The sequence below is a fragment of the Shewanella sp. DW31 genome (genome assembly GCF_015767295.1).
Classification (GTDB): Bacteria; Pseudomonadota; Gammaproteobacteria; order Enterobacterales; family Shewanellaceae; genus Shewanella; species Shewanella oncorhynchi.
In genome coordinates this window covers 57,672-115,342 of record NZ_JADWMP020000001.1, presented here as the reverse complement: position 1 = coordinate 115,342, position 57,671 = coordinate 57,672, and the positions used below count along the sequence as shown (strand labels likewise).

Below are 57,671 nucleotides of genomic sequence, written 5' to 3'. Positions count from 1 at the left end.
GGCCGTTACTGTAATATTCTTTCGTTTGGCCATGGCTTTGACCGTCTAAAAACTCAGTGCTAGCAGCTTGCATCCCGTCCTCAAACCAGCTTTCCCACAATCCAGTTTGATTACCTTTATCCATAGCCCCGCTGAGTTTTAGCTGGCCATTGTTGGGATAGTACTCGGCATATGGGCCTGTTTTATCATTTTTATCATAGGTTTCTGAGCGGTAAACCACTTGCTTAAAGCTGTAAAACTCTCGAATTCCATGGCGCTTGTTTTCCTGCCAATGGCTTTTTTGCTGGATATTCCCCTCGGGGATTGTGCCATAGGTAGGGTCTTTTTCTTCGTAGCGATAATCCGTCCACAGACCGGTTTTTTGGTCGTCCAGATACTCCCCTGTCACACGGCGGCGTCCGTGGTAATACTCTGCATAGTTACCATTAAGTTTGCCATTGGCGAAGGTTTGCTCCCGTTGTTTCAGGCCTTCGCTGTACTGTATCCATAGGCCTTCTTTATTGCCGTTTTGATATGTGCCTTCTTCATTGGGATCACCATTGGCATACCAGCGGGCGAAATGGCCATCAAGAGGGTAATGACTGGCATTGTCTTTTTTATCCCGTGCGTAGTGAGATACTTCCCGAGGTTTACCGTTATCGTAAAATGACTCATATTTTCCGACCCATTGGCCATCGATACGTTCGCCGCGCTCACTCACTGTGCCGTCGTCAAAATAGGTTTCTGATTTCCCTGTTGGTTTACCTTCAACGTATTGATCTAGCGTCCGCAGCTTGCCATTGTTGTGGTAACGGCGTGATTCACCGTGACGTTGCCCTTGTCGCCATTGCTCGGAGGATTGCAGCTTGCCAGCGTGATAGCGCTCAAATAGACCATCCTTAATTCCCATGTCGTAGTGGCTTTTTTCGAGCAAATTGCCTTCGGTATCATAACGCTCCGATGGTCCATGAAGCGGATATTGGCCATTGTCAGCCTGCTTTGAGTCTTGGTAGTTACGTAATTCTTTAAGTTGGCCGTTGTTGTGGAAATACTTTTGCGTACCAGCGAGTAGATCCTGTTTATAGTTGAGAGCGCTGGTGAGAATGCCCTCGGCATTAAAATATTGCTGTGGCCCGTCTAATGCACCATTAACATACTGTTCTTCAACTTGTAATTTACCTGCATCATTATATTGCTGGCATTTCCCTTGGCGTTGCCCAGCGCTATATTGACAGCGGCTGGCGAGTTCACCATTGGGGTAAAATGTCCGTTCTTCACCCTCGAGCAGATTGAGATTAAACTGGCTGCTGCTCGATTTAGTCCCGTCATCGAAAAAGGTTTCCCATGCTCCTTGGCGACGGCCTTCTGCATCGAAGCGGCCCGTCACAGTGGCTTGTCCATTGGGATTTTGTTCTAAATAAGAACCTGAGAGTTGGTTGTTCGCATAGCTCTGGCTTTGGGACAAGGTGCCGTTTTCATAGAAACTTTCCCATTTCCCGTGGCGCAGGTTATCGAGGTAGCTTTCTTGGGCTTGCAGTTTGCCACTGGCATAGAAACGTTTTACTTGCTCCTTTTTACCGTCTTGATAGCGCGTCGTTTGTCTGAGATGGCCGCTGCTGTTGTATTCCTTCCATTCGCCCGTGGGCACGCCTTTGGCAAATTGCTGTTCCTCAGTAACTGCGCCGCTCAAATCGAACATATGCCAAGTGCCATCTTGATAACCCTGCTGATAGTTTCCTTCGACTAGCTTGCTGTTATTGGTATGAAATACTTGCCATTTACCATTAGGGATCCCCTCGGAAAACTGCCCTAAGGTATAGCCTTGGTTGTCGCGCACTATGGCGATATCGCCATTTAAGGGCATGCCAGTGGCGAGATTGTAATAGCTGGGAATTCCGTCCTGTTGGCGGATTTCGACCATCATGGAGGAGAGATTTTGCGCTGCTTGTACATGGACACTGGTTAAGCTGGCTCCCGCAATCGCGAGGCTGATAAAGCGAAATGACGTATTGAACATGCTGATTCCTTGCTCTGTTCTGTTCTGGGTCTTAAGGCCGCGCGGTTTGCAGCCTATACAAGAATCCTAATTTTTTGCTGTTGAGTTTATTTATCGGGCTGTGCACTTATATACAGTGCACAGCGCCAAGGGTTAAGTTAATCGATTAAGCGAATATGCTTAGGCTAAAAAATAGGGAAAACATGGTCCGAGGTAATCACCGGCGGCGGTATTTCCCGATTTAAAAACTCGCCATGATGGAAGCTATTGATCACTTCTATCCAGCCATTATCCCTAAATTCGTATTGTTTACCATGAAGCCTGCCCTGCTCGTCATAATTAGCTATTTCAAGCACATAGTCTTCGGTATTACGCAGTTCCCAGTGGCCGACTTGTTTACCTTGGTCGAAGCGGCCGTACCAATAGTGTCTCTCAGGATTTGGCCTTGGGTTAAAACCGAACTCACCATGGGTGTACACCCAGTCGCCATCCTGCTGCCCATTGCGGTATTCGCCCTTTTCATACAATTGGCCGTTAGTGGCGTAGCGTTGTACTAATCCTTCGGGTTTGCCATGGTTAAAGTTTATTAATTCAAGTAATTGCCCTGAACTTGTCTCATTACGGAATTCACCATCGAGCTCGCCTTGGGCATCATAGCTAAAGGTGAGGCTGGTATCCTCTTGCTGCTTCTTCCATTTGCCTGAGGGCTTGTCATTGGAATATTGACCTTGCTCGGCCACCCAACGCTTACCGGTTTTATGGTCGATTTTCACCATTTCATAGGGGCCTTCACGCTTGCCCTCGTTAAAATACTCGCGGGAAACGGTGTTTACATCAGTTTGGTCGAAGGATTTAATATGTAAGCCAGTCAATTTTTTATCGAGTTCCTCGCTGCGACTCACTAACTCGCCTTGCTGGTAGTCTTCGCTGAGTGACCAGTTTTTGAGTATGTCGTTTTCTGTGCTCTCAATCAGTTGGCCCTTGCTAAAGCGCTGCTGCTTACGATAAACCCAGCGATTACCTTGGTATTTGCTGTCGGTGGTTTTTTTTATTTGCCCTTGCTCATCGTATTCGATGGATTGGAGGGCATCCCCTTTATCGTTGGTCACTTCCTTTAATTTGATCTGACCATTTTCATAATAAGTCAGTTGCTCACCGACCTGATAGTCAGCTTGATATTGGTAGTGACGCTCGACTTTGCCATTGTCAAAATATTCAAAATAGTCACCTTGCCTTTTGTCTTTAACGAACTCTTGGGTCGAGATGACTTGCCCATTCAGGCCCCAAGTTGTCTCAGTGCCATGCAATAGGCCATCAACGCGATGTGTTTCGCGGTTGAGTTTGCCAAGATTAAAATATTGGCTCACACAGGTCGGGTCATTGCAGATTTTTGCGGTAACTTCGCCCTCAGGACTAAAATGTTCGCTGATGCCGACTTCTTTGCCTTTTTGAAAGTTCACTTTGTAACGGATATTGCCGCCATTCCAATAAGCAGTTTCTAGGCCTTGCTTCACACCATTTTCATAGTGCGATTCAACATACAATTGGCCGGTGGCAATGTATTTTTTTAGCAAGCCATGAAGTTGACCTTGCCCATTGCGAAAGCCTTGCTCGTACGGCTTGCCATCCTCAAAGTAACATTGATAAGCACCGCGGAATTGTTCGCTGGTGAGTGTTTTACCGATTTTGTTATCGGCGAGGGCACTGGCGCAGAAAAGCATATCGTTATTTTTGTAATAAACTTCAGCCTTATAATTTCCGTCGATAACTTCGGTCGATTTTTTTAGATAGTATTGAGCCTGTTTTTCATCTTTGACAACCTTCCAATGGGCATCGAGTAACACACTGTCTGCACTGGCATTAGCACTGATAAGTACGAATGCTCCAAGGAGCAGTTTTAATATAAATAGACGCATAACTGCTCCTTATGGCAAAGGCTTAAAGGCGAATTCATAGGGGATGTCGACGGGGTTTTGAGAGAGAGTCATATAACTCACCTTAGCGGCAGGGCCCGCAACACTCAAATAGCGGCCATCGACCAGCGCCTCTTTAATCCGCAGTTCGGTGGTTTCGGGCAGTCGAATCGTTAGGGATTTGCCTTGGGCATCCTGGACTTTAAAGTAGTTCTTAAGATCTTTACTCGGCTCGTCACCATAACCGGTTTTTGTTAGCCAAGCTTGTAAATCGATTAACCAAGGACGTGGATTCGCGGCCTGCTCTAAGGGTTGCCAACTGATATCACCTTGGCAATGGATTTTTCCTTGGATGTGTTTATCGTAGAAAAACTGCCGCTCGCGGTCGGGCGTCATCAGGGTATAGGCTGGTCCGTTTGGGGCATTATGCTCAAACAGCCAAGTGACTTCGTGTTTCCCCTCTTTAAAACCTTGTTCTATTTCAGGTTTACAGGCACTCGCTAATGCGGCTGACATAGGAATATACAGATTATGGCCATTTTCAGTCTCAGGTTTTATCCCTTGGATCGCACTGATTTCGGCGTTTGATGGCTCAAGATCTTGATAGAGGAAGTTATTGAGGCTCGAATCGCCAAACTCGCTTAAGGGATTGGCCAGATTTTGGTTGTAGTCGGTAAAGGTCACAAAGCGGATGTTCTTGGTTTGGCTTAACTCCGGCTGTGGCTGGTTCTCTACGATTACAACGGTTTTAGGGATCTCATCTAGCTTAAGTAACAGGGCGCGGGTGCTAAGGTGATGAGGATCATCGACACCGATTAATTCCCCCAGCAGTTCCTTATCCGTCACTGTTAACCATTGGGGATAATCACCATCGCGACGGGCTTCGGCCATCTTTCCTTTAAATTGCTGAAAAGGAAGGTTAATGTTTTGAGTGTTACTCTGCTTTGTTACGACTTTAAATAGCTTTGCCTCGGCGTCGAGCACCTGAATGGTGAGGCTCGCATCGCCGAAGGCGTAAGGATTCGCGACCAGTTCATCCCACGACTTTTCGACTATCTTATTGCTTTCGGGGATAAGGGTTAGCTTGGCGGTGATATGATCTATCTGTTTGAGTTTATTGGCGGTGTTGTCCCAGCCTGTGGCGATAAGATCCACCGAAGACTCAATCGAGCGGTTGAAATTCATCGCCACACCTCTGCTGTGCTGCCAGAAGTGAATGTCTATCGGATTTCCACTGGCATCAAAGGCGGCTAAGTCTTCATAATGCACATTAGCAACCACATATCGCGGGCTTATATTATGCACAAAGCGCAATTGCAGCACTTCTGGAGTGTCAGCGCCCCATGGGCCAATATTATCAAGAATACCTTGTTGATCAGGTAATAAGGATTTTATAAAGTCCTTATCATGGGCTTTATATTCCCGAGGAACATCGCTGATGGAGTACAGCTCTTTTTGCAGATCATCTATATCACGCTCGGCATCGTAGTTAGCGTCGGCATGCCAAAGCATGTTCATGATATAAGGGCTATCCTTGGGCGCCATGGCGATGCGGCGGGTAAGGGTACTGCCTTTGCTCTCTTCCTGTTGAAAAAACGCCATGCTCTCTAACCAGCCGGTTTTGCGGTTAAGCTCGAACTTGCCATAGGCCTTAAAGTTGTCTTTCTCACCTTGTACTACTGCAAATAACTTATCTTCGGTCACTTGCTCAACTGTCCAAGTTAGGCGTGCATCCATGGGGGCGCTGATGCTATAACCGACCCTAGGCTCAAGCGCTACAGGCAAGGATGGAGCTTGTTTAAACAAGTTATTAAGATTCACCCAGTGGTCAAATAATTCCTTGATATCTTTTTGATCCATCTTGGCAATGGGAGTCAGTTGGTGGACTTCACCATTGTTAAATTCCACATTAAAGCCATCTTTAACCAACTGAAATATTTCATTGGAATTACCTTTAGGGTCGATATTACTCACCGGAATCGGCATACCATAATCGCTAATTTGCACCATATTAGGTTGGATAAAAAAACGGGCGTTATGGGTTAACGGCGTTGTTAAGCTGGTCGCCTTACCCTCTGCATTCTGTAATTGGTAATCCAGCAGCAGTCGTGCCTGCAGCACTTTGCGGGTTTCAAAGCCATCATTGAGGTTTATGGTGGAGATAATCTGATATTCACGCTCTGTGGGTATGTTGGTATTAACTGAATTGGAGGGGGACGTTGAGTTATCGCAGCCGGCGAGCACTAAGGCTATGCCTAGTGCTGTTATACCGATTGCGGCGTTAACTGCCTTGTATTTCACTATGGCCATTCGTACTCCTTTGGCTACGCATGTTATTGAAATGTAAACTCATTAATCTTTTTCTGGCGACATTATACACAAAAAATATCTGAGGCATAAAAGAAAACCCAAACCAAGCTTGCTTGATTTGGGTTTGTGTTGATCGCGGTTTTGCTGCGCGAGAGTGGCTAACTTAGTGGTTAACTCAATGGTGAGATGAGTGCTTAAAAAAGCCCAAGCTGATGGATTACAGCGAGAGGATCACGCTGGCAATTGCCGCACTCATGAGGTTAGCGAATACGCCAGCGGCAATGGCGCGAAAACCATTACGGGCGATAAATTCGCGGCGCTCTGGCACCATGCTACCCAGCCCACCGATCAAAATCGCCATGGTTGAAATGTTCGCAAAACCACACAGGGCAAAAGTCACAACGGCCTGAGAATGGGCGCTCAGTTGGTCTTCGACTTTCATTAACTGGATGAAGGCTACAAATTCATTCACTACGATTTTTTGGCCAATAAGTGAGCCTGCAGTAATGGCCTCATGCCAAGGAATACCCAGCAGCCACGCCATAGGGGCGAACAGATAACCGAGTAAAAATTCGAAGCTTAACTGGTAACCGAACCATTCGCCCACAGCGCCTAACATGCCATTCAGTAGGGCGATAACGCTGACAAAAGCTAGCAGAGTGGCACCAATCCCCACAGAAATCCGCATGCCAGACATAGCGCCATCGGCTAAGGCTTCAACCACATTGGTGGCGCGTGGCAATTCGACAGAGGTGATTTCATCGGCACTATTTTTGTCATTGTCGCTAGGCGGCATGAGGATTTTAGCCATCAACAGACCCGCGGGTGCCGACATAAAGGCGGCGGCGATCAAATAGTTAAGATCGACACCTAAAGCGGCATATCCGACTAAAGTACCACCCGCGACTGAGGCTAAACCACAGCTCATGACCGCGAAGAATTGCGAATCGCTCATGTGCTTTAAGTAGGGTTTAATTACCAGCGGCGCTTCAATCATGCCGACGAAGATGTTCGCCGTGGCAGATAAAGACTCGGCGCGGCCCGTGCCCAGTAAACGCTGCAGACCACCACCAATAATGTTGATCACCTTAGGCATTAACCCAATATGGTATAAGGCTGAAATCAGTGCCGAGAAAAAGATGATGATACCTAACACATTGATCGCAAATACGAAGCCGACTTTACCCGTGGCGAGATCGCCAAACAGGAAGCCAATCCCTTCGTTGCCATAGGCTATCACGCTCGAAACACCCGCCGTAACAGACTGCAATACGGCCTTACCGGCGGGGACGTAGAGCACTAACAGGGCAAATATAATTTGTAAGCCTAGGGCTAAAATCACAGTGCGGTAGGGAATGTTCTTGCGGTTCACTGACAGTAACCAAGCAAAAAACAAGATGCTAATCATGCCTAATATCGCGGTCATAAGGGGTTATTCTTTTGAGTTAAGGAAGAAGCCGCGCATTGTAGGCCGAGTCGCAGTAAGGGCAAGTCGAGGGCGTTACTGGGCTGTTACGATAAAATAGTCGAAAATAGCAACAGTTTAAGTTGCTGTTTATGCAGGAGAATAAAAGCTATTTTAGCTACTGTTGCCCAGAGGAAATAATATTTGTGCCTGTGGCAATAATCGAAATCACGCCACAGACGACTTTAGGCTGGTGTCGTAGTCAGTGCTGGTTTGAAATGCAGCTTAAGTGACTGCAGTTTAAATGACTGTCTTACCTAACCAAGGTTTGAGCTTTTTATCCCAGTAGGGCGGGTGGCCGATATGGGACTTTAAACATTCGATAATCACCTTGTACTTAGTCGGTAAATGGCGCCGCCTTGGGTAAACCACATAAACGGGCATCTGTTGCAGTGGTTTCCAATCGGGTAAGAGTTGGATCAGTTTTCCGCTTTGAAACTCATCACTGAGTAAATACGTGGCCACATAGCCTATGCCGCGCCCTGCAATCACGGCATTGCGCACGGCTTCGGCTAAATCGACACGGTAATTTCCCGCCACATGCACGGTTTGTTCTAGGTCATCCTTAGCAAAACTCCAGCGATCATAATTACGGCTCTTGCTTTGATAGATAACGCAATTATGTTGCGCTAACGCCTGTGGATGGTGAGGCACGCCATGCTTGAGTAAATAATCGGGGGAGGCGACCACCACAAAGTTAGTCTCGGCAAGGTGCTGGGCGATATAACCTTCGTTCAACTGTTCATGGTTAGTGATCCACAGATCGAGGCCTTCTTCTAGCATGTCGGCTTTATGGTCGAACAGGCTTAGCTCAAATCGCAATTCGGGGTACTTTTGCTGCAACACTTCCAGCGCGGGGATAATGTGTAAGGTGCCAAAGGATTGGGAGGAACCGAGGCGAATCGTACCGCTAATGTCATCGCGGGCATCCAGCATAATCGCATCGGCATTTTGCGTCGCTTCAAACACTTGCTCACAGTAATGGGCAAACTGTTGGCCCGCGTCGGTTAGCACTAAGGTGCGAGTGGTCCGCTGGACTAACAGCAAGTTCAGCTCGGCTTCCAGTGCGCCAAGCTGTTTGCTGACATAGGAAGTCGAGGTTTTTAACTTGGCCGCCGCTTGGGTAAAACTACCACTGGTCACCAGAGTGTGAAATATCACCATCTGGCTAGCTCTATGTTGTATCACGCTAGGCCCTCTAGAATCTAAATCGCTATTTTAAGCTAGCCTTGCCCTAACCGACAGCCGTTTGTGCAGATCGTGTGCTATTTCAAAACAAACTTACCAAACGGCAAACGTTAAAGTCAGTTGCCCTAAGTGCGATTCTTACTTTACTCTTGAGTTAAATCTTAACACCCACAAGCTAGGGAAGACGTGTTACCTGTGGTTAGCTTGTTCAATGGAGGAATAACGATGACACAACAAGACAAGCAAGCCTTAGCCGAAATAAGCCAGATACATGCCCAGAAAGTACAACCGATACCGCAGGAAGCCTTTGACTGGTATGACGAATATGCCCATGGCATTATCGATCGCCGTGAGTTTATGGGGCGGCTTGCAGGGCTGGTGGCGCTAGGTTTCACCATGACGATGCTCACGAGCGCACTCTTGCCGAACTATGCCCTCGCCGAGCAAGTCTCCTTTAACGATCCCAGTATTCAAGCCAGCTATGTTAAGTTTCCCTCGCCAAATGGTTACGGTGAAGGGCGCGGCTACTTAGTCATGCCCGATGAGTTATTGCTCGCGGGCAGTGCCGCAGGTGAGCCGAAAACCTTAGATCTCAGTAAAAAAGCCGCAGTGGTATTAGTGGTGCACGAGAATCGTGGCCTTAATCCCTATATCGAAGATGTGGCTCGCCGATTAGCGGCGCAGGGTTATATCGCCTTCGCCCCCGATGCACTTTATTCCCTTGGTGGTTATCCGGGCAATGATGATGCGGGCCGCGCCATGCAAAGCAGTTTAGACAGAGCCAAAATCGAGCAAGACTTTATTGCCGCCGCGCAGTTTTTAAAATCCCATCCTCAGAGCAATGGCAAACTCGGTGCCGTAGGTTTTTGCTTTGGCGGCTATATCGTCAATATGCTGGCCGCGACGATTCCTGATGAGCTTAATGCAGGCGTACCTTTCTATGGCACGCCAGCCGCTGCGGAACTGCGTAGCCGAGTAAAGGGGCCACTTATGTTGCAATTTGCTGGGGTCGATCAGCGGATAAACGACACTTGGGCCGAGTACGAAACCCAGCTAAAAGCCAACAAAGCCGATTATGTTGCTTATCTTTACCCTAATGTGAATCACGGTTTTCATAACGACTCTACAGGACGATACGATAAAGCCACCGCCGAACTCGCTTGGGCGCGCAGCTTAGCCTTCTTTGATACTCGACTACGTGGCTAAGTGGGAGTGAAGCTCCGCTTACTCTAATTCCGCTTACTTTGATTAAGTCGATGAGTGACTGATTCTCGCGCTCTAAATCATTCAAGCAAAAGCCGACTCTAGAGTCGGCTTTTATTTTAAATCTCCCACATACCTATGTGGGTTAGTCGTGCTCGAGGATCACTTCTTTTAAGCTTTGGATGGTTTTTACATCGAGATTACCAGCTTGTGTGCTCCAGGTGAGTCTTAGGTAATTGGCTAAGTCTTTAATCTGCTCGTCGTTTAACTCATCAGTATATCCCGGCATGGCATAAAAGCTGGTGGTGAGGTTGTAATGCTGGCTCTTAATGCCTTTTAGCATCACGGCGACGATATTGTGTGGACTGGCCTTATCTAAGGTGGCGTTACCAGCCATCGCGGGGGCGACGTTGGGGCGACCTTCACCATTTTGACCATGGCAACCGGCGCAGTAACCTTTGTAGAGCGTATAGCCTGGCAGTTCAGGTTTATGGCCGTTAAAGGTAAGCGCTTGTGGTTTAATATCTTCGTCGTTATCGAGCAGATAACTGCTTACCGCGCGCATATCATCATCGGTTAAGTGGCTAAAGCTGTGATACACCACGGGATACATGCCGCCAAAGACGGTGCCTTTGCGGGAATAGCCTTCGGTAAACAGCGACTTAAGATCCTCATGGGTCCAGTTTTGCCTGTTAAGCTCGGCGGGTCTAATGTCCGATGCTTCTAAGCCTTCGATAATCGCGCCCTCAAAGTGCTTGTCCTGCTCCATGGCAAACAGCGTGTCTCTTGGGGTGTGGCATTCACCGCAGTGCCCAAGGGCATTGACTAAGTAATTGCCGCGGTTCCAATGTTCGCTTTTTTCCTTGCTCGGGGTAAATTCCTTAGCATCGTGTGCGACTAAGTTCCAAGCTTTTAGGCCAAAACGCAGGTTAAACGGAAAGTAAACATCATTGTCGCGATTAGCTTGCTTGATAGGTTTAGTACTCATCAGATAGGCATAAATCGCCTGAGTGTCTGCGTCCGTGAGCAAACTGTAGGAAGTGTAAGGCATAGCAGGATAGAGGTTGCCGTTGACGCCAACACCGTGGTGCATGGCATCAAAAAACTCCTCGTAACTGTATTTGCCAATACCGGTTTCTTTGTCTGAGGTGATATTGGTCGAGTACACAGCGCCAAAGGGGGTTTCGAACGGCAAACCGCCCGCGAGTTCGCGCCCGCCGACCGCAGTATGGCAGGCCACACAGTCGCCTATCTTCATCAGATACGCGCCGCGTGCGATGTCGTTATTCGTATTGCCGCCTTCATCGGCAACACTGCTGGAACAGGCGAGCAAACCTAGCCCTAAACTCAGGAGTAGATTGTGGCTCAACAGATTTTTTATCCTACTAATGTACGAGAAATTGCGCTGGAAATAGCGCAGATTGGCTGATGTCATCACAGGGTTAGCCCCTTAGTTTTGAGGATCAGATCTTTGACCGCCGCATAGTATTTTACGTAGCCAGTACAGCGGCATACGTGTTCACTCAAGGCATCTTCAACGACTTTTTCAACTTGATCTTTAGCGATAGGTTGTCGCTCTAATCGCTCAAGCAGTGCAGTCGATTCGTTGACAAAGCCCGAGGTACACCAACCACATTGAAACGAGAAGTGCTCTAAAAAAGCTTCTTGCACTGGGCTCAGGGCGGTGATTTCGCCAAGGGAGTTTTGTCTAGCATGACCTTCGACAGTGCGGACGCGTTTACCATTAAAACGCTCTACACCATTGATGCAGGTACGCACCACTTCGCTCATGCCTTGCTCGTCGTCGACGATCACTGTACAGGCGTGGCATACGCCCGCGCCGCAACCAAACTTAGTGCCAGTGAGGTTTAAGTATTCGTGTAGAAACTCAATCATCATCACACCATCGGCGACTTCAATCGGGCCTACGGCTTGGTTATTAATGGTCAGTTTAATAGACTGGCTCATGCCATGGCCTCCTTAATTTTTTTCGCTGTCATAGGTAAATCGTAAAAGCGGACATGGGTTGCTTGATACACGGCTTCAATCAGCGCCGCGACCACAGGGATCATCACCACTTCGGCGATACCACGGCTGGGATCGTTATCAGATAACTGCGGCAATATGGTATGACGTTGATCCCACACGCCCACATGCCGCGCTAACGGCACCTGATAGCGATTGAGGTTCCAGGTACCATTGCCAGCGCCGGCTTCAAATTGCGGTAAGCCTTCATGCAGTGCATGGCCAATCCCCATCGCAAGACCACCTTGAATTTGCCCTTCGACTAATTCTTTAACAATCACTTTGCCCGCTTCTAACCAAGTATGAGAACTCAGTAGCGTGACTTCGCCATTGCCTTCGTTAACGGCCACTTCAACCAAAGTGGCGCAGGGGGCGTAGTAAGTCACCATGGCATTGTTCAGTTCGGCCTTGGGATAACTCATGGCTTGACGATCGATCAAGTGATAGCCATTAGACTTCATGCTGGCTTGGCGCGCTTTGATACTCATAGTCGTGTCGGAAGTGGTCGCAAACGTTGCGTTCCCTTCGCCGTATTGCAGCGCCAGCGCATCGAGTGCTAAACGCTCTTTAGTGCCAAGAATGTCGAAATCGGCTTCGGCCCAAGCCCAGCGATTAAAGGCATGGCCCATCACGCCGACGACTAAACCCATATCGTGGGCGCGTTTAGCGAGAATATCCAGCGACAATGGCGGAAAACCCAAGGCGGTTAGCTTGCCATCGACCCAGCGGCCATCGCGGGCGTTATGCAAATTAGTCGAACCCATTGGCGTGTTAAAATACAACTCGTTCCAAATCGATACCGCTGCAGGCCACAGGCCGTGACGGTAGATAATATCGGCGGCGATGCGGGTGACATGGCTTTGATAATAGGCCGACATAGACGCCGACGAGGCCATGGCTTTAACCGGTGTCCAGCGTGGATTGGCCGCCATTTCATCTTGGCGTTGCTGCGAAATAATATAAGGATTATCGGTTTGCACTAATTGCATCGCATCCCAAATATCCACTTCGGCGAGTTTTACCTCATCGGCAAAGTTGCCGAGGGCATCGCTGACCACCACAGCTTGGGAGGTTTGCGTGCCTGTGCCCATTTCGATAAAGCCGATTTCTAGGGTGATTTTTCCGTCTTTAGCTAGGCGAACCGCCGCACTTGGCGCCGCGGCGCCCGTACCATAATCTTTGGTGGCGATACCAAAACCGACGCCGTAACGCATCCCCGGATGTTTGGCCTCATAGTCCTTTTTATTCACCGCGCGGTTTTGCCACACGGGAGCTTGCTCTGCCATGTCGAGCATTTCGCGGTAACGTAAAGTGCCGTTAGGAATCGCACCTTGAGTATTGCGCTGGCCAGACTCCATCACGTTGGCGGCGCGCAGTTTAAAGGGATCAACCTTTAACTCGTCGGCGATCTCGTGGATCATGCATTCCATCGCCGTCATCGATTGCAGCGTGCCATAACCGCGCATCGAGCCCGCATCTGGGTTACGCGACGCATAGGCGGTGGCGATAATATCGTTGCGCGGTGTGTAATAAATGCTTTGCATCGCTGTTGCGCCAACCGAAGTGACAGACGGGGTAAAGTTGACTCGTCCGCCGCCATCGACTGTCATCTGCGAAGTTAAGGCTTGGATTTTTAAGGTCGATTTATCCACCGCTAAGCGGCTTTTCATGATGAACGGATGACGCTTAAGGCCAGACTGGAATTGCTCGAATCTGTCATTGGCGAGTCGGATTGGCCCTTTGGCATAAACGGCCGCGATCACGCCGTAATAGGGAAATATCGAATGGTCTTTCGCGCCAAATCCACCGCCGATATAAGGCGAGTGCACCACAAGATGTTTTACCTTGCCTGCCAGTGGGCTAGATAACAGCATGTGCACTGCCATCTCTTGAAAGTCCTGCGGCGACTGCGAGGTAATCACAGTATGAAAGGTTTGGCTAGCCGCGTCATACCAGCCGTTAAAGGCTTCGGGTTCCATCATCATAGGATCGATGATCTGGGTGCGATATTCCCGCTCTAACACTTGCCATTGTTGATTGGCTTGGGCACTAGCAATCTGCTTATCTATCTCGCCCGCATAATAAAGCCCGCGCTCAGACACAGTCCCTTTGGCATTCGGATTGCCTAACCATTCAGGCTTGCGATCTTTTACGCTAGGGAAAAACAGCCCATCGTGGAGCGGGCTATATAAATCTTCCCGTGCGCCATTTTCACCTTCCACTCGAATAAGGCGCCAGCTGGCGTACGGGTCTTTCGAGTCCGACACAAACGGCGTTTGCTTACCAAAGCGCAGTAAGGTTTGGTCAAATTGCAGCAAGGACTTAGCTTGCTTAAAGGCGGGGAAACTGTCGAACAACAATATCGCCACCGCATGACCTAAGTAGTCAGCGGTTTGCCCTTCGGCCAGTAACATGTTGTCACCGTAAAAATCGGGCAGCTTGATTTTATCACGGGCCAGATCGGCGGCGGTGATCACTTTATAGGGCTTAGCCGACGCGGGCAGGTGGTCGAGGGAAAAGCCTTGATAAACATGGGAGGCATCGGCAGCGCGAAGTATAAAAGCGTAACCTTGCTGCTTGGGCCAGCCCTCCATGTCCATAGCACGGTAATCACGGCCATAGACCTTTTGGCCTGTGACCTTAGCTATGCCGTCATTACGAAACTTAGGTTTGGATTGACCATTAACCTGAGTTTGCCATTGGGCTGCCAGTTCAGGTGAGACAATCGCCGCATTAGCGCGACTCATTTCCCACAACAAAGGGGCCGAATATACGGCAACCCCGCCAATCACACATTGCTTAATAAAGGTCCGGCGTGACGTATTAGATGGTTCCATATCTCAACCTCAGTTGTGCTTCCGTGTAATATCAGCCGCGCTGCATGGTATCGCCCGATATAAGCTTGTTGTCGATCGACTTTTTATTGATTGTTGCGACATAGCTTTGATAAACACTGAATGTAAATTTACATTAGCCACGTTAGCATGTAGGGCCGAAAATGCAAATTTAGGCGGTTAATCGTTGCAGTTTTGACCAAGCTAAATCAGAGTGTAAAACCCGTGTTATCAGGCTTCTGCAGTGATGTTCGCACTGTGATTCAACTCAGTTACGTTATGCCTGAATTTTGCTCAGTGCTCTTTGCGCTGAGCCCTTGAGCAATGAGCTCAATTGGGGCTTATTTGCGCGCCTAAATTAGGTCGCATGTAATAGTGAGTTAATACGGCCTAGCGGCCGAGGTGAATCAAAGTCGTGGGGCTTCACCCCACACCCGACCAAAAGGGAAAAAACGCCTATTCCCCTTTTGGAAATCCCTTGCCGAACAACGTCCATGTCTAACTGCCAGTTCGCCATCCCTGGCTCTCGTTCGAAGCGCTGCTACGCAGCACTCACCCTAGCGAAGTTACATGCATTGATTAGTGGCTTCGTGCTTATTCGAAAATAGCTAACGCTTCCGATGGGGCGTCCCTTCCCCCCGAAAGCTACACAGACGTCCTGTCTGCGTCACGCTATTTTCTTCAACGCCCTTCAGCAACTTCGCAGGGGAAGGTGTGTTCCTTCGACTAAGGAGTTGTTGGCCAGTACCAACAAGGCTGATATACAAATTAGTCATCACTTAACTATCTAATTTGTAATGCTAAAGTTATAGACAAGTGTACGCTATGTCGCTATCTTAGGTTTTTAACAAGGATGAGCTTTAATCGCGTACCCGCGATTCGAGTCACTTGCATCAGGACGATGTGTCTTTTCTCTTTCTTAGATACCCAAATCCTCCTGCAAATTGGTGAATATGCTTTGGCACTTATTTTCTTGTGGCTCTGTGTTTGTAGCACTGTACTGAGTGTTATGGGTTAATCGTTTCGCGTTGAGATCGTTAAGTTAATGCGGCCTAGCGGCCGAGGTGAATCAAGGTCGTGGGTCTTCAACCCACACCCGACCAAGAGGGGATCAACAGCAATTCCCTCTTGGATCTCCCTTGCCGCCCCCCAACGGAGTTGAAAGCCCCTTGTGCTCATTGGCAAATTTGCTATCGCTTCCGAAGGATGCGTCCCTGCACCTGCGAAAGCTAGCTCGCCATCCATGGCGAGACTCACGCAATTTGCCTATTCGCCCTGCGGCAACTCCGAGGGGATGGTGTATTCCTTCGACTCGGGAGTTATTGGTCGATTGTTAAGGCATGAAATTGTGCCTATCTGATCTTTTGTTACGCAAAGTCCTGCATTCCGAAGGAGTACTGGACTCTGTGACATCGTTTTTTGAAGAAAGTATGCCGCCCTAGAAAGTTTTTATATTCAGAATCATATGGTTATGTTTTCGAGATATATGTCCCTCCTTTTTTAAGGTTTTATTAAATGAAAATAACTTCTTTCGCTTTGAAAAATTATCGGCGGCTAGCCAACGTGACGTTGGTCCTTGATGATAAAACAACAGTTCTTGTTGGTGCTAATAATAGTGGGAAAACGTCCTGTATTGGAGCGCTGCACACATTCCTAAAAAGTCCTGACAATCTAAAAGTACGAGATATATCAAAGCTGAATTGGAAGGTCATCAATAAGCTAGGTGAAAAGGTCGAGCAGAAATTTCCTTCTATCGAGGAAATGGAGGTGTTATCTGTCGATTTAGCTAGTTTACTGCCGAGTTTAGACATTGAGATTAATGCGATGGCTAATGAGGCTTATAAGGTTCGCGACATTTTGCCTGATCTGGAATGGCGTGGAGGAGCTATATGCGTACGAATAGCTTATGAAGCAATCGATATTTCCAAACTTGTTCGAGAGTTTGTTGATACACGGAATGTAGTACTCAAGCACAAAGGCGTAAGTCTTTGGCCTAAAGATTTATGTGATTTTTTGGAGAAAGGTCGAAACCTCAGTAAGTTTATTAAACCAAAGCACTATATATTGAGTAAAAGAGCGGGGCCTTCAGTTGTCGAAGTTTTACAGCCTGTTAAATCTGATGCTCTAAAAAAGTTAATTCGAGTTGATGTGATATCTGAGCAACGTGGTTTAGGGGCTGAAGATAATACTGAGCAAAAAGGCCCCTATTCAGAGAAGCAGCGGCTTAATAAATTACTCCGTGAATATTACGACCGTATTTTAAATCCAGAAGATTTTCCTGAGGAGCAAGATCTCGAAGTATTAGGGCAACAGCAAGCGCTAGAGAAAGGTTTTACTGACAGATTGAATAAACAGTTTAATAGCCCTTTCAATGAGTTAAAGGCTATGGGGTATCCAGGTATTGGTGGTAATCCAACAGTTGAGATCGCTGCAAAAATGAGTGGTATGGATGCTTTGCAAAAATCATCATCAGTTCGCTATCGATTTGATAAAGAAGATGAAGAATTTCTGCCCGAAAGTTACTTAGGGCTTGGGTACCAAAATCTTATATATTTAACCTTCAGACTTCTAGAGTTTCGCGACAAATGGATGCGCGTCGGCAAATCGGCCTCTTCAGGTGACAACGTCGAAGAACAGATTGAACCGATTCACTTAGTTTTACTCGAAGAGCCAGAAGTCAATTTACACGCGCAAGTCCAACGAGTATTCGTATCGAAAGCTTACGATACTTTGCGAAACCATATCGATTTACGAGATAAGGAAACTAAGAAAGATAAGTCTGAATACCAATCACAGCTCGTTATTAGCACGCACTCCAGTCATATTATTGATGATATTGACTTCAAAGATTTACGTTATTTCCGGCGAAATAATGCAAATACATCCATCGCAATGGACCATACTTCAATTGCAAATATGTCAGAGCTTTTTACGGCGGCGAAAGATGAACTTTTGTTTGTAAAGAAACATTTGAAGCTTACTCATTGTGATATTTTCTTTGCTGACGGCGTTATATTTGTTGAAGGGCAAGCCGAGCGTCTTTTGGTACCAGAGTTCATTTCTAATCGTTTTCCGGGATTGTCAAATAGATATATTTCAATGCTTGAAGTGAACGGAGCGCACACGCATAAATACAGAGATTTAGTTGAGAAACTTGGTGTTGCAACACTAGTGCTGACAGATCTTGATTCTGTTAATAGCGAAGGGAAGTCATGTTTTCCTCAAAAGGATTCAGAACAAAAAACCAACAATGACACCTTGAAAAAATGGCATCCAAAGAAAGAAGAGTTAGATGATTTGGTAGCCTTACCCCAAGCGGAGCATGCTATAAAAAGCGGAAGTGCACCGCTTTATGTTGCCTATCAAAAGCCTACCCTGATTTCTGGGCAAGAGATTTTATCTCGAACTTTTGAAGATTCCTTGATTTTGGCAAATTTTGAGAATGACTACTTCCTGGAAATAAAAAAACTCAAAGATGCAAAAACTAATTTTGAAAGCGGCACTGAATCGTTGTCGAAATCACTTTATGACTATGTGCAAGATTTAAAGAAGGGAGACTTTGCTTTCAATTGCCTCTTCCATCTCGCAGAAAATGAGGCAAACAGTTTCAATCCCCCCGAATACATGAGTGATGGCCTTAAGTGGCTGGAAACTCAACTTTCGCCCAAAGGTTAGGGGGAATTATGTCAGAGAAATTTTACTTGGCGGACACAAAACCTATTGATCATGACGATACAGTTGATAAAGGTATCGAAGAATGTCTTCGTATAGGTTCCGGTAAAAGCTTTATCACATTTGCGGGGGCAGGATCAGGCAAAACCTATTCTTTAAAAAAGGCTCTCGAATTTTTGAAATCTCAATATTCGGATGACTTTTCTCGTCAGGGAAGGCAAATTGCGGTAGTGACCTTTACGAACAACGCAGCCGAAGAAATAGTGGATCGGATTGAACAAAATCCAATTTTTTCAGTTTCGACGATTCATAGTTTTTGTTGGTCTGCTATTGCAGGCTTTAATGAGGATATCCGGAAGTGGTTTTTGGAAAAGATCCCTTACGATTTAAAAGATCTTGAGGAGAAGCAGCAGAAAGGCCGCGCAGGAAAGGCTGCTGATGCGCGAAAAAGGGCTATTATCCGGCTTAAAGAAAAAATTGAATGGTTAGCGGAACCACGCTCGTTCATTTATGATCCAAACGGTGTCAACTCCTCCCCAAATGCGCTGTCGCATGCAGATGTCTTGAAAATTTTCTCCAACTTTTTGACCATCAAGCCTATGATGGCTGAAGTTATCATAAACAAGTTCCCATTCATATTTATCGACGAAAGTCAGGATACTAACAAAGATGTAGTCAGTTCTTTCTTTGAGCTACAAGCTACAAAATCGGATAAAGTTGTCATCGGTTTGTTTGGAGATACGATGCAACGCATCTTTGGGGGAGGGGATCCTGAGTTGGGCAAGACTAAGCCAAACGGTTGGACTACTTTCAATAAAGAAATGAATCATCGCTCAGCGCGACGCATCGTCGGTTTGGGTAATCAAGTTCGTAGTGAAGATGATAAGCGTCAACAGTATGCCCGAGATGGCGCTGATGAAGGTTTCGTTCGATTTTTCCTACTGCCGCATAGTTTATCAGGTAAAGACGATGTCGAATTGAACATTCGGGCGATTATGGCGGAAGTTACGGGTGATACTGACTGGACAGATACTCAATCCAAAGAAACCGCTATCTTACTTTTGGAACATAAGATGGCTGGACGTCGGCTTGGCTTTGATGCTCTTTGGGACAAACTTTCAACATCAGACAAAATTAAAGATCGGATTTCTGAAGGTGAAAATACAGAGCTGAATTTTTTCTCTCACATCATTTTTCCTATGGTGGAGGCGAGCTTAAAGGAAAACCGAGCCGAGTTGATGTCTATCTTGCGAGAGAGTAAGTCTCCGCTTTTGGGGGCTGATGTGCTTGACGCTAACAAGGACGATCCGCTCGGGCTTGCCCGAGCCGCAGAACATGCGTTTAGAAATGTGGTTTCAAATGAAAAGGTCAGTTTTCGCCTAGTTCTTGAAGTGCTCGCAGAGCATAATTTGCTGAGAATTCCAGCAAAATTACAGTCGTTTGTAGCGGCTACCGAAGAAAATGAGGCTGAATTAGAGCCTGATCAAATTGGAACTCTAGTGGAGGTCGAAGTAGAACCTGAAGATCGGGATGACAGCGAGATTGCTGCTTGGGCTGAAGCATTGGAAACTGATTTCTTTCAAATTCGGAATTACAAGGATTACATCGATGGGAACTCAATATTTCGAACCCATCAAGGTGTAAAAGGAAACGAATTCGAGCGTGTTATGGTTGTCATGGATGATGATGAAGCTGGCGGGTTCTTATTTTCTTACGAGCAGTATTTTGGCGTGAAGAAGCTTTCTCCAGACAGTCAAAAAAAACGGGATGCGGGCGAAGAAACGGGTTTAGACCGTACTCGGCGATTGTTCTATGTCACTTCCACACGGGCGAAGAATAGTCTCGCTCATGTGATTTATACATCCGATGTGGCTAAGATAAAGGGAAGTCTTATTGATAAAAAATTTGCTCGAGAAGAAGAAATTATTGAGTTTTAAAAGATAGTGAATCAGAGAGTGAATTGTCATTACTCTTTCAATGCGAAAAGTTAACTCTAAATGCCACAGAAGTTCACCGATCCCCTGCGAAGTTGCTGAAGGGCGTTGAAGAAAATCGCGTGACGCAGACAGGACGTCTGCGTAGCTTTCGGGGGGAAGGGACGCCCCATCGGAAGCGTTAGCGATTTTCGAATAAGCACGAAGCCACTAATCAATGCATGTAACTTCGCTAGGGTCGTCTTGGAGCATCCAAGGAGGATAGGACGAGCAGTCCTCCTTGGTCGGGTGTGGGGTGAAGCCCCACGACTTTGATTTTAATTTTCTAAAGTAAAAAATTAGGGGCGATAACTCGCCCCTTAACTTTGCCCATTTATAAAGTTGCCTAAATTCAGTTTGGGCAAATTACTGAGTAAACATGATTACTCGGGATCATAGTCAAGTACTGGCGCCAGCCACTTCTCCGTTTCGGCAATGCTCATCCCTTTACGCTTCGCATAATCTTCCACTTGATCGCGGCCGATGTTACTCACGCCAAAGTAGCGGGATTTCGGGTGGGCGAAATACCAGCCCGATACTGCCGCTGTGGGGAACATGGCGTAGCTTTCGGTGATGTTCAAGTCGATAGTCTCATCGGGCTTGAGCAAGTCCCATAACAAGCCTTTTTCTGTGTGGTCTGGGCAAGCTGGGTAGCCCGGTGCGGGGCGTATGCCTTTGTATTTCTCGCGGATTAAGGCTTCGTTGCTTAACTGCTCATCGGCGGCATAACCCCAAAACTCTTTACGTACCCGTTCGTGCATCCGCTCAGCAAAGGCTTCGGCTAAACGGTCGGCTAAGCATTTGAGCATGATGGCGTTGTAGTCGTCGTGGTTGGCTTCAAAACGTGCCACATGTTCGTCTATGCCATGGCCTGTGGTCACCGCAAAGCCGCCCATGTAATCGGCGACGCCTGAGTCTTTTGGCGCGACAAAATCGGATAGGCAGAAGTTGTCATTACCGACACGCTCAAGCTGCATCCGCAGGTGATGTGTGGTCATTTCGACTGTGGTGCGCGATTCATCTGTGTAGAGCTCAATGTCGTCGTAATTGACGGTATTGGCTGGGAATAAGCCGATAACCGCTTTCGCCGTGAGCCACTTTTCTTCGATGATTTGTTTGAGCATGGCCTGACCATCGGCGAACAGCTTTTGCGCCTCGACGCCGACGACTTTATCGCTAAGGATTTCAGGGTAATGGCCGTGCAATTCCCACGAGCGGAAAAACGGTGTCCAGTCGATACGTTCGACTAAATCTTCTAACGGATAATTATCAAATACTTGGCGACCGAGCACGTTTGGCGTGAACGGGGTGTAGTTGGCCCAATCGTGTTGGCAGCGGTTTTCACGGGCCGCTTCGAGTGACACTATCTCTTTGCGCTTGGCTTGGGATAAACGCTTAGTGCGCATGTCGTCGTATTCGGCATAGGTTTCGTCTATGGTCGCTTGGCGGGTCTCGTTGTTGATGAGCTTACTCACCATAGGCACGGCGCGGGACGCATCGGCGATATAAATGGTGCCATGGGGATAATGGGGGGCAATCTTCACCGCTGTGTGGATTTTAGAGCAAGTGGCGCCGCCGATAATCGCCGGAATGGTTAAGCCTTCGCGGTGGAAGGTTTTCACGTTATGCACCATCTCGTCCAGACTCGGAGTGATGAGGCCCGACATGCCGATGATATCGATATTGTGTTCTTTCACGGCGTCGAGAATTCGCTCCACCGACACCATCACGCCTAAATCGAATACCTCAAAACCGTTACAGGCGAGCACCACGCCGACGATATTTTTACCTATATCGTGCACGTCACCTTTTACCGTCACCATCAAAATCTTGCCGTTCGATTGGCCTTCGACCTTTTCCAGCTCGATATAGGGGTTTAAGTAAGCCACGGCTTTTTTCATCACCCGCGCCGATTTCACCACCTGCGGCAGGAACATTTTGCCCGAGCCGAACAAGTCGCCGACCACGTTCATGCCGTCCATCAAGGCGCCTTCAATCACATCCAGCGGACGTTTCGCTTCTTGGCGAGCGGCTTCGGTATCTTCATCAATAAATTCGGTAATGCCTTTGACGAGCGCATGGGATAAGCGTTGGCTCACCGGCCAGCTGCGCCATTCTAAATCTTCTTTTTTACCCACCTGCGCGCCATCACCGCGGAATTTCTCTGCAATTTCAAGTAACTGCTCGGTATTGCTTGAGCCTTCAACTGGGCAGGGCAAGTTAAGCACTACGTTTTCGACGCGCACTTTAAGCTCAGGATCGATATCGTCGTAAATGGCTAACTGGCCCGCGTTGACAATGCCCATATCCATGCCGACTTTGATGGCGTGGTACAGGAAAACGGCGTGGATCGCCTCGCGCACTGGGTTGTTACCGCGGAACGAGAACGACACGTTCGACACGCCGCCCGAAATCATTGCATAGGGCAGGGTCGCTTTAATCGCTTTTATGGCATCAATAAAATCGACGGCATAGTTGTCGTGTTCATCGATACCCGTGGCGATGGCGAAAATGTTCGGGTCGAAGATGATGTCTTCGGGCGGAAAACCGACCTTGTCGACCAGCACGCGGTAGGCGCGGGTACAAATTTCGATTTTACGCGCCTTAGTATCGGCCTGACCTTGCTCATCGAACGCCATAATAATGGCCGCCGCGCCGTAGCGTTTCACCAGTGTTGCTTGCTCGATAAACTTGGCTTCGCCTTCTTTAAGGGAAATCGAGTTAACTATGCCCTTGCCTTGAATACATTTGAGGCCAGCTTCGATCACTTCCCACTTAGAGGAGTCGATCATAATAGGTACGCGGCTGATGTCGGGCTCAGAGGCTATCAAGTTTAAAAACTTGTGCATGATCTCTGCGCCATCGAGCATGCCTTCGTCCATGTTGATGTCGATGATTTGCGCGCCGCTTTCGACCTGCTCGCGGGCCACATCGAGCGCTTGCTCAAACTTGCCTTCTTTGATTAATTTTAAAAACTTGGCCGAACCTGTAACGTTGGTGCGCTCACCCACGTTAACGAACAGGGATTGGGCGTCGATAGTCAGTGGTTCCAAACCGGCTAAGCGGCAAGCGACGGGAATATCTGGCAAAATACGCGGGTCATGGCGGCTCACCGCTTCGCGGATCACGCGGATATGTTCAGGCGTACTACCACAACAACCACCGATAATATTGAGCATGCCTTCGCGCGCCCAATCTTCGATCACATTCGCCATGTCTTCTGGGGTTTCATCGTAACCGCCAAACTCGTTCGGCAGGCCTGCATTCGGATGCGCCGACACATAACATTCGGCTATACGGGATAATTCTTCGACGTACGGGCGCAATTCTTTTGGCCCAAGTGCACAGTTAAGACCGATAGATAAGGGCTTGATATGGCGAAGGGAATTGTAAAAGGCTTCGGTCGTTTGGCCTGTCAGTGTGCGGCCAGAGGCATCGGTAATGGTGCCCGAAATCATGATCGGCAATCTGTCTTTAGAATGCTGACCAAATAAGTCATCGAATACGGATTCAATCGCAAACAGCGCGGCTTTGGCGTTTAAGGTATCGAATATGGTCTCGACCATAATGATATCCGCGCCGCCTTCAATCAGCGCCTTAGTGGATTCTTTGTAAGCAGTCACTAACTCATCGAAGCTGACGTTGCGATAGCCTGGGTCGTTCACATCAGGGCTAATCGAACACGTACGGTTAGTGGGGCCTAACACACCGGCGACATAGCGTGGAATGCCTGTGGCAGCAAAGGCTTCATCACAGGCTTCACGGGCGAGTCGCGCGCCGGCTAAGTTAATTTCGGCGGACAGCGACTGCATGTCGTAGTCGGCCATGGCGATGGTGGTGGCGTTAAAGGTGTTGGTTTCAATGATGTCGGCACCGGCGTTTAAGTAGTCGGTGTGAATTTGTTTGATGATGTGGGGTTGCGATAAGACCAAGAGGTCGTTGTTACCTTTGACATCCGTATGCCAATCTTTAAAGCGTTCGCCGCGATAGTCCTCTTCTTCCAGCTTGTAGCCTTGGATCATAGTGCCCATGGCACCGTCTAAGATCAGAATGCGCTCTGCAAGCTGTTTGCGAATGTCTGCTAATATTTGGCTGGCTTTGGTTGAGGGTATCGTCATAAATAATTACCTTAAATACAGCTAAGTTAAGTCCAAAAATCGGCCATTGTTATGCTAAGTGCATTTTATTGTCGTCAGCCGACATTTTTTTGAATACTTGCTCTTAAAAATTTGTTTTGGACATTTAAACGTATAGACGTCCATAATACGCGACTTATGATTGTCAGGGCAAGATGAAAGTCAAAGGCATTAGGAGCGAGAATCGAGAATCTAGAATTTAGGCCCTCGGCTTGAGTTTCTAGCATCTAGTCCCTAACTAAAAAGGCATATATGAAACAAGTTCGATTGTTATTGTTACGCCACGGTGAGTGTGAAGGCGGCGCGATCTTGCGGGGTCGTGTGGATGTGCCTTTAAGCAAAAAGGGTTGGCAACAAATGTCGGCAGCAGTTGAGTCACAGGCCAGCGTGTGTAGCGCGATTTATAGCTCGACTTCACGCCGCTGCGCCGATTTTGCCCACGCTTTTGCCGCCGAGCTGCATTCGACGGCGGCACTGATATCTGAGTCAAGGCCATTGCAGGCGCAGTGTTTGTCGGGTTTACAGGAAATTGATTTTGGTGATTGGGACGGTTGTCGGCTCGATGAACTGTATCAACAAGAGGGCGAACACTTAGCGGCGTATTGGCAAAACCCTTGGCAAACTCCGCCGCCTAATGGTGAAACTATGGCAAGTTTTGAGTCGCGGGTGAATGGGACGATTGACCAGATACTCGCCGCCGAGTTTGAACGATTGACCCTTGACTCACATAAAATGGGTAATGAAAACAGTGCCATTAATGAAACCACTGACAATATGCCAGCCACTCAAGTGTGGGTCGTGACCCACGGCGGGGTGATCCGTCACTTAATGGCGCGTGCCTTAGGGGTTGAACGGGCGGTGGGGTTTTATAGTCAACTCGATTTAACCGTGGCGGCCGTGGTGAGCATTAATGTGCTGCAAGATGAACAGGGTGCCTGCTATTGGCGTTTAGATTGGCCGAGTGGGCGCAGGTGTTGAGGCCTTATTTCACGACCTAGGAGTTATGATGTAGGCGTGATCGTTTGGCGAGAATAAGCTGACATGAAAATATTCTGATTTAAACAGCATTGCCTAATGGGATAGATGTAGGATAATGCTTTTCCCTGACGTTTGAACGAGATAGCGTATTACATGCGCAATGAGTGATAACGTCGCAGAAATAGGTGTTGGGAATAGACTCTCTTTGTTCGAATCGCTCCGTTGTTTTAATTCAAGTGGCGTTGTTAACAAAGAGCATATCAACCCAAACATAATAGGGAATCGGGGAGCTGCTCGTCAGTCAGCCCGAACTGTGCCCGCAACTGTGAGTAGTGAAAAAGATCTCGAATCTTCTTCCCTACGAGTCAGGAGACCTGCCTATTTCTGTTATCGCTGCGTGCAGCCTTAGTTCTCGAGCGGGTGACTCGAGGGAGCAGATGACAATATGCACAACCTTTTTTTATACAGGTTTGGACTCGATAGGAGCGCCGCTTAGGTGAAACTTTCCGCAATCCAAACTAACAGCCCCGTGAATGACAGTGACACTAACCCGTCATTGAGCCCGTCAGTCGCGCTCAATGTGAGCCAGTTGAGCTGGTGTATCGATGGCAAAACCATTCTTTCCAATATTAACTTCACGCTGCCAACGGGGCAGATGCTGGGGCTGATTGGCCCTAACGGTGCGGGCAAGTCCAGTTTACTGCGCTGTTTGTATCGGTTTGTTCGCCCAACTCAGGGCAACATTACTCTTTTTGATCAAGATATTGAGCGCTTGTCGCCCAAGGCGTTTGCCTGTCGCGTTGCCGTAGTGCAGCAGGATACACCGCACTATTTTGACCTCACCACAGAGCAATTGGTCAGCATGGGCTTAACGCCCCACAAGGGCATGTTCGATACCAATTCGAGCTGTGATACTGAGCGTATTGCTAAGGCTTTAGAGAAAGTTGGCTTGAGCCATAAGATGCACCAACAATATGAGCACTTATCCGGCGGTGAAAAGCAACGCGCCTTGATTGCCCGCGCCATAGTGCAGCAGCCACAGCTTTTAATCCTTGATGAGCCAACGAATCACCTCGATGTGCGCTATCAAATTCAAATCCTCGAATTGGTGCGTAGTCTTGGGATTAGCGTGATTGCCTCTATTCATGATCTTAATTTAGCCAGTGCCCTGTGCGACAGTTTGTTGTTGATCCATAACGGGGAAATCAGCGCTATGGGGACGCCAACCGAAGTATTAACCGAGGCGCGAATTGGCGATGTGTTTGGCGTGTGTGCTCAGGTATCGCCCCATCCACAACATAAAAAGCCCTTAATCAGCTATTTTTATGGTTACCACCATGTAGATCATGGCCTGAACGAGCGAGGCGAGGGTGGATGACTCAGGGGAGTAAACAATATTTCATCTCATATTTGGGGCGTATCGTGACACCGTTGACGAGACAACAACTGATGCTGCTCGTATTAGGTATCATCACTTTGATAACGCCTATTGCCGCGACGAGTTTTGGTGCGGCGAACATCAGTTTTACGGATGTTATTCAAGTATTTATCAATAAGGAGACGAACCTCACTCAAGCCAATGGCATGACTGAGCGCATTGTGATGGAGCTCAGGCTACCGCGCATTTTACTGGCTTTTGTGGCGGGTGCGGGTTTGTCTCTGGCGGGCAGTGTGTTGCAAACCGTGACTCGCAATCCGCTCGCCGATCCCTATTTGTTTGGTATTAGCTCTGGCGCGTCCTTTGGCGCTGTGGTGATGTTGACCTTATTCACTGGCTCTGGATTTTTTGATAATGCAGGCATGGCGGCACATTCTGGGCTTTTTAGCGGTTCGGGCGCCTTGTCTGGTTTGCTTTGGTTTAGCTTGCCCTTGGGCGCTTTTATTGGCGCCAGTTTGTCGGTGCTAATAGTGCTGGCTTTGTCTGGGCTTGGGCTCAATAGCCAAGTGGAGCGCATGCTGCTCTCTGGTGTGGCGACCTCCTTTATGTTCGGCGCATTAACGAGTCTGCTGCTGTATTTCGCCAGTCCGCAGGCGACAGCCTCTGTGCTGTTTTGGAGTTTAGGCAGTTTTGCAAAGGCCAGTTGGTCCTTGTTAGTACTGCCGACACTAGTGATTGGTGCGAGTTTATTCATTATTTTAGGCATGAAACGGCAGATCATGGCGTTGCAGGCGGGGGATGAAACGGCGCATACCTTAGGGGTGAATGTGCCTAAGCTGCGGCTCAATATGTTGCTGCTCTGCTCCTTGATTACCGCTATTTTGGTGGCTACCTGCGGCGGTATCGGTTTTGTCGGGTTAATGATCCCCCACACAGTACGCATGCTGTTCCCCGGTCGTCAGCCGATTTTATTAACGGCGTTGGTGGGCGGATTATTTATGGTGTGGATTGATGTATTAGCGCGCTGTTTATTGGGTAATCAAGAGTTGCCTGTGGGCATTATCACGGCCGCCATAGGTAGCATGTTCTTTTTGCTGATTTTGCGTAAGCGTAGAGTCATGCCGTAAATACAAGGTCATGCCGTAGGCACCTATTCAGGACGTAAACCCAGAGTTAAGTCGTCATCCTAGAGTCATGTCGTAAGTGCAGACTGACGGGATAATCAGTATTTCTGTTGATATCCCACCCGCGATTGGAAATGCACAATTGGACATGTTCGTCATAAACGCGGGATGCGTTGTGGTTATTTAATGTAGATTACAAAGTGGAGTGTGGATGTCTCAGTCAGCCGTGTCTTTTCAAATATGCCCTGTGAGTAAAGCGCAGGATCTGTTGATTCTGCAGAAAATTGATCTTAAGACTAAGCCGCCCGGTGCCTTAGGTCAGCTCGAATCCTTAGCCTTGCAGATTGCCCGCGTGCAAGCGACTGATTTGCAACAAACGGAGCAGCCACAAACGGATGTCCTCAAAATAGTCCATCCAACCATGTTAGTGTTTGCGGGGGATCATGGCATTGCCGCAGAAGGTGTGTCGATTGCCCCTAGCGAAGTGACTCACCAAATGGTGCAAAACTTTGCCCATGGCGGCGCGGCGATTAACGTTTTTTGTCGGCAGGTGGGCTTTAAGCTCGAAGTGGTCGATTGTGGTATTTTAACGCCAGTTGAAGGGGTTGAAGGTATTATCGATCAACGTCTTGGCGCTGGAACGGGTGCAATCCATTTAGAGCCCGCGATGACGTTGGAAACCGTCGATAAAGGCTTTGCTATGGCGCGCGATTTGATTGAACGTCACCATCAAGCGGGTTGTAACTTAGTCGCCTTTGGCGAAATGGGCATAGGCAATACCTCCTCTGCTGCGGCCATTATGGCGGCGATCATGCAGCTGGATGTGATTGATTGTGTCGGCCGTGGTACGGGCATTAATAGCGAAACCTTAGAACGTAAATTGATGCTGATTGAGCTCGCGTTATTGCTGCATCAAAGCGCCTTAACTGGGCCTAAGTCAGTGTTAGCTTGCCTAGGAGGCTTTGAAATTGTGCAGATGACGGGGGCTATGTTAGCTGCCGCTGAACGTAAAATGCTGGTGGTCGTGGACGGTTTTATCGCGACAGCGGCGGCATTAGTCGCGGTGCAAATCGCCCCCAATGTGCGTGATTATTTGATTTTTGCCCATCAATCCGATGAGCAAGGTCATCTGCGAATGTTAGAATTTTTGCAGGCTAAACCTTTATTATCCCTAGGGCTGAGATTAGGCGAAGGTACGGGGGCGGCCTTGGCATTGCCGCTTATTCAAGCCTCAGTAAATTTTTACAATCAAATGGCGAGTTTTAGTGATGCGGGGATTGAGGCTGTTGTATGATGTGCTCTGCTAAGTCGCTTATTTTACTTATTTAAAATAATAGCCTTTAGCCAACCGTTTTAATTTTAAACCTTGCAGCAAGTGTGAATTCACTAAGGATGCTTTATGTCAGAACGCGAAAGCTGGCACAAAGAGATAGATTTATTTTTAGTTGCCATGGGCTATTTTACCCGCATTCCTATGCCTAAGTGGGTCGAAGTCGATAGCGATAAGTTGAATAAGGCCAGCCGTTATTTCGGTCTCGTCGGTCTTCTGGTCGGCTTGTTAAGCGCCATAGTGTTTTGGCTGACGCAGAACTGGCTCCCCGCCGGCGTTTCTGTTCTTTTAGCTATGTTGGTTGGCGTCTTGCTCACGGGCGGATTCCATGAGGATGGCCTCGCCGATACCTTCGACGGTTTTGGCGGGGGTTGGACGGCTGAAGACAAGCTGCGGATCATGAAAGACTCGCGCCTTGGCAGTTATGGCGCACTGGCGCTGATGTTGGCCCTGCTGCTGAAATGGCAGTTGCTAGTCGAGTTGGCCCTGTACGATCCTGTCGTTGCGGGTTCAGCACTTATCGTCGCGCACACAGTGAGCCGTGTGGTATCAGCCAGTATCATTTTTAGCGAAAAGTATGTCCGCGATGACGAGACCAGTAAGTCTAAGCCGCTATCGCAACATCAAGGCATTAATGAGCTGCTTATCCTGATCGCCAGCGGCGTATTAGTGCTGTTATTCCTCAAGGGGTTAGCGGCATTGTCATTGCTATTGGTGATGATAGGACTGCGCCGTTTGATCATAGTGATCTTTAGACGCCAGATTGGCGGTTACACGGGTGATACCTTAGGCGCGGCGCAGCAAATATCTGAAATCGTGTGTTATTTTGTATTGCTCGTTGTGGGTAACATACTGTGATCCACCTCGTCCTAGGCGGCGCCCGTAGCGGTAAGAGTCGCTACGGCGAAGCCTTAGTGCGTCAGTACACTGCGCTCGGCTTTGATGCCTGCTATGTGGCGACGGCGCAGGCGCTAGATGATGAAATGGCGACACGTATCGCCAAGCATCAAGCGGGACGATCGGACGATGGTATCGAATGGCAATTGTTTGAAGAGTCGCTCGCCCTCACTGCACTGTTAAAACAGTTAGCAAAACCTGGGCGAGTGATTTTAGTAGACTGTTTAACTCTTTGGTTAACTAATCAATTACTTGCATCGAACGTTAACATCGATGATGAACCCGCGCCGACTGAGTGGAATGCGACTGACTTTGCCACTTCCACCTTTGCCGTTTCAACCTCTGCCACTTCAACCTCTGACGATAAAGCTCATGCGAGTTGGCAGGCCGAGAAAACCGCTTTTGTGGATTCCCTCGTCGAGCTTGAGGGAGTGGTGATTTTGATCAGTAACGAAGTCGGTTCTGGCATAGTGCCCTTAGGTGAGTTGAGCCGGCAATTTGTCGATGAAGCGGGCTGGCTAAACCAAGCCGTAGCCGCATTGGCTGACAATGTCACCTTAGTGGTCGCTGGTTTACCCTTAGCATTGAAACCACTTTAGACTTTGGGCTCAGTCCACGTTTTAAGCTTAAGTTGCATACTTAAGTGATTTTTAGACTGAGCTGTTATGTTAATGACTGCAAACTAGAATAAGCCTTTTAAACCTATGTCCTCTCCAAACACAGACAACACAGCCTGTGCTAATGCACTCGATACCGCTGACACACCTGTAGTTAATACGCCCGCAATTAATACGCCAGCAATTAATACGCTTGCGGTTAATTCACCTCGGCGCGCGGCAGTCTTGATGGTGCAGGGCACAACATCGGATGCGGGCAAGAGCACATTAGTCGCAGGCATTTGTCGTTTGCTCGCTCGTCAGGGGATTAAGGTTGCGCCTTTTAAACCGCAAAATATGGCGCTCAATAGCGCTGTCACTATTGATGGCGGCGAGATTGGCCGCGCACAGGCCTTACAAGCCGTGGCCTGTTATCTTGAACCCCATACCGATTTTAATCCCATACTGCTTAAACCAAGCTCGGACACGGGCGCGCAAATTATCGTTCATGGCAAAGCCCTGACAACACTCGAAGCCTCGGCCTTTTTTGGGCCTAAATCTAAGGATTACAAGGCAATGGCGCTTGGCGCTGTGCTGGAGTCCTTCGAACGATTGACGGCCCAGTATCAAACCATAGTGGTTGAAGGCGCGGGCAGTCCGGCGGAGATCAATCTGCGCGAGGGCGATATTGCCAACATGGGATTTGCCGAAGCCGTTGATTGCCCTGTGATTATCATTGCCGATATCGACAAGGGCGGCGTATTTGCACATTTGGTCGGGACCTTGGCCTTGTTATCAGAATCCGAACAAGCGCGGGTAAAGGGCTTTGTGATCAACCGTTTTCGCGGTGATATTAGCCTGTTGCAATCAGGGCTCGATTGGCTTGAAACTTATACTCAAAAGCCTGTTTTAGGTGTGTTGCCTTATCTGCATGATTTACATCTTGATGCTGAAGATGCGCTGGTTGATTCGCCCACTAAGCAGGCGAAGAGTCGTTTTAAGGTGCGGGTACTCGTATATCCGCGAACCAGTAATCATACGGATTTTGATCCGCTGCGGCTGCATCCCGATATCGATTTTGACTATGTGTCATTGCAAACCCAAGCTGCGAGTCACGCCACTCATTTGCCCGCCGCCGATGTATTGATCTTGCCCGGCAGTAAGAATGTGCGCGCCGATTTGGCCTTTTTACGCCAGCAAGGCTGGGATAAAGATATTGCCACTCACTTGCGTTACGGAGGCAAAGTGCTTGGTATTTGCGGCGGTTACCAAATGTTAGGTCAAAGCATTGCCGATCCCTTAGGTATTGAAGACAGTGCGGGTGATACCGCAGGACTTGGCTACCTGCCGCTGAGCACAGAACTCAAAGCCGAAAAACAGTTACGGCGAGTGAGCGGTGAGCTAACGTTACTTGGGCAAAAGGTTGCAGTGAAGGGCTATGAAATCCACTGCGGTGAATCAAGCTATCTTATCCCTAGGCTTGAACAAACGAATGCGCCCTTGCAGTTAATCCCTGAATCCACATCTGTGAGCTTTGCCGATGGCCTGCAAAGCGATGACGGGCAAATCTTAGGTACTTATTTACATGGGCTGTTTGATAGCCCAGATGCGTGTCAGTTGATTTTGCGCTGGGCAGGATTAAACGATGCTAAGGCGATAGATATCAATCAAATACGTGAGCAGCAACTCGATCGTTTAGCCGATGTGTTAGCCGAGCATTTAGACATGCAAAAATTACAGCCAATTTTAGAAGCATAAGTTTTAGAAGCAGACATTTTTAGCAGCAGAGTGAAGAGAAGACCATGACAGCACAGAACGACAACGAACAAGCGCAAATCAAGGCCGAACGCCACAAGGCTCGCCAACAGAAAGTGAAAGCCGGTGTGGATGCTAAAATTGCCGCCGCCCAAGAGGAGAAGGGGATTCTGCTGGTGTTAACCGGTAACGGTAAAGGCAAATCGACCTCTGGTTTTGGCACAGTGGCCCGCGCCGTCGGTCACGGTAAAAAAGCCGCGGTAGTGCAATTTATCAAAGGCACTTGGGAGTGCGGTGAGCGTAACTTACTTGAAGGTGCAGGGGTTGAGTTTCATGTAATGGGCACAGGTTTTACCTGGGAAACCCAAGATAAAGAAAAAGATACCGCCGCCGCTGTACTCGCTTGGGAAGCCGCCGAAAAGCTGCTGCAAGATGAGAGCATAGATTGCGTGATGCTCGATGAACTCACCTACATGGTGAGCTATCACTATTTAGATGTGGAACGTGTGCTTAGCGCACTTAAAAATCGTCCACCCATGCAGCATGTGATCATCACGGGTCGGGCCTGTCATCGCGCCATTATTGAACTTGCCGATACTGTCAGCGAAGTGCAGCCGTTGAAACACGCCTTCGAAGCGGGTATCAAGGCACAGCAAGGTTTTGATTACTAATCGAACCTTAAATGTCGGCGTATAAGTGACGCAGCATTGTTGGTTGCAATGTTAAGTAAGACGCGCGAATGGCTTTAGCACAGGCATAAAATGCGCTAAGTTTGAGGATTAGTAACTGCCTATTAGTGACTAGCAACTAGCGACAATTTGCTGTTAGCGACTATGGGTTAGCCTCTAGCCGTTCAGTGTTCAAAGCGTTCTCAAGGATGATCCTATGAATAAGCGTATCGTGATTTGTGCCGATGGGACTTGGAATCGACCCGAGAAAGATCTTAAGGTCGATTTCCCCACCAATGTGCTGCGCCTCGCGCGGGCGATCAGCCCATTGGCCAGTGACGGCAAACCCCAGCAAGTGTTTTACGATTGGGGTGTGGGTTCCTATTACGATGAAGCCATGGGCGGCGCAACAGGGCGCGGTTTACATAAAAACATCATGGATGGGTATCGCTATATAGTGCAAAACTATTCCCCCGGCGATGAGATTTATCTCTTTGGTTTTAGCCGTGGTGCTTACACTGTGCGTTGCTTGTGTGGTTTGATTAATAACTGCGGCATACTTAAACGCCCCGATGCGGCGTTGATTCAACAAGCTTTCGACCACTATAAAAAAAGCAGTGCGCCCTTTGCGCCTGATGGTGAAAAATCCCTCGAATTTAGAGCGAGATACAGTCATGAATCTCGGGAAATCAAGTTTGTTGGTGTGTGGGATACCGTGGGTGCTATGGGGATCCCTATTTCATTTTTAGGCTTGTTCGAAGATAAAGACGAGTTTTACGACACTAAAATTGGCCGCAATGTGCGCGTTGCCCGCCATGCCTTAGCCATAGATGAACATCGCAGTGATTTTGAGCCGACTATTTGGCAACTGCGTGACAATATGGACATGCAGCAAGTGTGGTTTGTGGGCGCCCATAGCAATATTGGCGGCAGTTATAAACCCGATAAAGACGGTTCATTGTTGTCGGATATTGCACTGTTGTGGATGATATCCGAGGCGCAGAAATTTAATTTAAGCTTAGAGCCACACTTAGCCGCGAGTGTGCATCCAAATCCGCTCGCGACCTTACATGACTCGAGACGCAGTTTTTATCGGATAAAACAGGAATATTTGCGACCACTCGACCCTGAGCAAGTCCCAGTACTTTTGCATCATTCGGTGAAGGCCCGCTGGGATCAAGATCCTCAGTATCGCCCCAAGAATCTACAAACTTATATCGAACACTATGGCTGGCCAGAGCAGCTAGTTTAACTCTATAACCCCAAGTGACCTGAAGCTACTACGCCTGCATCTTCAGGCGGTTTGGGGATAAATACTAAGGCATATCATGATTAAGCGACACTTAGCTGGACTCGTTTTTGGGCTCAGTCTGTTTCTTCCCCATAGCGTATTGGCGCAGCCCGCTAAACGCATTATTGCGCTCTCGCCCCATGCTGTGGAAATGCTTTACGCCATAGGTGCGGGCGATACGATTGTGGCCGCAACCGATTATGCGGATTATCCCGAGGCGGCAAAAAATATCCCGCGTATTGGGGGTTACTATGGCATTCAAATGGAGCGGGTGATGGAGCTTAATCCCGATCTGATTGTGGTGTGGGATTCGGGTAATAAAGCCGAAGATATCAACCAGCTTAGGACGTTAGGATTTAACCTTTATGGTAGCGATCCTAAAACCTTAGAAGGCGTCGCCAAGGAGCTTGAAGAGTTAGGCCAACTTACGGGGCATGTTGAAGAAGCAAGCAAGGCTGCGGCCGCTTATCGCGCAGAGCTTATCCGATTGCGGGTTGAAAATGCTAAAAAATCAGAACCTAAGGTATTTTATCAACTCTGGTCTACCCCCTTGATGACAGTCTCTAAAAACAGTTGGATCCAACAGATCATCAGTGTGTGCCATGGACAAAATGTGTTTTACGATGCCGCCAGTGATTATCCGCAAGTCAGTTTAGAAAACGTCTTGCTGACCTTGCCCGAGGTGATTTTGCAGAGTGAAGAAGAAGGTAATGTGAAAGGGGTTGATTGGCGCCAATGGCCAGAAATTCCTGCCGTGAAGAAACAGCATATTTATCAACTCAATGCCGATTTATTACACCGCGCGACGCCCAGAGCTTTGCTTGGCGTTCAAGCCTTATGTGATGCCTTGGATAAAGCACGTTAAATAAAACGCCTGACAGATTATTCCGTCAGGCGTTTAGTCAGATGTTGCTATTTTCTAAGCGTTTAGAAAGGCGCGTTGATGTCGACCACATTAATCAGCTTGTGGTTTACAAACTCTTTCAATCCTAAATCAATCAACTCGCGGCCATAACCTGAGCGACGCACGCCACCAAAGGGTAAGTCGGCCTTGACCATAGTTGGATGATTAACAAACATCATGCCTGTGGAAACCTGCTTAGCGACCGCCAGCCCGCGTTGGGTGTCGGCGGTAAACACTGAGCCACCCAGTCCAAAGGGCGAGTCATTGGCGATGGCAATCGCCGCTTGCTCATCTTTCACCCTGTGGATACTGGACACAGGGCCGAAGAATTCCCAATAGTAGGCTGGGTTATCTGGCGTCAGGTTTGTCAGTATTGTTGGCTGCACAAAGGCGCCTTGCTGCGGCACTTTAGGACCCACTTCGGTCGCGGTTGCGCCGTGTTTTACGGCATCACGGATCTTCTGCTTCAACTCATCGGCCGCGCCTTGGGAAGACAGCGGTGCCAGCGTAGTCGTCGAGTCCATAGGATCGCCGGCTTTTAGCGCTTCGATCCCCTTGATATAGCCTTTCATAAATTCATCGTAAATGGCTTCAACTAAGATCATCCGCTTAGATGATGTACAGACCTGTCCCGCGTTCCAGTGACGGCCAAACACAGCCCAGTCGATAGTTTTAGGCAGATCGGCATCTTCAAGTACGATAAAGGCATCTGCGCCACCCAGTTCTAGCGTGGACTTTTTCAGTGCCTTACCCGCCAGAGCGGCAATGATCGATCCCGCATCTTCTGATCCCGTGAGCGCAACACCATGCACTTTGGGCGAATTGATGATCTGTTCTATCTGCTCTCGGGTGGCATACAGATTTTGGAATGCACCTGAGGGCAGTCCGGCATCGCGCATTAAGCCTTCAAAGGCCGCTGCGCACTGGGGCACGTTGGATGCATGTTTGAGTAGTAAGGTATTTCCGGCTGCAAGCTGCGGCGCTAAGATGCGCGCAATTTGGTAGTAGGGAAAGTTCCAAGGTTCGATAGCCAATAATACGCCCAGCGGTTCGTTAACCAGTATTGCTTCACCTTCGGCGGGATCGGCAACCGGCAGTTTTTGCGGTGCCAGCAGTCGCTCGGCATGTTCGGCGTAGTATTCGAAAATTTGCGCCGACAGTTCGACTTCAGCTTCGGCTTCTGCTGTGACTTTGCCCATTTCTAAGGTCAGTAGATTGGCGTATTTGGACTTGTTGTCTCTGAGGATCTTCGCCGCCTTAGACAGTATTGCGGCCTTGTCGGCAAAGGGAGTGGTTCGCCAGCTTAAAAATGCCTGATGGGCGGATTCTATCGCTTGTGTGACTTCGGTATCTGTTGCATTTGGAAATTCTTTAATGAGCTTTCCCGTAAAGGGATTGGTTGTTGCATAAGCCATATGTGCCTCCAAGCGTTTAACAAATAGAGCGTAAATGCCAGCTTTGGCATCGAGGGTGGAAATGTCTTGTTTGTTGTGGACTTCCTTGCCATTGATTATGTGGCAAGGAACCCTAGGATGAACGGTAAACTCGCGTGGCAGTAGGAACTATCTAGGAGTAATTAATCAATTAAATCAAATTTATAGTTGATCCATGCCTACGGTATACACGTCATGTTGTTACGGTTAACAAGCTTCAGCTGTTTTATAGCGTTCAGCCATGGCATTGGCGGCTATCATGGCTTGATAGACATCATCTGCGGTTAATTTCATCGGCATATTGCCCATAGTATCGTCCTCAGCACAGGCTATCTCAGCCACTTTGCGCCATTCGGTCTCGATAAAGGTTTTCAGCCCTAAATCTGCGAGTGTGAGCGGCAGTCCCGCGGTTTTGATAATGCGGATAACGTTATCGATTTCGGCTTTTGGGGCATTTTCGAGCACGAGCTGAGTTAGCAGCCCAAAGACGACTTTCTCGCCGTGCTGAGCTTTATGTAAGTCTGCCACCGCTGACATACCATTGTTTACGGCATGGGCGGCGGCTAACCCGCCTGCTTCTGCACCAACACCACTGAGATAGATGGTGGCTTCAATGGTTTGCTCTAGCGCAGGTGTGACTATTTTGTTTTTAACGGCGTCCATAGCAGCTTCAACATTTTCAGTCAGTAACTGATAACAAAGTTGGGCCAATCCCAGCCCTGTGCGGGAAGGCTTTTTCAGGACTAGGTTGACGCCATCTGATTGATAGCAGGCACGAGCTTCAAAATAGGTTGCCAGTGCATCGCCTATGCCTGCCGCAAAAAATCGGGCCGGAGCCGCGGCGATAATGGCAGTGTCGGCAACGACAGCATCTGGGTTCTGTGGCAGAAACAGATAGCGTTCAAACTCACCTGTTTCGGAGTAGATCACTGCAAGTGCAGTACAAGGCGCATCGGTTGAAGCAATTGTGGGGTACAAGATGACAGGCCGTTTTTGATAGAAAGCGACGGCTTTGGCGGCATCTAAGGTTTTTCCACCGCCAACTCCAACAATAACGTTGGTATGATGCTGTTCTGCCAGCACGCCTAAGCGCTTTATCTCGGCTTCGCTGCACTCATAGTTGAATTTTTCGAGGTGGCTGCTGATCCCATTTTGATCTAGCCCAGCGACCGCTTCATTCTTCACGCGGCTGAGGATAAATTCATCGCAGATTATAAAAGCATTGTCACCAAAGTCCTTAACATAATCATGCATTTGAGCTAATAGGCCCTTGCCGATAATGAATTTTTTAGGGGAAGTGACGGTACGTGGAACGACAGTGCTCATAGAGCCTCCTTTGCACTTATGACGGTTATCCTTTCATTCTTACCCTAGCATACGCCTAAATTAATGTCATAGCATGAATGGTGGTAATGTTTTTATTGCTAAGCGTAAATTACTGCTTTAGTGCTTAATTGTTAGATTAATAATGTGGTTTATTGTTTTATTATTCGAGTTAAATGCTTTGGTTTGTCCCTGGTTTAAGGAAAGGATAGGGCTCAGAGAGCGAGGCGATCTAAGCGGGCGAAGAGATGTCAGATCTCAAAAAAGCTAACGGTGGATTGTGCGAATAACGGTAAACGTCTGCTGTCTAAACACTGCATAGTCATTAATCTAATGGGATTTTATTACCTTAAACTCGTCCCAAGTCTTGCTCGGTGTTCATGCTTTATGTGATGCTCTGTACAGTCGTTCATTGGTGTCATAGCGAGTGAAATCGTCGGCTGAGATAAAAGACCAGTAATCAAGGAGTGAAGATGACACAGCAGAATGCGTTAGGACAATTGGTCAGTAAAGGTACGTTAATATTCTTTTGTGGCAAAATGGGCTCAGGTAAATCAACCTTATCGCGACAACTTTCTGAGGCCGAAAACTGTATTTTAATCTCGGAAGACGCATGGCTGGCGGCGCTATACCCCGATGAAATTAAAGATTTTGATACTTACTTGAGCTATTCCGCTCGCCTTAAGCCTTTGCTTAAAAAGCATGTGCAGGAACTGCTCTGTTCGGGTGTTTCTGTGGTCATGGATTTTCCCGCGAATACTATCAATCAGCGCCTGTGGTTTCGAAGCATTTTTACTGATTGCGCCGCCCATAAACTTATTTATCTTAATCACAGCGATGCGCTTTGTTTGAGTCAACTCGATAAACGCAGACAAAGCCACCCTGAGCGCGCCATGTTCGATACTGAGGCGATGTTCTGGCATGTGAGCGGTTATTTTCAGCCGCCGACTCTGGATGAAGGCTTTGAGCTTGAGGTGATAGAAAGCTAAATAGTTGAAAGCCAAGTGACTGAAAGCAAGTGACTGAATAAAAACAATAGGGAATATCATGTACCAAGTGCTTGAAGGCGTTGTTTCTGCCAATGATTTTGTTCGCCTACGACAGATTTCTGGCTTAAGCCCTAGACCATTGGAGGGTGCCATCAAGGCCTTGCCAAGGAGTTTATATGGCGTGCAAATCAAGCTCGCCGAGCAGACTGTGGGTATGGGGCGTGTGGTTGGTGACGGCGCGCTCAACTTCGAAATTGTCGATATTGCAGTGGATCCTGAGCATCAAGGTAAGGGATTAGGGCGGCTTATTATGCAGCACATCATGGCTTATTTAGATCGTCAGGCTTTTGAGGGCGCGTATATTACCCTGATGGCGGATGTGCCTGAACTCTATGAAAAGTTTGGCTTTAAATTTAGTCGTCCCGCAAGTGAAGGCATGTATATGGTGAAATAACGCCGCTAACCAATACACTTGTAACTTAGGCACTTGTAGCTGTAGAACTCAAACAGTAGAACTTAAAACAACAATCAAAGGAAGATTACCCCATGAATACCTTACTTATTTGCTTATTTGTCGCCATGTTATTGCCATATCTTGCGAAAGGTCCAGTGGCTTGGGCTATGGCAAAGGCGGGTGGATACGATAATAATCATCCCCGTGCTCAGCAAGCACAGCTAACCGGTTTTGGCGCTCGCGCTTTAGCGGGACATCAAAATGCCTTTGAATCATTGCTGGTGTTTGGCCTAGCCGTATTAGTGGTGATTGCTACCGGCAAAGTGAATCCCACCACTGAGTGGCTCGCCATCGTCCATGTAGGCGCCCGCTTTGTGTATCACATCCTCTATCTTGCCAACAAAGGCACCTTAAGATCCCTCACATGGTTTGTTGCCATCTTCAGTGCTTTCGGGATTTTATTTCAGGCTTTTTAAGCTTGGATATTAAAGGACCTGCGCCAGTTTTTTGATACTTTCCCGCAGATCATCAGGCGTATGAGCGGCATAGCCCAGTAAGATAGCTTGCCTTGGATAGGGCGCTTGGCAATATCGAGACAAAGGCTGTGCCCCCAAACGTATTTGGCGGCATTTGTTGATCACTTCCTCTTCGGTCAAGTCGCCCTTCAGCCAACACACGAGGTGAATACCTGAGTCTGAGGTTTGAACGGACAATTTTTCGGGCAGATACTGCTCAATTGCCGCAATTAACGCCGCTTGGCGCGCTAAGCAGGCTTTTCGCACTCGGCGAACATGCCGCGCGTAATGTCCTTCGGCGATAAACAACGCTAATGTTGCTTGCTCTAGGTGAGCCGTGTGCGTATCGGCATAATATTTTGCCAACTGGAAAGCCTGTACCAGTTTAGGGGGGACCACTAAAAAGCCGAGTCGCAATTCGGGCAGCAGCATCTTGGAAAAGGTGCCAGCGTAGATCACCCTTTGATGTTTATCGAGCCCCTGTAATGCCTGTATCGGACGGGCGCTATAACGAAACTCACTGTTATAGTCATCTTCTAAAATCCACTTATTCTGCTCAGCGGCCCAATCGAGTAAGGCCAATCGTCGTGGCAGACTTAGCATACCGCCGAGGGGAAATTGGTGTGAGGGCGCGGTAAAAGCCAGTTTCACTGAGGGCCACCGCTGGATCGCATCGGCAATATTTGTGCCCTCATCATCAACACTCACAGGACGAACCCGCATATTTTGCGAGAGAAAAGCGCCTAAAGCCCCGTCATACCCAGGTTCATCAAGCCAGACTTCATCTCCCTGTTGGAGTAGTACCTGCGCTGTGAGGTTAATGGCCTGCTGAGTTCCATTGATTATGATGATCTGCTCAGGTGTGCAATTGAGGCCGCGGGTCGAACGCGCATAGTCACTTATCGCCTCACGCAGCGGAAAATACCCCGCGCTATGGTTTGATTTACCTAAGGTTTTACGCGATTTCCGCCAAACTCGGCCTAACAGCCGCCCCCAAAGTTGGTGCGGGAAAAGATCGACACATCCGACGCCAATATTAAACATGCTATGGCTGTGGTCCGTATTTCCCTTCGCTTTCAGTCGCGCCATTTCTATTAACTGTGGATTAATTTCTAATTCGGAATCAAAGGCTTGAGCGCTTTCTCTGGCACGGTTTGGAATATCGATCAATTCATCGGGAATGGTATCTGACACATAAGTGCCCGATCCCGGTTTAGTCAGCAGATAGCCTTCATCAATCAGGCGCTCAAACCCTTGCAGTACTGAGTTACGTGAAATCTGCATGGTTTCCGACAAGGCTCTGCTGGATGGGAGCTTCATTCGCGGGTGTAAACGTCCATCAAGAATGGCCTCTCTAAACGCATGATAAAGCTGATCTTTGAGGATGCCATCTTTGAGTTGCAAGTGAGGGAAATTGGATTGAGGTTTTTTCATTTGCTAACTGGTACTGTGAAAAATACAAAAAGTGTACCTTATGCGGTACCACAATTGAATCTAGAATCTTGCTTCAGTAAAACTGAGACCATTTACTTAATTTCAAGGAGTGCGCTAATGTCCAGCCAATCACTAACAGTGACCATTGATATGGTTAAAGAAACGGACTATTTACTCTGGTTACCACACTGGCGTGATTACCAGACTTTTTACAAAGTGGCGTTATCAGAAGCGACCACCCAAGCCACGTGGCGCCGATTCTTCGATGACCAAGAACCCATTTATTGCGCCGTTGCAAGAGAGGGCCAAAACTTACTCGGTTTTGTGCACTATGTTTTCCATTGTTCTACTTGGGCCGAAACGGATTATTGTTATCTTGAAGACTTGTTTGTTGCCCCAACGGCAAGGGGTCAACATGTTGGAAAACAATTGATTGAGTATGTAAAGCAAGCGGCCATTGAACACAACTGCGCGCGCCTGTACTGGCATACACAGGAAACAAATTTAACCGCGCAAAAACTCTATAACTGGATTGGTGAAAAACCGGGAGTCATTGAGTACAGAATGCCGCTGTAAGGAGGGGACTTTAATAAATACATTAACTGCTCAGCTTTTTAATACTTTATTATCAGTGGCTTGATAGTCTAACGCCCTTTCAATCCTAATGCTAAAGGGCTTTTAGCATTAGGTTTTAATGCACGTTTTAATTGCGACTAATCGCAGCGATCACTGTATCGGTCAGTTCCCGAGTATTCGCCGTTCCGCCCATATCGCGAGTTAAAGACTGCTTATCTTTCAATACGTTTTCTATCGCGCTGAGTATCAGGTCGTGCATTGCGCTATAACCTAAATGTTGCATCATCATAGCGCCAGCCCAAATTGTGCCTAAAGGATTGGCAATACCTTGGCCTGCAATATCCGGCGCCGAACCATGTACCGGCTCAAACATCGACGGAAATTCCTTGCTTGGATTGATGTTCGCCGAAGGGGCAATGGCGATAGTGCCAGTGCACGCAGGGCCAAGATCAGACAGGATATCGCCAAACAAATTTGAGCCAACAACCACGTCAAAATGCTCAGGTTTCAGTACGAAATTTGCCGTCAGAATATCGATATGATATTGGTCGACCTTAACATTGGGATACTGTTTTGCCATTTCCACGACGCGACTATCCCAATAGGGCATAGAGTGAAATATGCCATTGGATTTAGTCGCCGAGGTTAAGTGCTTTGCTTTGCGGCTTTGGGCTAAATCGAAGGCATATTTTAAGATGCGGTCTGTTCCACGACGGGTAAAAATGCTTTGCTGGGAGACTATTTCATGTTCAGTGCCTTCATATTGAATGCCGCCGACGGCGGAATATTCGCCTTCCACGTTTTCACGTACTACATAAAAATCGATATCGCCGGGCTTTTTACCCGCGAGTGGGCAGGGCACGCCTTCGAATAGTCTAATAGGCCTAAGGTTCACGTATTGCTCAAAGGCTCTGCGGATCGGCAGTAGTAATCCCCAGAGTGAAATATGGTCGGGAACTCCTGGAAATCCAACAGCGCCTAAGTAGATGGCATCAAAGGATTTTAGTTGCTTAAGTCCATCCTCTGGCATCATGCGACCGGTTTTATGGTAGGTTTCACAGGACCAGTCGAAGTAGGTCCACTCAAACGCCACACCTAAGATTTTTCCTGCGGCTTCGAGTGTGCGTATCCCTTCGGGGATCACTTCAGTACCTATGCCATCTCCGGCAATTACGGCGATTTTTACCTTAGACATCTTCGACTCCAATAGGGGATTCTGCGTTTTTTGTATGTTATTCCATATTCGTATCGTGTATGAATAGGCTAAATGTTTTGTTAAGGATTACGAATCGTGAGCCAACTGCCGCCACTTGAAGATTTACGAGTCTTTGTTATCGCCGCTACAAGCGGGGGATTTACAGCCGCTGCGGAGCAATTATCTTTTTCTCCAGCGTATGTGAGTAAACGCATTGGCCTATTAGAAAAAGCGCTCGGAGTGCGCTTGTTTCTGCGTTCTGCCAGAAGTGTCAGTCTCACCTTAGAGGGCAAGATTGCCTTGGAATGGTCCGAACGTTTGCTCGATACCATGGAGCAAATGAGCCTTGAAATTAGCTTAGAGCAGCAAGTGCCACGGGGGCGATTACGTATCGCAACTAGCACAGGATTTGGCAGCCACTGTATTGCGCCGATTATTTCAGACCTCGTGTTCCACTATCCCGAATTAGAAGTTGATTTAGAGTTGCTCGACCGCCCGGTCGATCTGGTCTCTGAAGGTTTTGATCTGGAGATCCGTGTCGGTGGCGAATTGCCACCGCAAATGATAGCTAAGTGTCTTGCGAGTAATTATCGGGTATTGGCGGCATCGCCGACCTATATCGACACGCATGGCATGCCAAAAAATCTCGCGGCATTAGCCGAGCATAAGTGCATAGGGATCCGCGAGCGCGATCAAAACCATAGAGTGTGGCGATTGGAAAGTGCGGCTGGCATAGCCTCGGTTGATTTAGCGGCTTCCTTGATGACCAACAATGGCACAGTCGCTAAGCAGTGGTGCCTTAAAGGCCACGGTATTATGTTGCGCTCCATCTGGGATTTACAGCAAGATTTCTTAAGTGGCACATTAGTCAGAGTACTCCCCGAGTATCATCAATCCGCTGAAATTCATGTAATTTATGCTTCACGATTAGAAACGTCTGCCAAACTTCGCACCTGCGTCGCCTATCTTGAAGAGGCATTACCTCGTTTTGCTGGCACTGGAATAAGTTGATTTTATTTCGCCAATCTCTATTGGCGAGTGAACGCCCGCTATTTTCATATTGAGTTTAAATAAATCAAGGTGTTGGATTTAATTGCTGACATTGGGTCAAGAGGCGGCCAAGAAGGCGCTTGTCCTATTCTCCTTAAAAAAATGATCGTAATAGGTCATTTTGTATATCTATTAAGCAAACAGTCAGGTTTTTACTGTTACCTTACGCCCCCGATGTATTGGCTTATCCCATTGCTACCGTTTTACCTCAGTTAAAGAGATACCATGTTTATAAAGTTTAAGCTTCCCGTTGCTATGCTCGCACTCATTGCTTTGTCTGTTTTATGCTCTTCGGTGTATGTGCAAGAAACGCTAGCGACTAAGCTGATTTCAAATAGGCTGCCAGTTGATGCTCTTGGTTTTCAGTCTCAGACGGCTTCCAATCCTTTAGTTGCCAGTCAGAGTGCTCTGCATCATATGCAGAGTTTGCCAAAACTGATGACGACTTCCTTGGTGCAAGCGAATCAAGGTGCTGTTGCAAATCCAACGGTTGCTGAACATTTCTCATCCTCCAAAATACTTGAGCAGTCATCCTTAGACAATCCAGAGGCTAAACAACTGAGTCTGAATATCAGTTCTCTCGATGAACTCATGGGCTTGTTTGACTCGCTTAATTACACGCCAGAAAGCTTTCGTGATGGTAATAAATCGGTCCCTAGATTGACCTTTGATGCCGTGGGAGAGGGCTGGAGTTCAGTGTCAAGCCAACTCCCGGTGAAGCAAAAGAAAATGGTGTTTCTTAGAATGATTGCCCCTTTAGTCTTATTGGCGAATGAGAAAATTTTACAAGAAAGACAGGTCATTATGTCTGCCCCCCTCGATGATATTGCGTTATTAGCCTTAGGGGTAAAGTACAAAGTAATAAGCAGTGAAGATAAACCGCTGTTAGAAGCCCAAAGACAAATGCTACTTGAAAGGGTGGATATCCTGCCGCCATCGTTAGTGTTAGCTCAAGCGGCAAAAGAAAGCGGTTGGGGCACATCGCGATTTGCCCGTGAAGGTAATGCATTATTTGGGCAGTGGGATTTCAAGGGTAATGGTATGGAACCTAGGCAGAAGCGCCAAGGTTTAGGCAATTATGGTTTAGCACGATTCGATACACCATTTGCTTCGGTGGAAGGGTATTTGTTGAATTTGAATACCCATAATGCATATCAGAAGATGCGAGATTTTCGTGCCCAATCAAGACAAGCTAATCAAGCTGTGACAGGGTCTGCACTTGCAGGGACGTTAGACCGATATTCGGAGCGTGGGCACGCCTATGTTAAGGCGATTCGTCAGATGATCCGTACCAATAAGCTATATCTGGTGGATGATATTTATTTAAGTGATGACGCGCCATTACATCTATTAACAAGAACAAACTAAGTGATTGGTAAAATAACCATTTTCACTTAGCCTGAATAAATCGCACTTTAATTAGGCTTCTATAGGTCAATTTAATCAAGGGCATCCGCATTACCCTATATCCCAATTTTAAACTTTGCCTTTTTGCTGGTAATTGTCTTCAAGGTTTTGAGTTAACCATTAGGATAAAAGGATAAGCAGTGCCTGATGTTCGATATTAATGGTTACCTTTCTGTAATCGCATAACTGCCATCTGTGTTATAGCGGATGATAAACCCCTTTTTGTCACCATCGTGGTAATACTTCAGGGACAGTAATCGCTCCTTGTTATCGATCTCATATGTCCAGCCACGTTGCTCATTGTCGCTGTAATTGGACAGTGAATAACCGCCATCCTTCTTGTAGCGGATGCTGATTTGACTGTCTTGCCCCTGTTCATTATTTTGCAGCTTTTGGACATGCCCCTCTTCATCGAATTCATATTCTTTGATGAGGTTGCCATGATGGTAGTCAGAAAATTTGTATAATTTTCCTTTACTATCATAATAATATTGTTCCCCATGCTTAATCGATGGCGTATTTCTAAAGGGGGGATTCAGTATGTCCTTACAGTCATTGCTATAGGGATTTTCTCGCATTATGCACTCGTCTTGAGAGGGCTTGACGGGCAAGGTTTCGTCATATTCATAATGACTTAACTCCATAAGCCTATGATTGTGGTTAGGATCAAATATCGCCTGCATGCCATGGTATTCACCTTTGCGATAGTGTCTAATGCCACTGGCAACATCCTGTGCTGAGTACCAAATACTCTGGCCATCGAGCAGGCCCTGCTTATAATGCTTATTGGCAAAGAGCACATTTTCATCGCTGATTAGTTTTTCTTCACCTTCGCGTAATCCATTGAGATAAGTCACTTCGATCCGTGATTTCTTGTCAGTTTTAAATACCCAAGGGCCAGTGCGCTTGCCATCAAGGTAAGCCCCGTTACCCACATAGTTGCGGTATTCGCCAAGCGAGACTTTATCTACCCAAGGGCCATGTTTAATGCCGTTTTGATAGTGACCTTTATTGCCATTGCTCTCAAGCCACTCACCGTCTTTGACGCCGTTGCGATAAATGCCTTTTTCAGACAATCGCTTATCACCTGTGTCTCCGCCATATTCGGGCTCATAGATTTCACAGGGGCCATCGAGCACTCCTTGATTATAATGGGCAAAACCGTAGTTATCTGCCTCATCGAACATGGACTGTGCAATCCATTTACCTTGCTTTTTACCGTCAAGATATTCACCTTCCCAATAGCTTGCTTGGCCGTCAGCCTCAATCCATTTACCGACTTTTTTGCCTTGTTTGTACTGACCATTCAACATGATATTGGCATTACGGTTATCGTAGGCGATATAGGGGCCATCGAGCAGACCTTGGGCATAATGACTTTCAAGCGCAAGTCCAGCCCAAGATCCACCGAGATTCATGTAATCATAAGCTGGGCCCGTTTTTGGGATCTCACCCTCACCGCTGTTTAGCCAGTCCACATCATCGGCTTCAAAGACAACGCTCACCAACACAAAACTGCCCTGTTGTTCGCGATAATCATTGCGATAAAAGTGGGTCACTAAACTGTATTGATGCTCGCGGCCTTGGGCATCTTTATCTTTGCGGGTGAGGGGGTAACGTAATTTATATTCATCCGCGGTTTTCACATCGGCGGGTAAACCTTTAGCATTGCGATAGCCGATTAAGGTTGGTTTGAGCTTGGTTGAACCATCGATAATTGCTTTAATGGCGGGATCTTCTATCGCCTCAACATCATAGGTCATGCGATATTGCTGCGGCGGAATTTGGTTTAACACTTTGCGGGTGTCGCTGACGGTAAATGACGATAACGTCGGGGCGACTTCATCCAGCACAACTTGAAGGCGTGGTAGCTTAGTGAGCTTTGAATCCTCAAAACCATAACCCCGTAAATGCTGACCATCAGCATCTTTAAGCATGACCACGACTTCTTTGTCGCCACCCTTATCAAAGTCATAGTAAAAAACGGCCACAATTTCAGCCGCACCATAATCATCAAGATGTACGCCGGGCGCATCGCCGTCGGACATTTCGCTCCACACTTGATTGTCTTTTTGGTGAAAATTAAGCCATTGGCCATTCGGTAAATCGACAGTGGGATGGACGGCTTTGCTCGCAGCGCTTGCCGCAGGAATAACCGTTAAAGAGGATAACAACATCATGCCCGCTGCAGTGAATAAACTGCGAATCGAAAGTTCCATTTAACTACACCTTTTACACCGATAACTTGCGCCTCATGCGCACCAGTAAACGGGCCGAATTTTATGCGAAGACAAGCACTTCAGGAAGTAGCTGATACAAAAAAGGCCGCAATAGCGGCCTGTTAAGATCCAACATTTAACAATCAGCGATGGTACATAGCATTTATTTCGTGGGTGTCTTTTAGGGTAAATGTCTGACTGTTGGTTTTTACAGAAAAGTTATGCTGGCCTGTTCTTGTTGACTATCGATAGTCTTAATTCCGTATATCCATTAAGCACTATCATTCCAGTGACTCGCAGCAAGTCCGTCCCTGGATGCTCGAACGTGGCATCCATGCCACGGACGGTCACTTCCATGATAGTGCTTAATTTGGTTAACTCCTGTGTATGTCTGATAGCTGATTTTATAGAGGATTTATGACTATCTTTGGCTTTCATATTAACAGTTCAATGTTTGTATTTCGTACTGTCATCTCCAAATTAGTTTTGTTAGGCTGTTCAAATAGTTGGTAAAGATTAGTATTGAATAAGGTTTTTCCAAACATGGATAAAGGCATTGTTGAGCGGACTCTTTGGTATGAGCACAAAGATGGCCGTAAAGAACTTAAGGAAACTGAGCTAAGCAGTTTTATCGAGCCTTTAATTATATTGGGCGAAGCTGGAATGGGTAAGTCAGTTTTACTGGCTCGATTGGGCGAATTGTCAGGCTTTAAATATTGCACAGCAGGGCAGCTTATTCGTAGCCAAGATCCAGTAAAGCTTTTTGATGGTAATCAAGTTCTTGTTATAGATGCTTTAGATGAAGTTAGCTCTCAAAAAGAAGGGACTGCGGTTGATGCTGTTTTAAAAAAGCTTCAACAACTCAATTGTCCAGCTTTTATTTTGTCCTGCCGAGTTGCTGATTGGCAAAGTGCTACAGCAGTGGTATCGATTTTGGAGGATTATTCAAAGAAGCCAATAGAACTGCACTTAATGTCTTTCAGCGATAATGATATTCAGAGGTACTTATCTCTATCCTTGGGAGTTGAGAGAGCGGAAGTCGTTATTCAACATTTTAATTCTCGTGGTTTGAATCAGTTACTTGGCAATCCACAAACACTTGAACTCATTGGTAAAGTAGCTCAAGAACGTGAGTTGCCAAATAGCCGTAGTGAACTATTTGAGCGTGCGATTGATGTTTTGTGGTGTGAGCATAAAGACAGTAAAGCCCAATATCAGCTTGATAAAGAATCCATAATCCAAGCCGCAGGTGCCGCTTTTGCGGCTTTAATACTCACCGGAAATGAGGCTTTAACTCGTAAAGCTGCAGCTAATATTGGAGAAGGTGAGATATCATTTATTGAAATTGCCACATTACCTAATGCGAAAAATATTAAAGATGTCATTACCACAAGGTTATTTAAAAGTATTGGAGTAGATCGCTTTAGTTATCTACATCGTAGTATTGGTGAATACCTTGGCGCTAAATGGTTGGCTCAAAACTCAAATTCTGGAACGAACAAGAGACGGTTTTTTTCACTGTTCTATTCTGATGGATTAGTACCCGCAAGTTTGAGGGGGATTCATGCTTGGCTGGCGCAAGACCCCGCGCTTAAGCCTACTGTCATCAAAAATGATCCTATGGGGTTTATTGAATATGGCGATGCAGATGTACTGACAGTAAATGAGGCGAGTATCTTGCTTACGGCTTTGCAAGGATTAGCGATTGAGAATCCCCGATTTAGAGATTGGAAAAAATATTCGATAAGAGGATTAATTCAAGAACCACTCATCGAAGATTTAAGACAATTAATTATTTCAAAAAATACGATATTGGGGTTACGTTTGATATTGCTTGAAGCATTTAATGGTTGTGAAGTTAACGGTAGGTTAGTCGATGATTTAAAACGTATTATTTTAGACAAGACAGATACGTTTGCTATTAGAAGTAATGCTATAGAAGTACTTGTTAATAGTAAGGCCAAAGAAAATGTTATTACATTGCTGGATTCTCTTTTTATATGTAATGATGTAGATTCATTGCGTTTAGTCGCTGAGACATTAGAATACATTAATTATGAAAACGTAGAGGATAAGTTTATTGTCGATGTAGTTGTTGCTTATGCAGCAAAAGACCAATTAACAAAAAATTTGTTATATACCATAGAACGAAGTCTACCTGAGAGTAGGATTGGGGATTTTTTAGATCTACTGTCTAAATCACTTACAGAAATGGGAGAGTGGTACGAGCGAGGTGGTAATCACGATATTGCTGATTTAACTTATTTTATTATTGTTAGGGAAATTAAATCATCAAATAAAAAACCAAATGTTGATAGGTTTTTTTCTTGGTTAAGTCCACATCATGGCTCACTATGGTATAGTCAAAATAATGGAAATGAGCTAAATAAACTTATCAATGAAAATAGTGATTTTAAACTAGCCATACAAAAGTGGGTATTACTTGAGGCTCCTATTGATAAAAGTATTATAGGCAGAGGTTATAATCTAGCTAGTGCTTTATCTGCGCTAACCGTATCCGAAAAAGATCTAATTATTATTTTAAATACATTAGATGAACATGATCAACGCTGGAAAGAGTTGATTCAGCTTATTCATCATGACGGGAAAGTTGGAAGTCAGTTAAGACAAACAGCACAAAGGTTTGCTCGACATAAGCAAACAGATATCGAATGGCTATCTAGTTTAGCAGTAGCACTCGTGCCTGAGTGGAAAATTAAGGAAGAAGAAATACTGCGCAAAAATAGAGAAGAAACAACAGCAAGGTATGAAGCCCATAGGCATGAATATTCACTTCACATCAATAAAATGCGAACAGGAAATTATCAAGATATTATTAACCCTGCAAAGGCATATTTGAAATTATTCAACGATATTAGTCATGATACTCCAGCATACCAACGCATTGCTGAATGGCTGGGTGATGAATTAAGTCAAGCTGCCTTTGAGGGAGTTGAAGCATACTTAACTAAAAAACCTTTATTCCCATCAATTGATCAAATGCAACAAATTAGAAATGATGGACAGTTCTATGAGGCAGAGTACATTATTATTGTAGCTACTGCCGAACGTATCAGAAATGGCATAGGGATAGCAGATCTTTCAGATGAAGTAATATTCTCAGTATTTTCATCGTTGCGTCATCATTCTAATCTTGAGCAGCATGCAGGCATAAGTGATCTTCAACTTACTCAGTCAGTAGAACAAGAGATTGAACTGCGAGGATTGTGGGAAACTGCCATAAGACGTTTTTATGAACCACAACTTGCTATTGGTAAAAATACTATTTTGGGTTTTTATGAGCTAATGCATGATGATTCAAAAAAAGAGGTGAGTAGCCAATTAGCATTTGAATGGTTACAACGTTATAAATCACTTCCTGAAAATATTGAAAGTGAGTGCATTAAACGTCTGATTTACTCATCTAAATTCGAAGAGTTACGATCTTTACTTGTTGAGTACTTTAATGTTAGCGAGAAACATCATCGTTTAATTTGGAATGCGATTTGTTTTGTTGTGGATTTTGAAAGTATTACTGAAAAAGTCGGTAAAAAAATTTCCCCTGATTTTATTTGGCAGATTCGTGACTTAGTACAAGGTCACTACAGGCACAACGCATATTTAGAACTTAGTGTTGCTCAATGTGAATGGATAGTACAGACATTTAGATTGTTATGGCCAATGGAAACAGATCTTTATGAAGAAACTCGTGGTTCTAATAATGCTTGGGATGCTAGTCAATTTATTAATTCATTTATAGAGCGATTAGGGAAATCCTCCAATGAAGATGCTGTCTTGGTATTAAGGCGTTTGCGGCAAGCTCCAGAGGATAGTTATACCTCGTGGATAAAAGTGGTTGCAGCTGAGCAACAACGGCTTGTGGTTGAATCAAATTATGCGCCACCGACATTAGCATCAATTAAGGCTATTACTTGTAATATATCTCCACAATCAATAGCTGATCTTCAAGCTTTAATAATTGAAGAGTTAGAAATTGTTCAGGCAAAGATAAAAAGCGATGACATAGATAGTGGTCGCGTTTTTTATAACGATGACAATATTCCACACAATGAAGAACGCTGTAGCAGTTTGTTAATTGGGTTACTTCGTCAAGGCGCAGCAGGCGTTGAATATACGCCAGAGCAGCATGTATCGAATGATAAAGAAGTTGATATCTGTTGTTCTGTTGGCGGGCTTAGGCTTCCAATTGAAGTAAAAGGGCAATGGCATAGAGATTTATGGCATGCCGCAGATACTCAATTAGATAGGCTATATACGCAAGACTGGCGTGCAGAGCATCGCGGGATCTATTTAGTGCTTTGGTTTGGTAAGGGTCAGCTTGGCACTAAGAGGTTAAAGCCGCAAGGAAGGGGAAAAGCTATACCTAAAACAGCGGAAGAATTGCAAGAAATGCTCATGGCTAATTGTCTTGCTGCACAACAAGGGAGAGTGAAAATTGTTGTTTTAGATCTAGAAATCAATGGGTAAAGACATTTTCTATTTAGCTAGTAAAGAATAAGTTGGTCAGGCGTAACTCTTTTCAGATTAACAGCCAACACCAAAGCTAAGGTAATACACCTGTTCCCTGCGAGGTTGTTGAAATGCTGAGATAAAAATGCCGTGGTGACATCACGGATGATGGCGCAGGCTCGGGGCACATGGATGTGCCATCTGAACAGTTAGGCGATTTTTATTGGCGTATGAGACTGGTTACTAAGGGCTTTATGGTGACAGTGAGTCATTTAGCTACAGACTACTCAAGTGTTGACGAAATTAAGCACTTGCATGTAAGTGACCGTTGGCGGCATGGATGCCGCCGTTGAGCCCTCAGGGACGAGTTTATGGCGTGTCACTGGAATGTAAGTGATTAATTTTATGCATACAAAATAAAGAACTAATCACTCTCTTAAAGAGGGAGTTGCTGTTAATTCCCTCTTGGTTGGCTCTTGATTTAACATCATAGGTCAAGCTCACACGACTTTGACTTTTTTAAAATTATAAAATAACCAATCAATTGGTTGCAAAACTCCATATGGCTTGAATCAACTCATCATTAATCTCAAACACCATCACTTCAAAGAGATAATCTTTAATCTCACTAATGCGTTTGCCCAACAACGATGGCTCAGCACATTGTTGTTAGACATCTACTGAATGTTACTTCGCGGTAATTGAGCCTTGAGTTCCTGCATCAGTATCAATCCACGAGCTGTCTTTATTCATGCTTGCATCAGGATAAATGGTGAACTCCACCATGCCTTGTTTGAATTTGATTGCGCCATCACTATGGCTCGATTTTACGTGTTTACCATTAACCCAAACCTGATTTTTATCATCGATTTGAATGTTGGCAACCGTCGCGCCTGAGCTGGCGGTTGCAAGCCATTGTCGGGCATTGGGAATGATTACCTTAGCGTCATCTGCGGTTTGGGACATGGCGCTTGCCTTAGCATTTTCCTCTTTGGTTTTGTGGATATCGCAGCCTTGGGCTTCTGACATTTGGGTGCAGCCAGAGCGCTCGAGTAACTTGCGATATTCGTCGTTAATGGCGTAGCTATTTGCCGATATTAATAGTGCAATGCTTGCTGTGATGATGATTTTAGTGTTCATGAGTTCCCTCGTTAGTATCAAGTTGTTAATCGCTCATTGCTAGTTTGCAGTGTGAGCTGATGGTTAATTGTAGAGGGTGCTTAGCAATTTTCTATTGGGCAAAAGTACATTTAATTCTATGCCGGGTTTAGCCGTAATGACCTTACTGCTATTGCTGCTTACATTGCGGGGCATATGCCATGCGCTGTTTACACGTAATCCTTGCGAGGTGATGCGTTAAAATACAGTTGATCACATCGATAAAATACTTTGCGTCTATTGGTTGATGCAGTTGCCCCGTTTGATCGACGTTTAGCGATTAATGATCCAGCTGCTTTTCAAATTGTTCGAACAGAAAATCTAAGAATAATCGCAGTCGTTTGGGCTGATATTGGCGGCTGATGTATACCACGTTGAGGTCGGCACTTGAAACTGTGGTCGAGCTATTAAAGTTTTTCATGTAGCCATTTAATACTGTCACTAAGCGTTGCTGATTAATGTCATTTTGCACATCGAGCAGTGATTTTAACGCGATCCCCGCACCTTCTAATGCCCAGCAACGGATCACTTCACCATCATCAGAAAACCGTTTTGGGGTGACAGTGACTGAGTTGCGGCCTTCTTGGTCTTGAAAGTGCCAAGTTTTGAGCTCTTCATTACTGCGCAGCATAGCGAGGCAATCATGATGGTTGAGGTCTTGCGGTTTAACGGGAGTGCCTTTACGCGCAAGGTATTCTGGGGATGCGCACAGCACCCGTCGACTTGGTGCGAGCCGCCTTAAAATCAGATTGCTGTCAGTTAAATCACCGTAGCGAATAACGACATCTATGCCCGATTCGGCAATATTAGACAAATTATCATTGAGATACAGATAGGGAACGATATCGGGGTAGCGGTCGGTGAAGGCGGACAAAATCGGCAGTATATATTGTTTGCCTATATCTTTTGGCGCAGCAATTTTTAAGGTGCCTTTGACCTCTTTTACCCCATTCTGCAGCAAATTTTCGGTTTCTTTTACATTTTCGATAATCCCCAAGCATGCTTGGTGATACAGGGCCCCAGAGTCTGTGAGTGACAGATGTCGAGTACTTCGATTGAGCAGCTTAACCCCGTAGCGTTCTTCAAGTGCTTGTAAGCGCGCCGTGACGGTTGCTGGAGAAAGTCCGAGCTCGCGACCCGCCGCTGCCAACCCTTGATGTTTCACTATGCTGATAAACAGCGCCATATCTGAAAATTTATCCATTTTCACTTCTATTGTTTGTCTGGGCTGAATAATGAATTCATATATTAATCAATTATCAAAATATGTCGAATGAATATACTGGCTCTACTAACCAATCAGCAGTACAGAGAGTAGTCACATGAGCAGCCATATCAGTAATCAGATTAGCAATCAGAGCAATAGCGATAAAGCTGTGGTTGTCATCATCGGCGGAACATCAGGAATAGGGGCTGCGCTTGCTAGGCAGCTAACGGTAGACAACCAGATTGTCCATGTCGCCAGTCGTCAAACAGGCATAGATGTGGAGGACGAACAATCGGTAAATCGATTTTTTGAATCCATTGGTGCGTTCGATCACTTAGTGATCACCGCGGGTTCTTCTGCGCCAGCTGGCAAGGTCGTTGATGTCGATATTCAACAAGCTAAAGCGGCTTTTGACACTAAGTTTTGGGGTTCAATCAATGCTACAAAACAGGCGGTTCGTTACATTAAACAAGGTGGTTCTATCACACTAACCACTGGGATGCTGTCACGAAAAGTGGTCGCTAATACCTATGTTAAAAGCACAATGAACGCCGCCTTAGAAGCCTTTACTAAGGTGCTCGCTAAAGAGCTTGCCCCCATTAGAGTCAACGCCGTTAGCCCTGGATTAACAAGAACCGGGTCAATGCCTGCGCAAACGGCGATGTACGAACAAGCCAAAACCACATTGCCTGTGGCAAAAGTGGGTGAGCCGAGTGATATCGCTATGGCCTATTACCTTGCCATTAACAACAGCTTTATGACTGGCGCCATTATCGATGTTGATGGTGGCGCGCTGATTAACTAATGCGCTGAATAAATAGTGCTTTTACCCATTATTGCACCGAGCTGATAACACATCGCCGGTATGTTCCCTACACAAAATTTGAAATAAGCGAGATTACAATGAACAAGGAAAAAATGCCGTTACAAGTGTGGATACTAACGCTAGCAGCGTTTGCAATTGGCACCGCAGAGTTTGTGATTGCTGGTATCCTGCCACAAATTGCCACGTCTTTGTCTATTAGTGAAGGTCAGGCAGGGTATTTGATCAGCGCCTATGCATTGGCAATTGTGTTTGGTGGTCCCATCCTCACGATTTACTTGGCGCGGTTCAATAAAAAAACCGTACTGACCAGCTTAATGGTGCTGTTTATCTTGGGTAATTTGCTGTCGGCATTTGCCCCCAATTACACCTTGCTGATGATTAGCCGAGTGATTACTGGCTTAGTTCAAGGCCCATTTTATGGCATAGGTGCCGTAGTGGCGACCAGTTTGGTATCTGAAAAAATGGCCGGACGTGCTGTGGGTCAGATGTTTGCGGGTTTAACCTTAGCGAACGTATTGGGTGTACCAGGTGGCACTTGGATTGGCCTGCAATTTGGTTGGCAAACCACCTTTATCACAGTCGCGATATTGGGCGTTATCTCAATCGCGTCTATCTTCAAGTTTATTAATGCGACCGGCCATGGTGAAGCGAAAAATGTTTCGGCTCAGCTGCGAGCGTTTAAAAACCCTATGTTGTTGATTAGTCTTGCTATCACTGTATTTGCTTGGTCCGGTTTTATGACTGTTTACGGTTATATTGCGCCAATTGCGATGCACATTACGGGTTTTAGTGAACATGCAGTAACGTGGATTTTAGTTATCGTCGGCTTAGGTTTGATATTGGGTAACACTTTAGGTGGGCGTTCATCGGATAAAAACCTGCAGAAATCGTCGATGTTTTGGGCGATAGCTATGATAGTGTCGCTGCTACTGGTTGGTTTCGCGCTGGACAGCAAAGTGATGTTTGTGATTGCCGTTTTTGTCTTTGGTATCGCTTCGTTTGCTAATGTTCCTGCGATGCAGTTACGGGTAATGAATCACGGTGGTGAAGGCCAAGAGTTGGCAGCAACCGCTAATATTTCAGCCTTTAACCTAGCTAATGCATTCGGTGGATTCTTAGGGGGTATGGTGCTGGATAGTCAGATGGGCGCAGGCATGATCCCTTATGCAGCAGTGATTGTCCCAGTGCTTGGCTTAGTGTTTATTTCGATGGTAAACAAACGTGAGACACGTGCCGCGAATGCTGTAGCTGTGCCTAATATTTAAATGTGGTAGAAAGTCTGATTACTTCTGATATAGGCTGCCATTTATTTTAGCTAAAATGCTCAATGTAACTCATTGAGCATTTTGTATTTTAGGCTCAAATGTAGCTGACCTTTGTGATTCTGCAAGATTGATTCATCTATCGTCTATCTTGCTTAATTTATATTCGGACTAGACACACTTTTAAATTCCACTTAATAACTGGTCATGTTAAGCATCAGAAATATGCCAACTCCCGGCGAAGCTACTAATCAATACCTGTAACTTCGCTAGGGTGAGTGCTGTGTAGCAACGTTACGAACGAGAGTCAGGGATGGCGAACTGGCAGTTAGGCATCATCGCCATGACAGCTTTCTTTCCCTCTAATATTTTTTCAGTTAAGTACACTATTCTAATAGCTTAAGCTGTGTTTTTCCCCATTGGGTGGCATAGGGCATGGCTTCTTGCGGGCTGAGGACAAACTCTTGCTCGCATCCATCGCCGCGGGGCGTTTCCCAGAATTTGATCCCCTTTTGCTCAAGGGTGAGTTGGTAATATC

Annotated in this window: 39 protein-coding genes and 1 riboswitch (2 of these 40 cut by a window edge); of the genes, 22 read left to right on the top strand and 17 right to left on the bottom strand. The window is 46.7% G+C overall.

The features are described 5' to 3' along the window. The 5 genes from GWI56_RS00465 to GWI56_RS00445 all read right to left on the bottom strand — a co-directional run. Positions 1-1,996 carry the 5' portion of a toxin-antitoxin system YwqK family antitoxin gene (locus tag GWI56_RS00465; protein WP_198571829.1) on the bottom strand. The gene continues 317 nt to the left of window position 1, outside the view, so 1,996 of the gene's 2,313 nt are visible here — the first part of the coding sequence; the start codon lies at positions 1,994-1,996; the stop codon falls past the left edge of the window. Between the two features lie 164 nt (positions 1,997-2,160). Continuing rightward, on the bottom strand, positions 2,161-3,891 hold the full coding sequence (locus tag GWI56_RS00460) for a hypothetical protein (protein WP_198571828.1): 1,731 nt from the start codon (positions 3,889-3,891) through the stop codon (positions 2,161-2,163). Positions 3,892-3,900: 9 nt separating this feature from the next. Next, complete coding sequence (locus GWI56_RS00455; RefSeq protein ID WP_198571827.1) at positions 3,901-6,198, bottom strand: hypothetical protein; 2,298 nt, start codon at positions 6,196-6,198, stop codon at positions 3,901-3,903. A gap of 217 nt (positions 6,199-6,415) precedes the next feature. Beyond that, entirely contained in the window at positions 6,416-7,624 is a 1,209-nt protein-coding gene (locus GWI56_RS00450; RefSeq protein WP_105251603.1) for a NupC/NupG family nucleoside CNT transporter, read from the bottom strand. 279 nt (positions 7,625-7,903) lie between these two features. Then, a complete protein-coding gene (locus tag GWI56_RS00445) occupies positions 7,904-8,851 on the bottom strand; it encodes a LysR family transcriptional regulator (protein ID WP_105251604.1) in 948 nt (315 codons plus the stop codon). 225 nt (positions 8,852-9,076) lie between these two features. Between GWI56_RS00445 and GWI56_RS00440 the strand changes: the two genes are divergently transcribed. After that, a complete protein-coding gene (locus GWI56_RS00440) occupies positions 9,077-10,057 on the top strand; it encodes a dienelactone hydrolase family protein (protein WP_198571826.1) in 981 nt (326 codons plus the stop codon). Between the two features lie 142 nt (positions 10,058-10,199). Here GWI56_RS00440 and GWI56_RS00435 read toward each other — a convergent pair whose 3' ends face one another. From GWI56_RS00435 to GWI56_RS00425, 3 genes are read right to left on the bottom strand one after another with little or no spacing between them, the layout of a single operon-like run. Beyond that, a complete protein-coding gene (locus GWI56_RS00435; protein WP_198572022.1) occupies positions 10,200-11,489 on the bottom strand; it encodes a cytochrome c in 1,290 nt (429 codons plus the stop codon). Beyond that, entirely contained in the window at positions 11,489-12,022 is a 534-nt protein-coding gene (locus GWI56_RS00430) for a 2Fe-2S iron-sulfur cluster-binding protein (protein ID WP_006082848.1), read from the bottom strand. The genes GWI56_RS00435 and GWI56_RS00430 overlap by 1 nt, the downstream gene beginning before the upstream one ends. Continuing rightward, a complete protein-coding gene (locus GWI56_RS00425; protein ID WP_198571825.1) occupies positions 12,019-14,916 on the bottom strand; it encodes a molybdopterin cofactor-binding domain-containing protein in 2,898 nt (965 codons plus the stop codon). Before GWI56_RS00425 ends, GWI56_RS00430 begins: the two co-directional genes overlap by 4 nt. A 1,512-nt stretch (positions 14,917-16,428) precedes the next feature. Between GWI56_RS00425 and GWI56_RS00420 the strand changes: the two genes are divergently transcribed. Together GWI56_RS00420 and GWI56_RS00415 are read left to right on the top strand one after the other, a co-directional pair. Next, positions 16,429-18,588 carry an AAA family ATPase gene (locus tag GWI56_RS00420; protein ID WP_198571824.1) on the top strand — a complete coding sequence of 720 codons (2,160 nt, stop codon included), beginning with the start codon at positions 16,429-16,431 and terminating at the stop codon, positions 18,586-18,588. 8 nt (positions 18,589-18,596) lie between these two features. Further along, a complete protein-coding gene (locus tag GWI56_RS00415) occupies positions 18,597-20,522 on the top strand; it encodes a UvrD-helicase domain-containing protein (RefSeq protein ID WP_198571823.1) in 1,926 nt (641 codons plus the stop codon). A 419-nt stretch (positions 20,523-20,941) separates the two neighbouring features. Here the strand turns inward: GWI56_RS00415 and metH are convergent, their stop codons facing one another. Beyond that, complete coding sequence (metH, locus tag GWI56_RS00410; protein WP_198571822.1) at positions 20,942-24,676, bottom strand: methionine synthase; 3,735 nt, start codon at positions 24,674-24,676, stop codon at positions 20,942-20,944. A gap of 270 nt (positions 24,677-24,946) precedes the next feature. On the opposite strand from metH, the gene GWI56_RS00405 reads away from it, so the two are divergent. The 10 genes from GWI56_RS00405 to GWI56_RS00360 all read left to right on the top strand — a co-directional run bounded on the left by GWI56_RS00405 (position 24,947) and on the right by GWI56_RS00360 (position 35,576). Next, entirely contained in the window at positions 24,947-25,672 is a 726-nt protein-coding gene (locus GWI56_RS00405; protein WP_198571821.1) for a histidine phosphatase family protein, read from the top strand. A 220-nt stretch (positions 25,673-25,892) separates the two neighbouring features. Then, positions 25,893-26,069: riboswitch (cobalamin riboswitch) on the top strand. A gap of 99 nt (positions 26,070-26,168) precedes the next feature. Beyond that, positions 26,169-27,050: an ABC transporter ATP-binding protein gene (locus tag GWI56_RS00400; protein ID WP_198571820.1), complete on the top strand. Its 882-nt coding sequence runs from the start codon at positions 26,169-26,171 to the stop codon at positions 27,048-27,050. After that, positions 27,047-28,177 (top strand): iron ABC transporter permease, encoded by a 1,131-nt coding sequence (locus tag GWI56_RS00395; protein WP_198571819.1) that lies wholly within the window; start codon positions 27,047-27,049, stop codon positions 28,175-28,177. The genes GWI56_RS00400 and GWI56_RS00395 overlap by 4 nt, the downstream gene beginning before the upstream one ends. A gap of 208 nt (positions 28,178-28,385) precedes the next feature. Continuing rightward, a complete protein-coding gene (gene cobT / locus GWI56_RS00390) occupies positions 28,386-29,468 on the top strand; it encodes a nicotinate-nucleotide--dimethylbenzimidazole phosphoribosyltransferase (protein ID WP_198571818.1) in 1,083 nt (360 codons plus the stop codon). Between the two features lie 105 nt (positions 29,469-29,573). Then, positions 29,574-30,362: an adenosylcobinamide-GDP ribazoletransferase gene (locus GWI56_RS00385; protein WP_028759425.1), complete on the top strand. Its 789-nt coding sequence runs from the start codon at positions 29,574-29,576 to the stop codon at positions 30,360-30,362. Continuing rightward, positions 30,359-31,000, top strand: a complete 642-nt coding sequence (cobU, locus tag GWI56_RS00380; protein ID WP_198571817.1) for a bifunctional adenosylcobinamide kinase/adenosylcobinamide-phosphate guanylyltransferase — start codon at positions 30,359-30,361, stop codon at positions 30,998-31,000. The genes GWI56_RS00385 and cobU overlap by 4 nt, the downstream gene beginning before the upstream one ends. 105 nt (positions 31,001-31,105) lie before the next feature. Then, positions 31,106-32,755, top strand: a complete 1,650-nt coding sequence (locus GWI56_RS00375) for a cobyric acid synthase (protein WP_198571816.1) — start codon at positions 31,106-31,108, stop codon at positions 32,753-32,755. Between the two features lie 44 nt (positions 32,756-32,799). Beyond that, positions 32,800-33,423: a cob(I)yrinic acid a,c-diamide adenosyltransferase gene (gene cobO / locus GWI56_RS00370; protein ID WP_198571815.1), complete on the top strand. Its 624-nt coding sequence runs from the start codon at positions 32,800-32,802 to the stop codon at positions 33,421-33,423. 214 nt (positions 33,424-33,637) lie between these two features. Beyond that, positions 33,638-34,672, top strand: coding sequence for a DUF2235 domain-containing protein (locus GWI56_RS00365; protein ID WP_198571814.1), 1,035 nt, complete (start codon positions 33,638-33,640; stop codon positions 34,670-34,672). A 76-nt stretch (positions 34,673-34,748) separates the two neighbouring features. After that, a complete protein-coding gene (locus GWI56_RS00360) occupies positions 34,749-35,576 on the top strand; it encodes a cobalamin-binding protein (protein ID WP_173243092.1) in 828 nt (275 codons plus the stop codon). 62 nt (positions 35,577-35,638) lie between these two features. On the opposite strand, the gene GWI56_RS00355 is transcribed toward GWI56_RS00360, so the two are convergent. Both GWI56_RS00355 and GWI56_RS00350 read right to left on the bottom strand, forming a co-directional pair. Then, the gene (locus GWI56_RS00355; protein WP_198571813.1) at positions 35,639-37,030 is read right to left on the bottom strand and encodes an NAD-dependent succinate-semialdehyde dehydrogenase; all 1,392 of its coding nucleotides are present in this window, start codon (positions 37,028-37,030) and stop codon (positions 35,639-35,641) included. A 225-nt stretch (positions 37,031-37,255) separates the two neighbouring features. After that, on the bottom strand, positions 37,256-38,374 hold the full coding sequence (locus GWI56_RS00350) for a glycerol dehydrogenase (protein WP_198571812.1): 1,119 nt from the start codon (positions 38,372-38,374) through the stop codon (positions 37,256-37,258). A gap of 470 nt (positions 38,375-38,844) precedes the next feature. On the opposite strand from GWI56_RS00350, the gene GWI56_RS00345 reads away from it, so the two are divergent. The 3 genes from GWI56_RS00345 to GWI56_RS00335 all read left to right on the top strand — a co-directional run bounded on the left by GWI56_RS00345 (position 38,845) and on the right by GWI56_RS00335 (position 40,290). After that, positions 38,845-39,360 (top strand): ATP-binding protein, encoded by a 516-nt coding sequence (locus GWI56_RS00345; protein WP_063883761.1) that lies wholly within the window; start codon positions 38,845-38,847, stop codon positions 39,358-39,360. 58 nt (positions 39,361-39,418) lie between these two features. Beyond that, positions 39,419-39,814 (top strand): GNAT family N-acetyltransferase, encoded by a 396-nt coding sequence (locus GWI56_RS00340; protein WP_198571811.1) that lies wholly within the window; start codon positions 39,419-39,421, stop codon positions 39,812-39,814. A gap of 92 nt (positions 39,815-39,906) precedes the next feature. After that, entirely contained in the window at positions 39,907-40,290 is a 384-nt protein-coding gene (locus tag GWI56_RS00335; protein WP_198571810.1) for an MAPEG family protein, read from the top strand. A 9-nt stretch (positions 40,291-40,299) separates the two neighbouring features. On the opposite strand, the gene GWI56_RS00330 is transcribed toward GWI56_RS00335, so the two are convergent. Continuing rightward, positions 40,300-41,763 (bottom strand): PLP-dependent aminotransferase family protein, encoded by a 1,464-nt coding sequence (locus GWI56_RS00330; protein ID WP_198571809.1) that lies wholly within the window; start codon positions 41,761-41,763, stop codon positions 40,300-40,302. Between the two features lie 117 nt (positions 41,764-41,880). Here GWI56_RS00330 and GWI56_RS00325 point away from each other — a divergent pair, with 117 nt between their 5' ends. Then, positions 41,881-42,339, top strand: coding sequence for a GNAT family N-acetyltransferase (locus tag GWI56_RS00325; RefSeq protein ID WP_198571808.1), 459 nt, complete (start codon positions 41,881-41,883; stop codon positions 42,337-42,339). A 127-nt stretch (positions 42,340-42,466) separates the two neighbouring features. Here GWI56_RS00325 and GWI56_RS00320 read toward each other — a convergent pair whose 3' ends face one another. Continuing rightward, positions 42,467-43,534 (bottom strand): tartrate dehydrogenase, encoded by a 1,068-nt coding sequence (locus tag GWI56_RS00320; protein ID WP_198571807.1) that lies wholly within the window; start codon positions 43,532-43,534, stop codon positions 42,467-42,469. Between the two features lie 96 nt (positions 43,535-43,630). Here GWI56_RS00320 and GWI56_RS00315 point away from each other — a divergent pair, with 96 nt between their 5' ends. Both GWI56_RS00315 and GWI56_RS00310 read left to right on the top strand, forming a co-directional pair. Next, a complete protein-coding gene (locus GWI56_RS00315) occupies positions 43,631-44,545 on the top strand; it encodes a LysR substrate-binding domain-containing protein (protein ID WP_198571806.1) in 915 nt (304 codons plus the stop codon). A gap of 264 nt (positions 44,546-44,809) precedes the next feature. After that, positions 44,810-45,952, top strand: coding sequence for a glucosaminidase domain-containing protein (locus GWI56_RS00310; protein WP_242068322.1), 1,143 nt, complete (start codon positions 44,810-44,812; stop codon positions 45,950-45,952). 203 nt (positions 45,953-46,155) lie between these two features. Here GWI56_RS00310 and GWI56_RS00305 read toward each other — a convergent pair whose 3' ends face one another. Beyond that, positions 46,156-48,210, bottom strand: coding sequence for a hypothetical protein (locus GWI56_RS00305; RefSeq protein ID WP_198571805.1), 2,055 nt, complete (start codon positions 48,208-48,210; stop codon positions 46,156-46,158). Between the two features lie 543 nt (positions 48,211-48,753). Here GWI56_RS00305 and GWI56_RS00300 point away from each other — a divergent pair. Further along, on the top strand, positions 48,754-52,698 hold the full coding sequence (locus tag GWI56_RS00300; protein ID WP_198571804.1) for a hypothetical protein: 3,945 nt from the start codon (positions 48,754-48,756) through the stop codon (positions 52,696-52,698). A gap of 669 nt (positions 52,699-53,367) precedes the next feature. Here the strand turns inward: GWI56_RS00300 and GWI56_RS00295 are convergent. Both GWI56_RS00295 and GWI56_RS00290 read right to left on the bottom strand, forming a co-directional pair. Beyond that, positions 53,368-53,820, bottom strand: a complete 453-nt coding sequence (locus GWI56_RS00295; protein WP_028761683.1) for a hypothetical protein — start codon at positions 53,818-53,820, stop codon at positions 53,368-53,370. A gap of 298 nt (positions 53,821-54,118) precedes the next feature. Next, complete coding sequence (locus tag GWI56_RS00290; RefSeq protein WP_198571803.1) at positions 54,119-55,042, bottom strand: LysR family transcriptional regulator; 924 nt, start codon at positions 55,040-55,042, stop codon at positions 54,119-54,121. Positions 55,043-55,160: 118 nt separating this feature from the next. On the opposite strand from GWI56_RS00290, the gene GWI56_RS00285 reads away from it, so the two are divergent. Together GWI56_RS00285 and GWI56_RS00280 are read left to right on the top strand one after the other, a co-directional pair. Further along, the gene (locus GWI56_RS00285) at positions 55,161-55,850 is read left to right on the top strand and encodes an SDR family oxidoreductase (protein ID WP_198571802.1); all 690 of its coding nucleotides are present in this window, start codon (positions 55,161-55,163) and stop codon (positions 55,848-55,850) included. Between the two features lie 98 nt (positions 55,851-55,948). Beyond that, positions 55,949-57,136, top strand: a complete 1,188-nt coding sequence (locus GWI56_RS00280; protein WP_198571801.1) for an MFS transporter — start codon at positions 55,949-55,951, stop codon at positions 57,134-57,136. A gap of 383 nt (positions 57,137-57,519) precedes the next feature. Here the strand turns inward: GWI56_RS00280 and GWI56_RS00275 are convergent, their stop codons facing one another. After that, positions 57,520-57,671, bottom strand: partial view of a hypothetical protein gene (locus tag GWI56_RS00275; RefSeq protein WP_198571800.1) — the end only. The gene runs 895 nt beyond the window's last position; 152 of the gene's 1,047 nt are visible here — the last part of the coding sequence; its start codon lies off the right edge, out of view; the stop codon is at positions 57,520-57,522.

Coding starts and splice junctions, on each gene's coding strand:
- GWI56_RS00385 (WP_028759425.1), top strand. CDS start 29,574: ATGTCAGAACGCGAAAGCTGGCACAAAGAGATAGATTTATTTTTAGTT.
- metH (WP_198571822.1), bottom strand. CDS start 24,676: ATGACGATACCCTCAACCAAAGCCAGCCAAATATTAGCAGACATTCGC.
- GWI56_RS00450 (WP_105251603.1), bottom strand. CDS start 7,624: ATGACCGCGATATTAGGCATGATTAGCATCTTGTTTTTTGCTTGGTTA.
- GWI56_RS00440 (WP_198571826.1), top strand. CDS start 9,077: ATGACACAACAAGACAAGCAAGCCTTAGCCGAAATAAGCCAGATACAT.
- GWI56_RS00320 (WP_198571807.1), bottom strand. CDS start 43,534: ATGTCTAAGGTAAAAATCGCCGTAATTGCCGGAGATGGCATAGGTACT.
- GWI56_RS00310 (WP_242068322.1), top strand. CDS start 44,810: ATGTTTATAAAGTTTAAGCTTCCCGTTGCTATGCTCGCACTCATTGCT.
- GWI56_RS00405 (WP_198571821.1), top strand. CDS start 24,947: ATGAAACAAGTTCGATTGTTATTGTTACGCCACGGTGAGTGTGAAGGC.
- GWI56_RS00295 (WP_028761683.1), bottom strand. CDS start 53,820: ATGAACACTAAAATCATCATCACAGCAAGCATTGCACTATTAATATCG.
- GWI56_RS00325 (WP_198571808.1), top strand. CDS start 41,881: ATGTCCAGCCAATCACTAACAGTGACCATTGATATGGTTAAAGAAACG.
- GWI56_RS00455 (WP_198571827.1), bottom strand. CDS start 6,198: ATGGCCATAGTGAAATACAAGGCAGTTAACGCCGCAATCGGTATAACA.
- GWI56_RS00375 (WP_198571816.1), top strand. CDS start 31,106: ATGTCCTCTCCAAACACAGACAACACAGCCTGTGCTAATGCACTCGAT.
- GWI56_RS00280 (WP_198571801.1), top strand. CDS start 55,949: ATGAACAAGGAAAAAATGCCGTTACAAGTGTGGATACTAACGCTAGCA.
- GWI56_RS00430 (WP_006082848.1), bottom strand. CDS start 12,022: ATGAGCCAGTCTATTAAACTGACCATTAATAACCAAGCCGTAGGCCCG.
- GWI56_RS00285 (WP_198571802.1), top strand. CDS start 55,161: ATGAGCAGCCATATCAGTAATCAGATTAGCAATCAGAGCAATAGCGAT.
- GWI56_RS00335 (WP_198571810.1), top strand. CDS start 39,907: ATGAATACCTTACTTATTTGCTTATTTGTCGCCATGTTATTGCCATAT.
- GWI56_RS00300 (WP_198571804.1), top strand. CDS start 48,754: ATGGATAAAGGCATTGTTGAGCGGACTCTTTGGTATGAGCACAAAGAT.
- GWI56_RS00395 (WP_198571819.1), top strand. CDS start 27,047: ATGACTCAGGGGAGTAAACAATATTTCATCTCATATTTGGGGCGTATC.
- GWI56_RS00345 (WP_063883761.1), top strand. CDS start 38,845: ATGACACAGCAGAATGCGTTAGGACAATTGGTCAGTAAAGGTACGTTA.
- cobO (WP_198571815.1), top strand. CDS start 32,800: ATGACAGCACAGAACGACAACGAACAAGCGCAAATCAAGGCCGAACGC.
- GWI56_RS00305 (WP_198571805.1), bottom strand. CDS start 48,210: ATGGAACTTTCGATTCGCAGTTTATTCACTGCAGCGGGCATGATGTTG.
- cobT (WP_198571818.1), top strand. CDS start 28,386: ATGTCTCAGTCAGCCGTGTCTTTTCAAATATGCCCTGTGAGTAAAGCG.
- GWI56_RS00460 (WP_198571828.1), bottom strand. CDS start 3,891: ATGCGTCTATTTATATTAAAACTGCTCCTTGGAGCATTCGTACTTATC.
- GWI56_RS00365 (WP_198571814.1), top strand. CDS start 33,638: ATGAATAAGCGTATCGTGATTTGTGCCGATGGGACTTGGAATCGACCC.
- GWI56_RS00340 (WP_198571811.1), top strand. CDS start 39,419: ATGTACCAAGTGCTTGAAGGCGTTGTTTCTGCCAATGATTTTGTTCGC.
- GWI56_RS00360 (WP_173243092.1), top strand. CDS start 34,749: ATGATTAAGCGACACTTAGCTGGACTCGTTTTTGGGCTCAGTCTGTTT.
- GWI56_RS00435 (WP_198572022.1), bottom strand. CDS start 11,489: ATGACATCAGCCAATCTGCGCTATTTCCAGCGCAATTTCTCGTACATT.
- GWI56_RS00350 (WP_198571812.1), bottom strand. CDS start 38,374: ATGAGCACTGTCGTTCCACGTACCGTCACTTCCCCTAAAAAATTCATT.
- GWI56_RS00290 (WP_198571803.1), bottom strand. CDS start 55,042: ATGGATAAATTTTCAGATATGGCGCTGTTTATCAGCATAGTGAAACAT.
- GWI56_RS00355 (WP_198571813.1), bottom strand. CDS start 37,030: ATGGCTTATGCAACAACCAATCCCTTTACGGGAAAGCTCATTAAAGAA.
- GWI56_RS00420 (WP_198571824.1), top strand. CDS start 16,429: ATGAAAATAACTTCTTTCGCTTTGAAAAATTATCGGCGGCTAGCCAAC.
- GWI56_RS00425 (WP_198571825.1), bottom strand. CDS start 14,916: ATGGAACCATCTAATACGTCACGCCGGACCTTTATTAAGCAATGTGTG.
- GWI56_RS00415 (WP_198571823.1), top strand. CDS start 18,597: ATGTCAGAGAAATTTTACTTGGCGGACACAAAACCTATTGATCATGAC.
- GWI56_RS00330 (WP_198571809.1), bottom strand. CDS start 41,763: ATGAAAAAACCTCAATCCAATTTCCCTCACTTGCAACTCAAAGATGGC.